The sequence below is a fragment of the Shimia gijangensis genome, from assembly GCF_900142085.1.
In the GTDB taxonomy this organism is placed as follows: domain Bacteria; phylum Pseudomonadota; class Alphaproteobacteria; order Rhodobacterales; family Rhodobacteraceae; genus Shimia; species Shimia gijangensis.
In genome coordinates, this window is sequence record NZ_FQZQ01000012.1 from 1 (window position 1) to 56,893 (window position 56,893).

General features: G+C 55.9%; 56 protein-coding genes, 1 pseudogene and 1 riboswitch (1 of these 58 cut by a window edge). Of the genes and pseudogenes, 22 read left to right on the forward strand and 35 right to left on the reverse strand.

The genetic code is table 11. The annotated features are described in order from the left end of the window. Nucleotides 1-92: 92 nt before the first annotated feature. From BUC32_RS11305 to BUC32_RS11335, 7 genes are all read right to left on the reverse strand, one after another. Nucleotides 93-2,306, reverse strand: a complete 2,214-nt coding sequence (locus BUC32_RS11305) for a bifunctional DNA primase/polymerase (protein ID WP_073252670.1) — start codon at nt 2,304-2,306, stop codon at nt 93-95. A 109-nt stretch (nt 2,307-2,415) separates the two neighbouring features. Continuing rightward, entirely contained in the window at nt 2,416-2,721 is a 306-nt protein-coding gene (locus BUC32_RS11310) for a hypothetical protein (RefSeq protein ID WP_139280703.1), read from the reverse strand. A 202-nt stretch (nt 2,722-2,923) separates the two neighbouring features. Next, nucleotides 2,924-3,373 (reverse strand): hypothetical protein, encoded by a 450-nt coding sequence (locus BUC32_RS11315; protein ID WP_139280704.1) that lies wholly within the window; start codon nt 3,371-3,373, stop codon nt 2,924-2,926. A 102-nt stretch (nt 3,374-3,475) separates the two neighbouring features. Next, a complete protein-coding gene (locus tag BUC32_RS11320; protein WP_139280705.1) occupies nt 3,476-3,739 on the reverse strand; it encodes a hypothetical protein in 264 nt (87 codons plus the stop codon). 10 nt (nt 3,740-3,749) lie between these two features. Then, the gene (locus BUC32_RS11325) at nt 3,750-4,142 is read right to left on the reverse strand and encodes a hypothetical protein (protein ID WP_073252677.1); all 393 of its coding nucleotides are present in this window, start codon (nt 4,140-4,142) and stop codon (nt 3,750-3,752) included. Nucleotides 4,143-4,184: 42 nt separating this feature from the next. Then, on the reverse strand, nt 4,185-4,457 hold the full coding sequence (locus BUC32_RS11330; RefSeq protein ID WP_083599318.1) for a helix-turn-helix domain-containing protein: 273 nt from the start codon (nt 4,455-4,457) through the stop codon (nt 4,185-4,187). A 418-nt stretch (nt 4,458-4,875) separates the two neighbouring features. Next, nucleotides 4,876-5,952 carry a tyrosine-type recombinase/integrase gene (locus tag BUC32_RS11335; protein ID WP_073252679.1) on the reverse strand — a complete coding sequence of 359 codons (1,077 nt, stop codon included), beginning with the start codon at nt 5,950-5,952 and terminating at the stop codon, nt 4,876-4,878. Nucleotides 5,953-6,877: 925 nt separating this feature from the next. On the opposite strand from BUC32_RS11335, the gene BUC32_RS11340 reads away from it, so the two are divergent. From BUC32_RS11340 to BUC32_RS11350, 3 genes are all read left to right on the forward strand, one after another. Further along, complete coding sequence (locus tag BUC32_RS11340; protein WP_073252681.1) at nt 6,878-8,449, forward strand: inorganic phosphate transporter; 1,572 nt, start codon at nt 6,878-6,880, stop codon at nt 8,447-8,449. Nucleotides 8,450-8,461: 12 nt separating this feature from the next. Beyond that, nucleotides 8,462-10,273, forward strand: coding sequence for a Na/Pi cotransporter family protein (locus BUC32_RS11345; protein WP_073252864.1), 1,812 nt, complete (start codon nt 8,462-8,464; stop codon nt 10,271-10,273). A gap of 89 nt (nt 10,274-10,362) precedes the next feature. Beyond that, nucleotides 10,363-10,632, forward strand: a complete 270-nt coding sequence (locus BUC32_RS11350) for a hypothetical protein (protein ID WP_073252683.1) — start codon at nt 10,363-10,365, stop codon at nt 10,630-10,632. A 194-nt stretch (nt 10,633-10,826) separates the two neighbouring features. Here BUC32_RS11350 and BUC32_RS11355 read toward each other — a convergent pair whose 3' ends face one another. The 11 genes from BUC32_RS11355 to BUC32_RS11400 all read right to left on the reverse strand — a co-directional run bounded on the left by BUC32_RS11355 (nt 10,827) and on the right by BUC32_RS11400 (nt 23,334). Further along, a complete protein-coding gene (locus BUC32_RS11355) occupies nt 10,827-12,083 on the reverse strand; it encodes a M24 family metallopeptidase (protein ID WP_073252684.1) in 1,257 nt (418 codons plus the stop codon). A 9-nt stretch (nt 12,084-12,092) separates the two neighbouring features. After that, the gene (locus BUC32_RS11360) at nt 12,093-13,661 is read right to left on the reverse strand and encodes a GcvT family protein (RefSeq protein WP_245815170.1); all 1,569 of its coding nucleotides are present in this window, start codon (nt 13,659-13,661) and stop codon (nt 12,093-12,095) included. A 21-nt stretch (nt 13,662-13,682) separates the two neighbouring features. After that, nucleotides 13,683-14,492, reverse strand: a complete 810-nt coding sequence (locus BUC32_RS20950) for an NAD(P)/FAD-dependent oxidoreductase (protein WP_245815171.1) — start codon at nt 14,490-14,492, stop codon at nt 13,683-13,685. Nucleotides 14,493-14,610: 118 nt separating this feature from the next. Further along, entirely contained in the window at nt 14,611-15,252 is a 642-nt protein-coding gene (locus BUC32_RS11365; RefSeq protein ID WP_073252686.1) for a TetR/AcrR family transcriptional regulator, read from the reverse strand. 159 nt (nt 15,253-15,411) lie between these two features. Continuing rightward, the gene (locus BUC32_RS11370; RefSeq protein WP_073252688.1) at nt 15,412-16,629 is read right to left on the reverse strand and encodes a bifunctional alpha/beta hydrolase/OsmC family protein; all 1,218 of its coding nucleotides are present in this window, start codon (nt 16,627-16,629) and stop codon (nt 15,412-15,414) included. A gap of 144 nt (nt 16,630-16,773) precedes the next feature. After that, nucleotides 16,774-17,847, reverse strand: a complete 1,074-nt coding sequence (locus BUC32_RS11375; RefSeq protein ID WP_073252690.1) for a GGDEF domain-containing protein — start codon at nt 17,845-17,847, stop codon at nt 16,774-16,776. Nucleotides 17,848-17,849: 2 nt separating this feature from the next. Next, the gene (locus BUC32_RS11380; RefSeq protein ID WP_073252691.1) at nt 17,850-18,437 is read right to left on the reverse strand and encodes a heme NO-binding domain-containing protein; all 588 of its coding nucleotides are present in this window, start codon (nt 18,435-18,437) and stop codon (nt 17,850-17,852) included. Between the two features lie 60 nt (nt 18,438-18,497). Further along, nucleotides 18,498-20,252 (reverse strand): DUF4153 domain-containing protein, encoded by a 1,755-nt coding sequence (locus BUC32_RS11385; RefSeq protein WP_073252692.1) that lies wholly within the window; start codon nt 20,250-20,252, stop codon nt 18,498-18,500. A gap of 295 nt (nt 20,253-20,547) precedes the next feature. Further along, the gene (locus BUC32_RS11390) at nt 20,548-22,110 is read right to left on the reverse strand and encodes a trimethylamine methyltransferase family protein (RefSeq protein ID WP_073252867.1); all 1,563 of its coding nucleotides are present in this window, start codon (nt 22,108-22,110) and stop codon (nt 20,548-20,550) included. A gap of 177 nt (nt 22,111-22,287) precedes the next feature. After that, the gene (locus BUC32_RS11395; RefSeq protein ID WP_073252693.1) at nt 22,288-22,977 is read right to left on the reverse strand and encodes an HAD family hydrolase; all 690 of its coding nucleotides are present in this window, start codon (nt 22,975-22,977) and stop codon (nt 22,288-22,290) included. 72 nt (nt 22,978-23,049) lie between these two features. Next, the gene (locus tag BUC32_RS11400; protein ID WP_073252694.1) at nt 23,050-23,334 is read right to left on the reverse strand and encodes a DUF3572 domain-containing protein; all 285 of its coding nucleotides are present in this window, start codon (nt 23,332-23,334) and stop codon (nt 23,050-23,052) included. 79 nt (nt 23,335-23,413) lie between these two features. Between BUC32_RS11400 and BUC32_RS11405 the strand changes: the two genes are divergently transcribed. Further along, nucleotides 23,414-24,838: a diguanylate cyclase gene (locus BUC32_RS11405; protein ID WP_073252695.1), complete on the forward strand. Its 1,425-nt coding sequence runs from the start codon at nt 23,414-23,416 to the stop codon at nt 24,836-24,838. A gap of 108 nt (nt 24,839-24,946) precedes the next feature. Here the strand turns inward: BUC32_RS11405 and BUC32_RS11410 are convergent, their stop codons facing one another. The 4 genes from BUC32_RS11410 to BUC32_RS11425 all read right to left on the reverse strand — a co-directional run bounded on the left by BUC32_RS11410 (nt 24,947) and on the right by BUC32_RS11425 (nt 26,976). Then, entirely contained in the window at nt 24,947-25,453 is a 507-nt protein-coding gene (locus BUC32_RS11410; RefSeq protein WP_139280706.1) for a periplasmic heavy metal sensor, read from the reverse strand. A 5-nt stretch (nt 25,454-25,458) separates the two neighbouring features. Further along, complete coding sequence (locus BUC32_RS11415) at nt 25,459-25,830, reverse strand: hypothetical protein (RefSeq protein WP_073252697.1); 372 nt, start codon at nt 25,828-25,830, stop codon at nt 25,459-25,461. Further along, nucleotides 25,823-26,407, reverse strand: a complete 585-nt coding sequence (locus BUC32_RS11420) for an RNA polymerase sigma factor (RefSeq protein ID WP_073252698.1) — start codon at nt 26,405-26,407, stop codon at nt 25,823-25,825. Before BUC32_RS11420 ends, BUC32_RS11415 begins: the two co-directional genes overlap by 8 nt. An 80-nt stretch (nt 26,408-26,487) precedes the next feature. Then, complete coding sequence (locus tag BUC32_RS11425; protein WP_073252699.1) at nt 26,488-26,976, reverse strand: EF-hand domain-containing protein; 489 nt, start codon at nt 26,974-26,976, stop codon at nt 26,488-26,490. A gap of 199 nt (nt 26,977-27,175) precedes the next feature. Here BUC32_RS11425 and BUC32_RS11430 point away from each other — a divergent pair, with 199 nt between their 5' ends. Together BUC32_RS11430 and BUC32_RS11435 are read left to right on the forward strand one after the other, a co-directional pair. After that, nucleotides 27,176-27,568, forward strand: coding sequence for a DUF983 domain-containing protein (locus tag BUC32_RS11430; protein ID WP_073252700.1), 393 nt, complete (start codon nt 27,176-27,178; stop codon nt 27,566-27,568). Between the two features lie 22 nt (nt 27,569-27,590). Then, nucleotides 27,591-28,295 (forward strand): NUDIX hydrolase, encoded by a 705-nt coding sequence (locus tag BUC32_RS11435; protein WP_073252701.1) that lies wholly within the window; start codon nt 27,591-27,593, stop codon nt 28,293-28,295. A 21-nt stretch (nt 28,296-28,316) separates the two neighbouring features. Here the strand turns inward: BUC32_RS11435 and BUC32_RS11440 are convergent. The 3 genes and pseudogenes from BUC32_RS11440 to BUC32_RS11450 all read right to left on the reverse strand — a co-directional run bounded on the left by BUC32_RS11440 (nt 28,317) and on the right by BUC32_RS11450 (nt 30,343). Next, a pseudogene (locus tag BUC32_RS11440) lies at nt 28,317-29,218 on the reverse strand (EamA family transporter). Nucleotides 29,219-29,238: 20 nt separating this feature from the next. Continuing rightward, nucleotides 29,239-30,147, reverse strand: coding sequence for a fatty acid desaturase (locus BUC32_RS11445; RefSeq protein WP_073252702.1), 909 nt, complete (start codon nt 30,145-30,147; stop codon nt 29,239-29,241). Then, nucleotides 30,140-30,343: a DUF2061 domain-containing protein gene (locus BUC32_RS11450; protein ID WP_073252704.1), complete on the reverse strand. Its 204-nt coding sequence runs from the start codon at nt 30,341-30,343 to the stop codon at nt 30,140-30,142. The genes BUC32_RS11445 and BUC32_RS11450 overlap by 8 nt, the downstream gene beginning before the upstream one ends. 107 nt (nt 30,344-30,450) lie before the next feature. On the opposite strand from BUC32_RS11450, the gene BUC32_RS11455 reads away from it, so the two are divergent. Continuing rightward, nucleotides 30,451-31,308, forward strand: a complete 858-nt coding sequence (locus BUC32_RS11455) for a helix-turn-helix domain-containing protein (protein ID WP_073252706.1) — start codon at nt 30,451-30,453, stop codon at nt 31,306-31,308. 68 nt (nt 31,309-31,376) lie between these two features. Here BUC32_RS11455 and BUC32_RS11460 read toward each other — a convergent pair whose 3' ends face one another. The 3 genes from BUC32_RS11460 to BUC32_RS11470 form a co-directional block, all read right to left on the reverse strand. Beyond that, a complete protein-coding gene (locus tag BUC32_RS11460) occupies nt 31,377-32,138 on the reverse strand; it encodes an SDR family oxidoreductase (protein WP_073252707.1) in 762 nt (253 codons plus the stop codon). Continuing rightward, nucleotides 32,135-33,610, reverse strand: a complete 1,476-nt coding sequence (locus BUC32_RS11465) for a carnitine 3-dehydrogenase (RefSeq protein WP_139280707.1) — start codon at nt 33,608-33,610, stop codon at nt 32,135-32,137. Before BUC32_RS11465 ends, BUC32_RS11460 begins: the two co-directional genes overlap by 4 nt. A gap of 109 nt (nt 33,611-33,719) precedes the next feature. Next, nucleotides 33,720-34,637: a BKACE family enzyme gene (locus tag BUC32_RS11470; protein ID WP_073252711.1), complete on the reverse strand. Its 918-nt coding sequence runs from the start codon at nt 34,635-34,637 to the stop codon at nt 33,720-33,722. Nucleotides 34,638-34,714: 77 nt separating this feature from the next. Here BUC32_RS11470 and BUC32_RS11475 point away from each other — a divergent pair, with 77 nt between their 5' ends. Next, a complete protein-coding gene (locus BUC32_RS11475; RefSeq protein WP_073252712.1) occupies nt 34,715-35,695 on the forward strand; it encodes a GlxA family transcriptional regulator in 981 nt (326 codons plus the stop codon). Nucleotides 35,696-35,736: 41 nt separating this feature from the next. Here the strand turns inward: BUC32_RS11475 and BUC32_RS11480 are convergent, their stop codons facing one another. From BUC32_RS11480 to BUC32_RS11500, 5 genes are all read right to left on the reverse strand, one after another. After that, nucleotides 35,737-37,185, reverse strand: a complete 1,449-nt coding sequence (locus tag BUC32_RS11480; protein WP_073252714.1) for a cobyric acid synthase — start codon at nt 37,183-37,185, stop codon at nt 35,737-35,739. Between the two features lie 93 nt (nt 37,186-37,278). After that, the gene (locus BUC32_RS11485; RefSeq protein ID WP_073252716.1) at nt 37,279-37,623 is read right to left on the reverse strand and encodes a Lin0512 family protein; all 345 of its coding nucleotides are present in this window, start codon (nt 37,621-37,623) and stop codon (nt 37,279-37,281) included. After that, the gene (locus BUC32_RS11490) at nt 37,620-37,964 is read right to left on the reverse strand and encodes a Lin0512 family protein (protein WP_073252718.1); all 345 of its coding nucleotides are present in this window, start codon (nt 37,962-37,964) and stop codon (nt 37,620-37,622) included. Before BUC32_RS11490 ends, BUC32_RS11485 begins: the two co-directional genes overlap by 4 nt. A 133-nt stretch (nt 37,965-38,097) precedes the next feature. Then, nucleotides 38,098-38,712, reverse strand: coding sequence for a cob(I)yrinic acid a,c-diamide adenosyltransferase (gene cobO / locus BUC32_RS11495; protein ID WP_073252720.1), 615 nt, complete (start codon nt 38,710-38,712; stop codon nt 38,098-38,100). 81 nt (nt 38,713-38,793) lie between these two features. Beyond that, entirely contained in the window at nt 38,794-39,960 is a 1,167-nt protein-coding gene (locus BUC32_RS11500; protein ID WP_139280708.1) for an NnrS family protein, read from the reverse strand. A 35-nt stretch (nt 39,961-39,995) separates the two neighbouring features. Next, a riboswitch (cobalamin riboswitch) is annotated at nt 39,996-40,207 on the forward strand. Here BUC32_RS11500 and BUC32_RS11505 point away from each other — a divergent pair. The 7 genes from BUC32_RS11505 (at nt 40,196) to cobJ (ending at nt 48,250) form a co-directional block, all read left to right on the forward strand. Continuing rightward, nucleotides 40,196-40,681 (forward strand): DUF1636 domain-containing protein, encoded by a 486-nt coding sequence (locus BUC32_RS11505; protein ID WP_322788018.1) that lies wholly within the window; start codon nt 40,196-40,198, stop codon nt 40,679-40,681. It overlaps the preceding riboswitch by 12 nt. Beyond that, the gene (gene cobW / locus BUC32_RS11510) at nt 40,668-41,705 is read left to right on the forward strand and encodes a cobalamin biosynthesis protein CobW (RefSeq protein WP_073252724.1); all 1,038 of its coding nucleotides are present in this window, start codon (nt 40,668-40,670) and stop codon (nt 41,703-41,705) included. Before BUC32_RS11505 ends, cobW begins: the two co-directional genes overlap by 14 nt. Nucleotides 41,706-41,711: 6 nt before the next feature. Beyond that, complete coding sequence (cobN, locus tag BUC32_RS11515) at nt 41,712-45,014, forward strand: cobaltochelatase subunit CobN (protein ID WP_073252726.1); 3,303 nt, start codon at nt 41,712-41,714, stop codon at nt 45,012-45,014. Next, the gene (gene cobG, locus BUC32_RS11520) at nt 45,011-46,144 is read left to right on the forward strand and encodes a precorrin-3B synthase (protein ID WP_073252728.1); all 1,134 of its coding nucleotides are present in this window, start codon (nt 45,011-45,013) and stop codon (nt 46,142-46,144) included. Before cobN ends, cobG begins: the two co-directional genes overlap by 4 nt. Next, nucleotides 46,144-46,773 carry a precorrin-8X methylmutase gene (locus BUC32_RS11525; protein ID WP_073252730.1) on the forward strand — a complete coding sequence of 210 codons (630 nt, stop codon included), beginning with the start codon at nt 46,144-46,146 and terminating at the stop codon, nt 46,771-46,773. The genes cobG and BUC32_RS11525 overlap by 1 nt, the downstream gene beginning before the upstream one ends. Then, a complete protein-coding gene (locus BUC32_RS11530) occupies nt 46,770-47,498 on the forward strand; it encodes a precorrin-2 C(20)-methyltransferase (protein WP_073252732.1) in 729 nt (242 codons plus the stop codon). Before BUC32_RS11525 ends, BUC32_RS11530 begins: the two co-directional genes overlap by 4 nt. Beyond that, nucleotides 47,495-48,250 (forward strand): precorrin-3B C(17)-methyltransferase, encoded by a 756-nt coding sequence (gene cobJ / locus BUC32_RS11535; RefSeq protein ID WP_073252734.1) that lies wholly within the window; start codon nt 47,495-47,497, stop codon nt 48,248-48,250. Before BUC32_RS11530 ends, cobJ begins: the two co-directional genes overlap by 4 nt. 95 nt (nt 48,251-48,345) lie before the next feature. On the opposite strand, the gene BUC32_RS11540 is transcribed toward cobJ, so the two are convergent. Then, complete coding sequence (locus BUC32_RS11540; protein ID WP_175556928.1) at nt 48,346-49,083, reverse strand: cobalt-precorrin-6A reductase; 738 nt, start codon at nt 49,081-49,083, stop codon at nt 48,346-48,348. On the opposite strand from BUC32_RS11540, the gene cbiE reads away from it, so the two are divergent. From cbiE to BUC32_RS11575, 7 genes are all read left to right on the forward strand, one after another. After that, complete coding sequence (cbiE, locus tag BUC32_RS11545) at nt 49,082-50,281, forward strand: precorrin-6y C5,15-methyltransferase (decarboxylating) subunit CbiE (RefSeq protein WP_073252736.1); 1,200 nt, start codon at nt 49,082-49,084, stop codon at nt 50,279-50,281. The two genes, BUC32_RS11540 and cbiE, sit on opposite strands and share 2 nt — an antisense overlap. Beyond that, on the forward strand, nt 50,263-50,643 hold the full coding sequence (locus BUC32_RS11550; RefSeq protein WP_245815173.1) for a cobalamin biosynthesis protein: 381 nt from the start codon (nt 50,263-50,265) through the stop codon (nt 50,641-50,643). Before cbiE ends, BUC32_RS11550 begins: the two co-directional genes overlap by 19 nt. Beyond that, nucleotides 50,640-51,434 carry a precorrin-4 C(11)-methyltransferase gene (gene cobM / locus BUC32_RS11555; RefSeq protein WP_073252739.1) on the forward strand — a complete coding sequence of 265 codons (795 nt, stop codon included), beginning with the start codon at nt 50,640-50,642 and terminating at the stop codon, nt 51,432-51,434. The genes BUC32_RS11550 and cobM overlap by 4 nt, the downstream gene beginning before the upstream one ends. After that, a complete protein-coding gene (locus BUC32_RS11560; RefSeq protein ID WP_073252741.1) occupies nt 51,427-52,743 on the forward strand; it encodes a cobyrinate a,c-diamide synthase in 1,317 nt (438 codons plus the stop codon). The genes cobM and BUC32_RS11560 overlap by 8 nt, the downstream gene beginning before the upstream one ends. Then, nucleotides 52,740-53,462 (forward strand): uroporphyrinogen-III C-methyltransferase, encoded by a 723-nt coding sequence (gene cobA, locus BUC32_RS11565; protein ID WP_073252743.1) that lies wholly within the window; start codon nt 52,740-52,742, stop codon nt 53,460-53,462. Before BUC32_RS11560 ends, cobA begins: the two co-directional genes overlap by 4 nt. Before the next feature lie 40 nt (nt 53,463-53,502). Continuing rightward, entirely contained in the window at nt 53,503-54,255 is a 753-nt protein-coding gene (cobF, locus tag BUC32_RS11570) for a precorrin-6A synthase (deacetylating) (RefSeq protein ID WP_073252745.1), read from the forward strand. Between the two features lie 105 nt (nt 54,256-54,360). After that, nucleotides 54,361-56,049, forward strand: a complete 1,689-nt coding sequence (locus tag BUC32_RS11575) for a sulfatase-like hydrolase/transferase (RefSeq protein WP_073252747.1) — start codon at nt 54,361-54,363, stop codon at nt 56,047-56,049. Here the strand turns inward: BUC32_RS11575 and modC are convergent. Next, nucleotides 56,046-56,893: the 3' portion of a molybdenum ABC transporter ATP-binding protein gene (modC, locus tag BUC32_RS11580; protein WP_073252749.1), read on the reverse strand. It continues 235 nt past the right edge of the window; the window shows 848 of its 1,083 coding nt (coding positions 236-1,083); its start codon lies beyond the right edge, outside the window; its stop codon occupies nt 56,046-56,048. The genes BUC32_RS11575 and modC overlap by 4 nt on opposite strands.

The following is a 56,893-nucleotide window of genomic DNA, read 5'->3' on the forward strand; positions in this document are numbered from 1 at the left end:
CATTGGCCGAAGTCTGCGACATGTTCACACCGCAAGAATGCTGGAACTACTTTTGCGAGGCCGGGTATGCATCAGGTTAAAAGCGCGTAGCTTTAGCTGTCCCATGAAATCCCTTCCTCGCTGCCTCCCATGGCAGAAAGAAAATCCGAACGGCATTCCTCAAGGATCGGGAAGCGGTATTTCCATGGCCTCCTTCCATCCTCGCTGGGTCGAAACGGAGAGACGCGCGAACACAGTTTCTTGATAGCCTCACCGAACTCAGCTGGCCCCAAGGCCTCGCCTTGGAAACGATGCTGTTGCATCCAGTTTTCGTATACCCTGCGAAGGTCGTCTCTTCGGACGACCAAGGATGCGTTCTCCCATGAGGTTTCCTCAAAGTCGGTGTCACTGAATGACCCCTCACCTTCGCAAAGAACTTCATACCACCAGCGATCGACCCCACGTAGTCCAGAAAGTTTCTGCTCCATCAACCCTTTAGTTTGAGGCGGGTTGCGAATTTCTATGTTCGAGGGCGTTACCCAGCTTTCTAAAAACGCCAGAAACCCCTTCAATCCACCATTTTCAATTTGGCTGTATAGGGCGCCAAAGTACTTGCGATCATTGCGATGGCACGGCGATACTTCAAATACTGCATATCTCCGCTCATCAGCAGTTGCAGGAACCGCCCAGGATTCATTTGTCGAAAAGAGAAGTCTGCAGAAACTATCGACCTGAACCGTATCAACGTTCTTCCTTTCCAACGGCATTTCCGGAGACGTTATCAAAGATTGCACGACACCCTTGGATTCTCGCTGACCGCCCCAGATCGCTTCCTCAACATGGATCAGAATAGCCGTGGCGAAGGCTGAGTTAAATCTGCCAGTCAGACGCTCTGTTGCAGGAACATGCGCACAATGACGACGGCCGATAATCATTTTCATGATTTCTGCGAGGGTGTCTTTACCGACGCCCTTCTTTCCCTTTAGCACCAAGGCCACTCCCGGCTTCTTCGCAGGGGTTTGGACAATATCGGCAAGCCAAGAAAAGATATAGTCTGCGTGTTCCTTGTTCCCAGCGGCAACGACGTCAGAGATGTGGTCGATGATGAGTGAGCAATCAGCCGCAGCGTCCGGTTGAATACGCCAACCAGTCCATAGATTGAGTGTGTCAGCCGGAACATTTCCATCTGGTTTGAACACCAAGCCACCTTCGTAGGTCCGCCGCTTTGGATGCGTGATCCAGGCCGATCCCAGTGCCGTTCTGCCGTGTTTTCGATTGGAATACAGTTCTCGAAACGCGTTCGTTGCCAGGAAATCGATGTCACCTGAACGCTTAAACTCCGCGATCACCACTTTGCTGCCCATACGTACTAAGGCGTAACGGTCATTCAGCTCTTTGATTCTTCTGTGAATCGTCTCATTGGTGGGATCATCCTCGCCATCGATTTCTTCGAGGTCATCGTCAAGCATGTCGTCTATGTCGCCATTCCAACCGTGTTCATTTGCTTCCGCGAACAGGCTGGCGACCGTGATGCCCCCTTCCCTACTGGCCTCAATGGAATTCCACATCTTGGCTACTTCTTCAGGGTCATAGCCTGGGTAATCCGCACACCACTGTTGAACGATCGTCAATCCCTCACTGGATCCGCTAAACCCAGCTTTGCAGGCCATTATCACCCTCATCCAACTGTCATAGCTCTGGTCATTTGGAATGAATGACAACGCTCGGCGAATTTTTTCAGGATCCTCGATGCCATGCGCCATATTGCTAAGGCGATCTGTTTGGGTCTGCGGGAGAAACACTTCAGGCAACTCTACGTCCACCATTTTAGCAATTCCCAGATCCCCGGAAACAAGCTCATATTCTCCGGTATTGCTAACGGCTCCGGGAGCGATCACGTAACCCCCCTCACCTCGCACGTCGATTCCAGGGGCGACTTTGTCCTGTGAATTCCTGACGCCATCAGCATGTAAAAAATAGAGGTGGAGACCGCCGCCAGCCGTTTTGACGGCGGCGCCAGCGTCGTTCTGATTCAAACCCAGACGTTCAAACTCCTTAACACCGTTTTTTCCGTTCTTCACGTCCAGATCGACAACAGTGAAACCACTGGCTGCTCCGGTTACCAGACCCGGCATGGCGCCAGGATACTTGTCCCAGAGCTTGAAAATTTCTTCCTGATCAGTGGTGGCCGCAGTTTTCCATTTTACAAATGGCGATTTGTCTTTGGGATTGCAGGGAAACACAGGGCAGCCTGCTTTGGATGCACTAAGAGCGGCGACCAGGTTTCTAGACTTGCGATTACTTTGCTTAATGGGAGTATTTGTCATCCTTAAACCCTATGATTAGGCGCCAAACGAGGCTTTTCCTGATGGGTGCCGAAAACGGAAAGTTTTCTTGTCCCCGACACCCGAAACGAAAAAAATGGACTATTAGCTGTCAGCGAAAACCGCGAAACGGCATTTCTTCCAAGTTGTGCGGCGGCTCATCATATTTGAGCGAACACCAGTAAGCGTTCTGGTCCGAAGTACGGACCAACCGCGCTAAGAAGGCGCGATGGGGGCCAATTTCCAAGGCAAGTGCCTTGCGATGCTCAATCTCCAGCATCGCCATTAAACAGGCAGTCCGCTCATCGTGCCCAAGATCCTGGAGTTCGACGACTCTGGCCCAATGAAAATCAATCAAGAGACTGGGGAATAGTTTTTCTATTGGCGCGTACTGGCGCCTTTCTGCATTGTCTTTCATAATCATCTCCTTTGGTTTAAATTCGGTAGCGCACGCCTATTGAAGCTGGTGCCGATGAAGCACCGCACGAACGACATCGGATCTGCGGGGATTGAGGCTAAATGAGCCGCTATGGGAACTGTCGGCCCCTTCATAAACATCCGACAGTTAGGTTGGTTGTTTAAAGTGACTAGACGTTAGTGGGCCGAAGCGTCTCTGCTCGTCAGCTCCAGTCCCAATCATTGCTTGCGACCGCACTGACTTCTTTCAATGAGCGGCAAAATGCAATCTGCTGCCCGCCGGGACCCGATGCAACAAGACGAAGTTCGTTCTGATCCAGGGCGTCGAAATCCAGCCTTGCGGCAATCGCGTGAACAAGGTCACCGGCTTCCGCAATTTCAGCACGAACGTGGTACTCGCACTTCGCTATCATTTCGACGCGCCCAAAATCAGTGCCTGCATTCAGAAGCTGGGCACGCGTCGCTGAGACAATCTCGGGAACAACAAGTTCCCAAGATTGAGTAAGGCGGTCGAGAATTATCTCTGCATCTGCGTCAGCCTCTCCTTCACTAAAAGGCGAGTGGTCTGCATTCCGACCAAAAAAACCAATTTGTTTGAAAGTCATAGTGCTCTCCTTTGCTTTCGTATTCTTCAAAATTGCGTAACCAAGCACGAAGCGGCCCTTGGCGCTAAACAAAACCTGGCATGTTAGATCGCGGCAAAGTCATGAATTTCCGGGGCCGAAATTCAACGACATCGATTGAGTTTAGGAGCGTCATGAGGCGGCCATCTTGGCCATTTTTTGAGCGGCAGAAATTGCGATTTTTTCACAGGTCCAAACAACATCGATCACGACCCCGAGCCCTTGGTCAAAAGGGATCACCCCTGCCTGAAATTGCCCTTCAGCGAGCTTGTAGACCACAGGCATCCAGCGTCCACCGCCATCACAGATTACCTCGCCTTTGATCATGGGGTTTTGTTTACGGTCCGTTGCTGAGTACATTTTTGCAAAGTTCAGCAAGTGGTCCATTGCGCTCACGATTTCAGTGCTACGAGTCGTCGGCCGCGATTTCATCGATCCGGCGATCACGTGGGCGTAAGCGCATCGGAAGGTACTTGCCATCGGTCTTTGGCTTGCGGGCTTGGTCTTTTAGGTACCCGCGGACATCGTGGCCCAACACAAACTTTCCAAGCACCCGCTCCGCTCGAGACAGAGCCGCTGGAGAACTTTTGGGGCTGGTTGCGTCAGAATAGAAGTAAACCTCGCAATCGCCACCAATGTAGTGCCGCTTGGGATGAACCGTCACCTTCCATGGTTCATCAATGGGCCTGCTCGCCAGTCCACAATACCCCCTGTCAAAGATGTGTTCTGTGCGACCTTTGCGATCAATCCAAAGACCATAGGGAAGTCGCCCGGCGTAGTTCGTTTGTTTAAAAGACATAGATTCCTCCAAATTTATTAACTTTGATGTTCCACGAAACCCTCACGATGCGGGCTTTTCTTCCTTGCAGCGCGAGCCGACACGGTGCTGTTCAAGCCACGCATCGAGATCCTTGCGGCGGTAGATCACGCACCCACCGGATTTAGCTCGAATGAACGGCGGCCCGATATCCTGATTATGTGGCTGTCGCCAACGCGCCAGCGTCGGTTCTGACACATCTAAATACTTCGCCGCCGATTTAGGCCGCATGTTGTCTTGTGACAGTTCAGCGCTCCGCTGCGAGCAAAACTCATTCGGAAATTTGATCTCCGCCATCAATGGCTCCTTTCGTTTCAACACCTTGCTCTACAGGCTTACCAACCACACAAATAGCCAGTCAAGTTATTGTTTTTGTTGCTAAAGTTGATTATTCACCTTTCGAGTGAAGGTCTTTGGTTTTCAGTTGTTCCCAGCACTTTTTTTGCCATCTGACACCAAATTTGCGCCACTGACGAGCGAGGTGGGACGCCAAAAGCTCGATAATGAGGAATGCTGTATTTGGTTATTTGCCCGAATCAGTGGCTTCCAAAAGAGTTCTCTCTCACCCCTGCGGACTCGGGTTCATGACGGGTTTCAGGGTCTCGAGTTGCACGGGCAATGCTGAAGGAACAGAGCATCGTTCCTACAGAGACGGCTAAGTTGACCTCACTAATGGTCGAAACTTTGCTCAAGAAAACTGCAACAAACAATCATGCTAAGACGACTGCCGTCTCACGAGCTCGGCACAGACTGCTTCCATCGCTGGTCGTAATGCATCGAGAGATGGGCGCGTATAGCGCTGGCCAGTGATCGATAAGGGTGTGTGGTTCAGAAGTCGCCCAACGATCTCTTCCAGAACACCCGCCTCCATCGCGACCGTCGCAAACGTCCGTCTGTGCGCGTGCGGGCTCCACTTCAGCTTCTCAGGGCCAGTAATGTGGCCGGACGCCGACTTGGGTGATGGAAACACCCACTTTGAATCAAGAGAACGTAAAGGAGCCAAAGTTTCGTGATGCAACTGGAGAATTGGCAAATCAAAGCTGCGGCCGTTCTTTGTCATGGGAAGGTGTATGCGATCTTCCCGGATATGCGACCATTGGAGTGTCAGGGCCTCTGTTTTACGAAGGCCTGTGATTAGAAGCATCTCATAGAATATTTTGTGGATAGGATTGTGCATTTCCTCTACGGCCTGGCGCCACGCGGCAAGGTCTTCAATGATCCTGCCATCTGGTTGTTCTTGGTACCACTCAATTGCCATCGTCGGGCATTCTGGCAGATCGTACGTTCGGCGCGAATGGTTGTAGATTGACCGGAAATAACGGAGCGCGTGATTGGCCGTTGACGGGTATGAGGCCAGTTGCTGATGGCGGCGCACCACCATGGGCTTGGTGATTTCGTCCAATGGCAATCGCAGCCAATCTTTCAACTGGTTTTCCATGTAGGTTCGAACGCCATATCTATACCGCTCCGATCGAAGTTTTGGACGGGCTAAGTAAACTTCCATCGCGACTTCAAGGCTGGGAGCCCCTATCTGAACCACTTTTCCAGCCCCACGGCCCATCTCTAACGCTAAGCCCATAGCCGTCTGACGAGCCGCCTGAGAAGAGATTGTTGGATACCGGCCAATTAGAATGCGTTTGGTCTGACCGCCCACGTCCTTCTGGAAATACCAAGTCTTTGACCGCTTACCGACGAAGAGCACCAAGCCCTTAACCTCGTTGTCCCAATGCTTCTGCGTACCTTTTAAGGAGTACGGAAGTTTCTTTGCGAAGGTCTCGGTAAGCTTTGGCATTTTGCAGGCTTTTTGTAGGTAACAGATAAAATCTCTTGATACCTAGTGAGATCCCAAAACCAAATTAAGTCAATGAAAATAATAAGATGATATGAAATGAGATGTCATGGAGTTCAAGATTACCAGTTTGGAAGGCTGAGGTCTTACCATTACACAACGCCCACTCAACAGATTCACCTGATAAATCATCAAAAATCTGAGGTCAAGGCTACTACCGAATTAGTTTGCCCCCAGCAAACCAAGTTGGATTTCTGCTCAAAGCCGACCTAAGCGAAGCATGATACAAATGGTCGGTCGATCTCATTTAAGACCCAGTCGCGTTGTCTCGGGGATACAGTGATACAAGAAACTTTTCCCGATCATTCAAACACATCGATGGAGTGAACCCAACGTGCGACAAACGGATGAAAGTAAATCGATCCCAATGTGACTCTCAAAATGTTTAAGTTCCTATTTCCCTGAGACACATGATGTTCGACAGCAGAGTCAAAGCGGTTAAAGAGGGAGGCTCAGAGTTTCTCCTCGCGGCACCCGCCCAAAACCCCCGCGAACTCACCAAGATCCTTCTTACACGACAACAAATCCGCAAAGGCTGACAAGAAAACGCCTGCGCTGCGTTTAGACTGTGCTCTTCTGCGCCCTCAGCCCATTGCTTCCCCACAGAACAGACAGTTTGAAGACCTTCGTTGCGAAAAAACTAAATGGCTTTTGTTTTGATAGTCTACTGTTTGTTTTGATAGTCTAATTGAGTCCATCTGCCAGCGACCAACGCAATCGGCTTACCTTCGGACGCCTCACTAGATTTTGATGCACATCAGGGTCAAAATTTCAGAAAGGCTTTAAACTCCGCCTCAGCATTCGCCACGACAAAAGTCGGGGAGCGGATTGGTTTGCCCAGGTTTCTGGGTTCGTTGGGAGGGAACGGATGAAAGCTAAAGATTATCTGAAAATTGAGAGTGCAGCAGATCTGAGCCGAACCGAAGTGGGACGCTTGGGCTCGGCCATTTTGTTTATCGTTGCTGTCATGATTTATACGGGCGCGTCATTTGCCCATGTTGAAAATCTTTACCTGCTGGTTGCTGCTGCAGTCATCGGCGCGTACATGGCGATGAACATTGGCGCAAACGATGTTGCAAACAATGTGGGGCCTGCGGTTGGTTCCTATGCACTCACTCTTACCGGGGCGATCATTATCGCCTCAATTTTTGAGGCGAGCGGTGCCATCATTGCGGGTGGAGATGTCGTTTCAACCGTTAAAAAGGGCATTATCGACCCTGCCAATGTGGACGATCCCGATGTCTTTGTCTGGGTCATGATGGGTGCTTTGATTGGGGCCGCTTTATGGCTCAACGCCGCAACGTGGCTTGGTGCGCCGGTTTCGACGACACACTCGATTGTTGGCGGTGTGATGGGAGCCGGTATCGCTGCCGCTGGCTGGGACATCGTGAACTGGAACTCAATGGGCAAAATTGCGCTGAGTTGGGTGGCGTCTCCGGTCACAGGCGGAATTATCGCAGCCATTTTCCTCTATGTTTTGAAGCGCACGATCTTTTTCAAATCCGATCCAATTGATGCCGCGCGCAAGGTCATGCCGTTTATGATCGGCATTATGACTTGGGCTTTCACTACGTATATCGTTCTGAAAGGCATTAAAAAGCTGGTCAAAATTGATTTTACCAATGCGCTGCTGCTTGGACTTGTTGCGGGACTGGTTGTCATTGTGATTGTTCGACCCATCATCAACAAAGCCGCGCCGTCACTCGAAAACAACAGAAACGGCGTTAACAAGCTGTTCACCATTCCTCTGATTATTTCTGCGGCTCTCTTGAGTTTTGCGCACGGCGCCAACGACGTCGCCAACGCAGTTGGGCCGCTGGCTGGCATCGTTGATGCTTTGACCGCTGGTGAGGGCGGCAGCTCGAAAGTGGCAATACCTCTTTGGGTGATGGTTATCGGGGCTCTCGGGATTTCGATTGGCCTGGCTCTTTTTGGTCCCAAGCTCATTCGAACCGTCGGTTCCGAGATCACTGAACTGGATCGGTCACGGGCGTTTTGTATTGCCTTGGCCGCGGCGATCACAGTGATTATTGCCAGCCAGCTTGGCATGCCGATCAGCTCTACACATGTCGCCTTGGGTGCCGTGTTTGGCGTTGGATTTCTGCGCGAGTTTATGGAGCAGCGGGTTGGAAAGGTCGTTGAGGATGTCTTGGTTCAGCACAAGGACGACAAAGACTTTTCAAAAGTTGAAGAAGTCCTCATGGGCTTTCAGAACGCGCCATCTGAAGACAAACTTCGCATTCTGAATGACCTCAAGAAAATGGGAAGTGAAGCTGTCATTGATGCTGTCGAACGCAAGGAATTGCAAAAGGCATTAAAGCGGCAACTGGTTAAAAGATCCTCGCTGCTCAAGATCGTATCAGCCTGGATTATTACGGTTCCTGTTTCAGCTTTTCTCGCAGCATTGTTCTACTTCGTGCTGCGGGGCATGATGTTGTAGATGGGCCGTAACATGTTGAAAAGGCTTCTTTTTCCCGTCATATTGTTGCTCTTGGTGTTCGGGCTGTCCATCAGCCCGGACTTTCAGGAAATATCCGCAGGCGTCGCCATTTTCCTTTTTGGCATGTTGATGCTTGAGGACGGGTTCAAGCTGTTCAGTGGCGGCTTTCTTGAGGCCGCGCTTGAAAAGGCAACAGGATCCGTTCCAAAGGCGCTGGGTTTTGGCATCGTGACCACAACCGTCATGCAATCCAGCTCTCTTGTTTCGGTCATTACCATATCCTTTTTGTCCGCAGGACTAATCTCACTCGTGGCGGGTGTCGGGATCATCTTTGGCGCCAATATCGGGACAACAACCGGTGCCTGGCTTGTGGCGGGGTTCGGGCTCAAGGTCAAAATCTCGGCCTATGCGCTTCCTATGCTGGCCGTTGCCATCGTTATGGTTTTTCAGAAAAACAAATACTGGCGGGGTGCGGGTTTTGTGCTCGCGGGTCTCGGCTTTTTGTTTTTGGGAATCCACCACATGAAAGAAGGCTTTGAGGCCTTTAAGGACCAGTTCGACCTGACACGCTTTGCCATGACAGGGATTTTGGGGCTGGTGGTTTACACGCTTGTCGGCACTGCTGCGACCGTCGTCATGCAATCCAGCCATGCCACGATGGTCCTGATCATCACGGCGTTGGCCGCGAGCCAGATATCCTATGAAAATGCCCTGGCGCTGGCCATTGGTGCCAACATTGGCACAACGATCACAGCAATCATCGGGGCGTTAACGGCCAATTTTCAGGGCAAAAGGCTGGCGCTGGCGCATCTGATTTTTAATCTGGTGACTGCGGGCGTTGCTTTGGCGTTGATCAGCCCCCTTAGAGAGGCCGTTGATTTTATCAGCTCCTTCGTCGGCATTGCTGACGACGACTATGCTTTGAAACTTGCCGTGTTCCATACGATTTTCAATGTGCTGGGGGTCGTATTGATGCTGCCCATGTTCAATCGGCTCATCGCGTTTCTCATTCGTATGATTGCGGAACCTGCAGAAGACCTCAGTCAGGCCAAATACCTGTCGGAAGCCGTGGATGAGTTCCCTCAGACGGTCAAAGTGGCGATGTATAAAGAGGTCAGGCATCTGTATGACAATGCCGTGGAACTGATCATGCATGGTCTGAATTTGCATCGACACGAGGTGTTTGAAAGCAAGGACATTGCGGCATCCGTCGAAGCCAGTCTTGCACCTGTCGAGTTTGATATCGACCAAAAGTATGAAGCTCGGATCAAGACGCTCTATTCTGCCATTGTTGATTTCGCAACCAGGGTCGGCTCAAAGGATATGCCCGAAGATATCATGAATGATATCTACACCATGCGGGATGCCGCGGGGCGGATCGTCAAAGCCGTCAAAGCCGTTAAGCATTTGCGGCGAAACGCGACCCATTTTACCGAGCAACCGCAGGGCTCAATTTCGGATTTGTATAACGAGTTGCGCACGGAACTTGCCCGGATCCTGGTGGAAATTCGCAAACTGGACATGGCAGAGGCCGAGGACAGATCAAGCCTCTGGCTGGATCAAGAGCGCGTGCAGGTTGAACAGGATGCAAAGAACACCAACGCTAACATTGAAACCTTAATCCGTGACCAAAAGATCGACGCTTATATCGCGACATCATTCCTGAATGACTCGGGCTATGCGTATGAGGCAATGCGCGATCTTCTGTCGGCTGCCCGCTCTTTGTATGTCGAATCCGCCAGTGCGACGGCGGAAATCGAGAGCATTCTGGCGCTGGATGACGAAGATGTGTCAGACATGGCGGGCATAAATGCCGGGCGATGACAAAATGCGAAATCTATCTTTTTTCAACGACCCGCGATGCGCGCTTTGGCGTGTGGCCGGTTCAATTTTGATGGCGGGGGTAAAGAACCTTGGGACTTGAGAAATCCATTCAGAAACTTGACAAATATCTTGAGCGGCTAAGCCAGGGCAAGGCGAAGAAAATTAAGCCCAGTGACCTGGCGAAAGTCGAGAGAAAGCTGCAGGCAAAAAAGGAATTGCTGACAGCTGAACTGGAGGAGGCGCAGAAAACCTCTAAGAAGGAAAGACTTGCTGGCAAGCTTTCCGTGGTGAACAAACAACTTGAGAGGGCAAATTGGCTGCGCCAAAAACTGTCTGGTTCAATTGAAGATGCGCATTAATGGTCGGCTGCACCTGTGAATTGGGACATCAAACGGTGGCAGCATTCTTAACGAAGAAACCAAGATTATTTCTTTGGTAGAGCGGGCCTTCTGGACAATTTGGCCCAAGGTCAGGTTTAGTCGAATCTTACACCGCTCGGAGCTTCAAATGGGAGAAGCCAACCACCTTGGCTCAACGGGGTATCCAGAGTGCTTTAGAAAAGCGGAAACCGGTCTAGTCGTTCATTTCCGCTACTGGTCACCAAGACTTGCGTCTCTAGTTTGATGCACTCGCTGCCTTTTTCACCGATCAGGCTTTCAACGCAGATTACCATGCCTTCTTCGATTTCTCCAGACATGGCCGTGACGTCAAAATCCGGATGCAACGGCACCACGGGCCACTCATCAGCCATTCCAACGCCGTGTAGGGCAAGGGAATAGCGATAGGGCTCGTATGCCTCAGGGATTTTCCAGCTTTTGGCGTTAAACTCAGCAAAACTCATGCCCGGCTGCACCAATTCCAGATTGTGCTGCACCTGATCCACGGCGGCCTGATACAGTCGGTTCTGGGTATTGGTCATGGCCGTATACCCACAAGTCCAGCTGCGAGACAGGTCAGCGCAATAGCCATACGGCCCGATCATATCGGTATCAAAACTTATCATCTCGCCAATCTGACAGGGCCTGTCCGAACATTCCTGATACCAAGGGTTGGTCCGAGGTCCACAGGTCAGCAGTTTGGTCTCAAGCCATTCCCCGCCTGAGCGCGCATTTTCAAAATGCAGATGCCCCCAAAGTTCACGTTCCGTGACACCCGGCAGGGAATGCTCGTAAATACGTGCCATTCCCGCCTCGCACACCCGGATCGTCCAGCGCATCAGGTCAATCTCTTCGGGTGACTTGATGGAACGTGCCACTTCGGTCAACTCGGTGCCTTCAACATACTGCAACCCGCGATCCTGAAGCGCAAAAACACCGGGCCCATCCAGTTTGTCGATGGCAATGCGGCGGTTGCCACCACCATATTCCTTGACCAGATCGGCAATCTCATCCGCCCAATCCTGAACCGCCCGTCCCGATTTGTCGCCACGGGTCATGAACATCCAAGCTGTCGATTCTCGCAGTTCGTCGATCCCAGGCAAACCTTCGTTCAAGTGGCTACACCCTTTGAATTCCCATAGGATTGCTGGACCATCGGCCAATATCATCGCATAGCGGATCGGATTATGCGCGGTCCAGACCATCATATTGGAGCTGTCCAGAGCATAGCGGATATTGATCGGATCATAGAGCAAAAGCGCCGCCACGTCGTGCTTTGCCATCTGGTCGCGGAACCGGTTCAAACGATAACGGCGCGCGCAGTTCAAAACCTTATCAGAAATGGGGCTGATCAGGGGCTTGTCCGCACCTTCTGCGTTTAGATACGTCGCCTTTCGGTCATCTTTGAAAACACTGTCCATCGTATTGCTCATTTTTTCTTCTTAGGCCTTCATCCGGGTGCCTCTGGGATCGTACGGCGACATGGCAATGGTTTTCGCACCGCGCCTTTCACCCATGACATCCACCGCCAAATCATGCCCCAGAGCGGCCAAATCGCGATTGACCAGCGCCAGCGCATAGCTTTTGCCCAGACGATGGCCATAGCCGCCGGAGGTGGTGATGCCGACGATTTCCCTCCCCTTCCACACAGGCTCATACCCCGCGCAGTCTGCGTTGGTGGCCGTAACTTCCAGCATTGTCAGAACTCTGTCAGGGCGCGCAGCCGCCTGCGCAGCCGCCTTGCCGACAAAGTCGCCCTTGTCCCACGCAATCCAGCGATCCAGGCCGGTCATCGCCGGTGTGTAACCTTGAGTAAACTCAGCGTTCCAGATGCCAATGCTTTTCTCAAGCCGCATCGACAGCATTGCCATGAACCCAATTTCCCTTAGGCCAAGATCAGCCCCGGCTTGCAGCAATAATTTGCGTAAAGACGCATGTTCATTCGCCACACAGCTGATCTCATAGGCCATATCACCAGACAGTGAGAGCCGCGCCAACCGCACCCGATGCAAGCCTAAATCAGCAGTCATGCACTGCATCATTTTTAGATCATCAATGTCAGTGTCACTGATTTTCTTAAGTATTTTCCGCGCATTAGGCCCGCTGATCGAAAATCCATTCATCACGTCCGAGATGTCCTCAATCTGAACATCCGCCCCCATATGATCTCGGAACCAACGCATATGAAATTCACGAAGATAAAACGATCCCATCAACCAATAGCTGCCATCCCCCCAGTTGAAACAAGTAAGGTCTCCCTTAAGGCGACCATCTTCCGCCAGCATGGGGGCCAGCTTGACCTTGCCCGGCTCTGGCAGATTACACGCGAGCAATTTGTCCAGCCATGCCTTGGCCCCTACCCCTGATATCCGGAATCTGGAAAACCCGCTGATATCCAAAAGACCCGCAGCATGTTCAACGGCTGCACATTCTTCGGCAATGATCGGAAAGGATTCTGGCCGACGCAATGTGCCCGGTTCTTCGAAAGTCTTATCAGCAAAGTAAAGCGGCACCTCAAGTCCCCAGACATTGCCCCAGCGTGCCCCGGCAGCATCCATATCCTGATAGGCCCCAGAAAGTTTCACATGCCGCCCCGCCGGGAGCTGTTCATTAGGATAGGTCACCACAAAGCGGCGTGCATAAAACTGACCGGTGGTCTGGCGAATGTATTCCTTGTTTGACTGGTGCAAACCAAAGCGTGCCACATCCATGCCAAAGATGTCAGCCTGCGCCGCACCATGTACCATCCATTCCGCCAGAGATTTTCCAACACCACCACCCTGACTGAATCCGGCCATGACACCGCAAGCCACCCAGTACCCTCGCGGCCCAACCGGGCCCACCAGCGGATTGCCGTCCGGCGCAAAGGTAAAAGCGCCATTCACCCAACGCTTGATTCCGACATCGGCCAACTCTGGGTAGCGTTTAAAGCCAATCGACAATTCATCGCCAATACGATCCACATCCTCAGGGATCAGCTCCATCCCATAGTCCCATGGCGCGCCTTCCATGTTCCAGTGTTTGGGATTGCGTTAGTACACCCCCAACAAAAGGCCCTTGGCCTCTTGGCGGGCATAGGTAAAACCATCAAGGTCGGCGGTCACAGGAAACTCATGGGACATCGCCGTGATACTGGGCACAGTGTCGGTCACCAGATAATGGTGCTCCATCGGAGTTACCGGCAAATCCACACCGGCCATACGGCCGCATTGCTTGGCCCATAGGCCACCTGCGTTGACCACGTGTTGGGTATGAATTGTGCCTTGCTCCGTGACGACATCCCAGGTTCCGTCAGCACGCTGTTTCAATTCCACCACCCGGTTGCGCAGGATCACATCTGCACCCCGTTGCTTTGCCGCGCCGGCAAAGGCATAGGTGGCCCCATTAGGATCTAAATAACCTTCATTGGTGTCATAAAGCCCGCCCAGAATGTCCTCGGTCCGGATCACGCCACCCGTCATTTCTTCAATTTCCCGACGATCCACGAGGCGTGCGGTCTCAACACCAATCGCTTTGAACGTTGCAGCGGCCGCCTTCAATTGTTCCCAACGGCTTTGGTTGGTGGCAAAATTCACACCACCCGTCATATGCAGCCCAACGTCCTGTCCGCTTTCGGCTTCTATCTCTTTGTAAAGGTTGATGGTGTAATCCTGAAGCGCCGCGACACTAGGATCACCGTTCAGAGCATGAAACCCGGCAGCCGCATGCCATGTGGAACCGGCTGTTAGCTCGGCTCGTTCGATCAACGCCACATCCGTCCAACCAAGTTTGGTGAGGTGATACAAAACCGACACCCCGACAATGCCGCCTCCGATAACAACCGCTCGGTAAGATGTTTTCATCGCCGTCTCCTTCACCACTTTTCAAAAGAGCCTAGGCTTGGGTTCCGATTCTGTCCATTTTTTTGTACAGCACTGTACATTAAAGCCAAAAACAGATGACACCACAATATCGTGAACATTAATCCATCAAATCATTCAAACTGTAGCCGGTGAGACCAACAATGGCAGTGGACTCCTCTGTGGTCGGGCGCACCCCAGTCAGACAAAACAGATAGTCATCGCCTGTTTTGGCCCGTACCAGATCACTGTCCCGCGTATCCAGAGCCTCATATCCAATCTGGGTGAAATAGACGATTTTGGCGCGGGTCGCGGCCTCAGATTCGACATAGCCATAGCGTAGAAACATCCCCTTAAGCGCCAGAATTCGCGCATCGTCGGAGATATCTAATGCGCGTCGGACAGACCCATCACGACGCGCCCAATCCCTGACCGCGAAGTCCAATTGCGTATTGAAATAGCCCTTTTTGACCCAACATGAGAACACATTTGTCAGAGCCAGATTGATGGTTTTAGCAGGGCGCCCTGCCATCGTCACGATCGCTTCAGTATTTGTGCGTTGCCAGTGATCCAAAAGCGCGTCCAACAAATCTGTTCGGTTTTCAAAGTACCAATAGAAACTTGAACGCGCGCAATCGAGCTTGGCAGAAAGCGACGACACCTTAACTGAGTCGACACCGTCAGAAATCAATGTATCCAGCGCCGCCGTGACCCAATCGTCACGAGAGGTGCGTTGTGGCCCGCGCACATTTTTCTTTGTCATGTTGTGCCCTCAGAGGTGCCGAATGGTCCGCACAGTAAGGGATACAATATGTACAACAAAGTACATTCTTTCCAGCACAATCAGCGTGCTCGCGAACCAGTCAGCCGGGCCCTGAAGATAAACCAGGTCAATTCTCAGGGCAATGTGCTGCCAATTGCGTCAACTGTCTGACAAAGTGGTTTCAATTTCGCTGGAGCGTTCTAAAGTGCGATGCACAGGGCATTTGTCGGCAATTTCCAGCAACCGTCCGCGTTGATCCGCACTGAGATTGCCGACTAGGACGATCTCTCGGTGAAAGGCATCAATCTTTTCATTCTTTGAGGTTTCCGCGTCCTGAGCATGAACTTTGGCATGGCTGACATCCACACGAACGTGCTCCAACGGCCAGCCTTTGCGGCGGGCATACATCCGAATGGTCATCGACGTGCAGGCCCCTAACCCGGAAGCAACAAATCCATAGGGCGACATGCCCCGATTGGTGCCGCCATAGGCCAGCGGCTCGTCCGCCAACGCATGATGGCTTGGCCCCGAAACCACATCCTGCATAAAACCTGCCGGGTCGGCTTCGGATACGCGGGTGATACCTTCTGGCACGCCGGGTGGCGGTGCAGGTGGTGTGAGGCTCAAATAGCGCGCCGCCCAGGCCGAAATAACATCGGCGGCATATTCGGCATCTTCAGCCCGCGAGACCAAGTGATTGGCATCGTCTAGTGTGACAAAGCTTTTGGGGTGTTTGGCAGTCCTGAAAATGTCGGCAGCATTGTCGATGCTCACAATCTCATCACGCGGAGCGTGCAAAACCAGCAAAGCTTTGCCAAGACCCGCCACCGCCGAGGTCAGATTATGGGTTGAAATATCATCCAGAAATTGCCGTTTGATGGTAAACGGGCGTCCGCCCAAATCCACCCGGGCCTCGCCCTCTTTGCAGACTTGGTCAACGACATCGCCAAAATTATGCGTGACATGCGCCGGATCGAACGGCGCACCAATCGTGGCGACTGCCCTGACAGAGGTCATGTCGGTTGCAGCTCTCAATACTGCGGCCCCTCCAAGGCTGTGACCAATCAACAAATCTGGCGGAAAACCGCGTGTTTCGAGATAGGCCGCGGCCGCTTTGAGATCACTCAGATTCGAAGCAAAAGATGTGTTGGAAAATTCGCCCTCGGAATGACCCAGCCCTGTGAAATCAAATCGAAGAACTGCAATACCCTGTGCCGCCAGTCGGGCCGCGATACGACGCGCGGCGGGGATGTCTTTTGAACAGGTGAAACAATGCGCAAACAGAGCCGTTGCAAGATGCGGTCCGGCTGGCATATCCAAGCGCGCGGATAGAGTATGACCATCGTGGCCAGAAAAAGTTATGCGTTCGATGCTCATAGTGTGCACTCCTGATGTCCCTGCCAAAATTGGGGCGGTTCAGCGCACAAGACAAGTCATGTGACATCAGGGTCACGCGGGTGTGAGGCAGGCGTGTGGCATTGTGAGATCGATAAGGCACATCAGTTGAATTCGGCGCAAACTTTACGACAAGGGACCTGACCTGCCATGTCTGGAAGAGATATCCTCGCTCAATTCAGAAAGCGTTTCGGTGGAAGACGTTATGCTGGCGGCAATGTTCTCCAGATCCGAAGCAAACTGGAACTGTGCCCGTCCACCTCGTTTCGAAGCATAAAGTGCCGCATCAGCCGCAGCCATCAAGCCTGCGTCATCAAGCAATGGGAAATTGCGTGATAGCGCGATGCCAATTGAGCTGGAAATATTGCAGACGATTGCCTCAAACGGGACAGGCACTTCGATACGCTGGATCAGTCGGCGCGCCAGATCGGCCAGAGCGCCGCGGTTGGTAAACCCATCAAAGATCAGCACAAATTCATCCCCGCCAACCCGGGCGACGCAGTCTTCGTCCCGTGTTTCTTCTACCATGATCCTAGCTACATGCTGCAACACATGGTCCCCCGCCGCATGTCCGTGGGTGTCATTCACCGCTTTAAAGTAATCCAGATCCATCTGCATCAAGGCAAAGCCGGTCCCCTTTTCGATCAGGCGAGGTAAAATGAAATCAACCGCGCGACGGTTTTTGAGCCCCGTGAGTGTGTCGGTAAAGGCCTGTTCTTCAGCGGCAATCATGGCCCCCTGCAACCGCAAATTCAATTTGCGTGAAGCCTCCATTGCCGCAGACTTCGCCTCAATCAGATAGAGCATTTCGATGGTTAGATCTGTTGCTGCAAAATCTGTACTGGTTAGCGCATAGTCGCGCACCCCATCCATGATAGAAATGCCGAACGACAGGTTTACGACTGCCCCTCCGGACACCGAGGAAGGCATCAACACACCTTTTAAAGTTGTTTTGGGGTCGGTCCTTTTGCGGACATGCAATTTGTGCCCGGTGGTCGCAAGCAAACTGGGCATGTCAGTGACAGCTTTGGGGCGCAGTACCTCGAACATTTCCAGAAATCGTGTGTTCTGATATCCCTCGCCCTGCCACAGTTTTGCGAGTGTGGGTCCGGCGTGGATGATGTCGCCATTGCTGTTCAACATGACATGCATCGGACAGATTACATCCATCACACCACAAATATCGTCAAACACGTCCATAATTATCCGGCCCTTGCCCCCAGTTCGAAACTGCGCCCTGCGGAAAATGCGGTTTCAATCAGGGTGATTTCGATCACTTCAATACCGGGTTTGCCACCAAGGTGTTCAAGAAACACCAGCGCGCCATAGTCATCCGCCAATGTGCGCAACACGCCCATCATGACATGGCCAAATCCTTTGTGCGGCGAGTGGCATGTCAGGCTAAAATTGTTAACGCCGAATTCATGCAGTTCCATTTGCGGCAAAATCAGGTCATCGACGGCCAACCTGGCCCGGTCAGGCAGTTCATCCAGAGAATGCAGGAATTCCACAAAGCTTACCCCACCAAACCGCAGCAGCCGCCGCAAGGCTTCGACGTTGGGGTGAGACACAAGATATGTGCCCAGGTCTTCCAGAACAGTTTCACGAGAGACGCCAAGCGTACGTGCAGCAGCTTTGAGAACAGCTTCGGTCACGGCATCATCATAGTGCAACATCACCTCAAAGTCGGTGAACCCGAGATCCGCGAGATGCGTCACCTCGATCCATCGCTCGCGCCCATAGCTGTCGCGAATGAAGCATTGTATCGCCCTGTTGATCAGCCCGTGCATAGTACTTCCCTGATTTTGGAACACTATGACCGGCAGAGGCTTAACAAAGCCCCAACATGATCAATTTTCAGGATGTATTTCCAAGCCGCCAATCCAAAGTGAATTTCGACTGCTGGGCGCGATACGATAGTCACCGTCAAGCAAACGCTGAACATTTGCATTGGACACTTTGATGTTCTGCCCGCCACGCATATCCCGCAAATACTTACCTGCGATTAGAATGTCGTCTTGCAGACGTACAGCAATCGCTTCGTAAGTGTCATTTTGCTCAGGTAAAAACAGCACACCTTCCTGACCGGGACTGGCATTAAAGTCAGCCAAAATCAGAATGCACTTTTGAATTTCGGAGGCAGAACATGCCTCATGCCATTCATCCAACCGATACTTGGGCAACCGGCGGAGAGCTTCGGGGTCTAAAACGGTCTCTTCGGGCAGGACCCGAAGACTGTTTAGAATTTGCGTAATCTTGGAATCCCGTCCGCCGCTGAGGCGTTGCTCAAAGGCATGGCGTGAATCCTCGCGCTCTGCGAGATCCAAAATGCGCTGTAGCTCAGCGTGATCAGCATCCGGCAGAGCGTTCAACTGATCAACACTGCTGCGCCCGGCTTTACCCCATTCATGTGTCAGCTCCCATGCGGCCACATGGTCGGCAACGGTTTTGCCCGACAGGTAACGCGATGCCTGGCTGCGTGCAGATATTGCTTCGGGGTTGAGGATAGGTGACAGCCACAATACGCAAAGCCCCAGAACGATGCCCGCAACCCACAGATTGCTCGCCCGAATACGGCTCATCCAGTCTGTGCCAGCCAGCACAGCCAGAAAGTACAACAGCGCATAGACCGAAACGATGCCAGCCGCGACCGCAGCCGCCAGCCGATCCGGTGTCCAGCCATATTGCACAACCCGGAGCCAGACTCCGTAACAGGCCAGTGCGGCCAGAACTGGCAAAAGCAAAGCCATCGCTTTCACCACAAGCTGCATCCAACCGGCACGCGTTGCATCTGCATCAGATTTATCCAATGCCACACTGATCAGGCCAATTCCGCCCAGCGCGACAGACATAAGGGTTGCTGCCGGTGACAGGTTGCCGAACAGCTTGGCCGGATCGCTAAATGGCAATGCCAGGACGAAAATGACGACGACAACCAGAAATACTGGCAACAACAGACGCAAAAGCCGTAGCAGCAAATAAGGTGAGAGGTACTCGCGCATTTCGTAGACCACGCGCAGCGCCAACCCAAGAACGGCACCGGTCAGCACCTGAGGCACCGGTTCGTGATCTATCAGATCGTCAATGATGGTGATTGATACCAGTGACAGTAACGCATCCGACAAGAACAATGCGGCCCAGAACACTCCGACAAAAAGCCAGGCTGCAGCGTAGCGTACAACAATGGACCACGAGACATCAAACAGGTCCAAATAACTGTTCCAATAGTGGCGATCCCACGACCAAACCGCCAGAAACGGCGTACCCAGAGCCAAAATAAGACACCAGGCCAGAAGGGAAAATCCTGTATTAAACAAGCCCTCAGAGGTTTCAAATCGCAGGCTGGCCCAGCCCAACAACAACGCCGCAGGAACCGCCAGAACCGCAGCCCCCAGAGCCGCTTTGCCCAACGGTACCGGACCATTGATCGCCAATAGCACAACAAAATACCCTGCAATTGCGGCTGACAGAACCACCAACACGTGTGGGTTGCTGATCACGTCCGGGATCACATCGACCAGAATCCAGGCCGCAAGCCCGGCCACGCCACCGATCAGCGCCATACTGCCCCGGTCCACTGCCATTTTGGTGTCATTTGAGGTCATGTCGGCCTCCCGTCAAATTACCGCGATTTAAGAACCCACGCCAAACGCCATTGCGCCACACAGCGCCTTGGTGCCAGTTTAAGCCTGTTTTGAGGCCACGGGTAGTCTGGAATTCCTGACAATACGCGAAGTTACCTGGCCGCGGAACTGTCTTGCAACCTGTCGGAAGAACACCAAAGCACCCAACGCATGTGCTCCCGCCCGCGAAGAAAAGCCATTGGCAATGCCAATGGCTTTTTACGGGGTTGGGCATGGCCCGCGCAAGGCGCGGGCTGGCACACCTGATCCATGCTTCCTAGAAATCGGTAGGGGCACCGCCCTCTTCTTTGCGCCTTGCAACAAAAGCTTCCAGCTCTTCGCGAATTGCCTCGTCCAATGGAGGAGCTTCAAAACTTTCAATGATCCGTTCGAAAATGTGATGGGCCCGTTCGGGCGTCCATACACTCCCGGCTTCTTCCCAAGCTTCGTAATTGCGCCAATCGGAAACAAACGGCTGGTAAAAGGCCGTGGCATATCGGTCCTGGGTGTGCTGAATGCCAAAAAAGTGGCCTTCATTGCCAACATCCCGGATCGCCTCAAGAGCGATCTCATCTGGTCCGGTTGCCCATAATTCGGGCTCCATATAGCGCTGGATCATTTGCAGAACTTCACAGTCCATGATGAATTTTTCAGGTGACGCAATCAGCCCACCTTCAAGCCAACCGGCTGCATGATAGATCATGTGGGCCCCTGACTGCACGGCCGACCAAAGACTGTTTGAAGTCTCCCACATGGCCTGACCATCGGGAACATTGGCGGCACACACTCCGCTGGCGCGCATCGGTAGACCGTAGAACCGGGCCATCTGTCCGGTCATCTGTGTCGCGCGCATATATTCCGGTGTTCCAAAGGCTGGCGCGCCGGATTTCATGTCGACGTTCGAGGTGAACGTACCAATCGCACAGGCCGCGCCGGGGCGGATGTATTGCGCCAGAGCCACCGCGCACAACCCCTCAGCCAAAGACTGCGCCACAGCCCCGGACATGGTCACAGGTGCCATCGCCCCTGCCAACGTAAAGGGTGTTACCACCAACCCTTGATTTCGCCGCGCCATGCGCATCCAGCCGTCCATCATCGGCTCATCATGTTTAAGCGGCGACGTGGAATTGATATTGGTATAAAGCTTTGGGCTGGCCTGAAACTCTTCTTCGCTCCAGCCACCAGAGATACGCACCATCTCCATCGTGTCCTCGACCCGCTCGGCCCCCAACGAATAAGTATGCGCCACTTTGTCTGTGAGCGTGAGCTTATCATACATCACATCCAGATGGCGCACGCTGGCGTGGATGTCTTGGGGTTCAACCGGATATCCACCGACAAAATGGATACAGTTGAAATACTGAGACAGTTTGAACAGGTTGGCGCACATCTCGCGGGTGCCGGGCACTTTTCGACCAAGACGCATGTCCCAATAATTTGGAGGCGACGACACATTGCCAAACAGCATGTGATTGTCCCCAACGGTGATCTTACGATCTGGGTTGCGCGGCGTGAGCGTCCAGCTGGATGGCGCCTTGGCCACCATCTCCATGACAAAATCACGTCCCATGCGCACATTGTCACCGCGCACTGTACAACCGGCTTCCTGCAAAATTCCGCGCGCTTCGTCGTTGTAGAACTCAATGCCAATCTCTTCAAGGATACGCATGGCGCCTTCATGGATCGCCTGCACGCCGTCTTCGGTCAGAGGTTCAACCGGTTTGTCCTGATTGACCGGAACCCGCCAGGGCATTTGCTCAATCACCCCCAAAGAGCCACGCCGGGTTGCATTGCCTGCGCGCCCGCCACCGCGCCGTCTGCGTCCTGATGTATCACTCATCGTGGTCTCCTCATGCTCTGGTCCTTTGAGCAAACACGAGACTGCATTGCGGAAATTGCAGCTTTGCGACAATTCATGTCGCATTTAAATTGAAGCGCAGCCTGACAAATACGGAAACCGTGCGCTGATGCGTCACCGGTTTTGGTATTTCTAAGCTCTGGATCAGGTAGGCAGTACCTAGGACTTAAGCCAATCTGCGATATAGCCAATATTGGGGAAAACCACATCGGCGTAAGGGGTAAGTTCTTCTTCACCAGCCACACCGGTCAGAACCGCGATGGTTTGCATGCCTGCTCTGCGCCCTGCCACAAGGTCATGTGTGCTGTCCCCGACCATGGCGACACGGGTTGGATCCAGGGCGAACTGATTAGAGAACGCTAGAAGAGGTTCAGGATCAGGTTTGGCTCCATGGCCACTATCAAAGCCAAGGATAAGATCAAACAAGGTGTCGACCCCTGCGCCACTCAGATGAGCTCGGGCGCTGTATTCAGTATCGTTTGTCATTACCCCAAGGCGCAGGCCGTGCTCTCCAAGGTTACGAAGAAACGGCTCTAACGGGACCGCTGGTGACAAAGGCGCCTCTGCGGCAGAATACATAAGAGCATTCTCAACCTCGGTTAGATTCTTGTGCGGCATGGCGCGCACGATGGCTTCAGCTGCATCGCGATTGGTGCCTGCAATGATGATACTGTGCGGCAGGAATTCTCCCGCATCCAGATCAAAATCCAACTCGTCAGCCAAACGGCGAGCCACCGCCATATCGCCTTCTGCCAGTTTCGGAATCATTTCGGCAGTCCAAGTGTTCCAGGTTGTGCCGAAATCGAACAGTGTTCCGTCTTTGTCGAATAGAATTCCATCAACGCGCATGAGAGCCCTCTGAATATGTCAAATGCACCCTGCCTGCCGATTTTGAGCGGCACAAGTGCAGAAAAGCCTCAATCACGTCCAGTGACGCCTGCTTTGCCCGGCCAACACCTGCGCGGCTTCCATTGGCGCCTCATAGGCTTGCGAAACACTATCACAAAACGCCATGACCCAGGCATCATCCATCGTCAGGAACTCAAGAACTGAAACTTGAAAATCGCTGGTTGCAGCCTGTGTCTTCAAGTCCCCCACCGAAGCGCCTGTACTTCCAAGAAACACCGGCAACAGCTCATCATTTGTAACCAGCCAGGCCAGAGCCTTAAGTGCCAGAGTTTCAGCGACATCTTTGGTCATTACCATTTTTGCGACTTTCGAAATCTTTTCTTAACCAATCCGAATACAAAATGAATAAACCCGATTGCAAGCTTCAGGTAGGCTCATGCCCGGCAAAATATTGATAATAGACAGTGTACCGACCAATCGCATTGTGATGAAGGTCAAACTGTGCAGCGCGTTTTATCAGGTCGTCCAGGCTGGCACCCTGAACGAAGCCCTGAACATTATCCGCATTGATGAGCCGGATCTTGTCGTTGTGGGCTCTGAAAATGCCCGAGATAACGAAGGCTTGAACCTTTGCGCTTCGTTAAAGGCGTCAACTGAATCTGCTTCGATACCGATGCTTTTGTTGACCGCGCGCACATCCCGAGAATTTCGCATGAAGGCTTTGCAAGCCGGCGCTGACGATGTGTTTGCAAAACCAGTGAAAGAAGCCGCTTTGCTGGCACGCATCCGGTCACTGTTGAGGACCCGAGACGTGAACGAAGAGTGGCGCCTAAAGGATCGAACATCACGGGTGCTGGGATTTGCCGAACAGCCAATATCGCTGTTTGAAAATCAGGCCACGATCCTGTTTGCAACACCTGACAAAAGCACAGGATTGAGGTGGCGCACCCACATTAAGCCGCTTGTGCCTTTTGCCTTGTTGCAAAAGCCGCTGTGCGAGACGCTCAGCGCGATGGCCAAGATCGCCACGCCGGATGCCTTTGTGATAGCGTTGGATGCATCAGCGCCGGAAGAGGGTCTTCGGCTCTTGGCGGAAATTCGCGCCCGCGCGACGACACGCCATTGCGGCGTTCTGGTGGTTTTAGAAAACGACAGATCGGATACCTTGATCGACGCTTTGGACCTTGGGGCCAATGACGTCATGGCGCATGGGTTCGACCCAGAGGAAATGGCCGTTCGTCTATCGAGTATTGTGAAACACAAGCGGTTTCGTGACGGGCTGAGACGTAACGTTCAAGAGGGTCTTGAGGCTGCTGTCACTGATCCCCTGACCGGATTATTTAACCGTCGCTACGCATTGCCCCACCTCAAACGCATCGCCGAATTTAGCAGCCGCACCAAACGCGACTTTGCAGTTATGGTGGCTGATCTGGACCACTTTAAGGCCATCAATGACCGATATGGTCACGTCGCAGGAGACAGGGTTTTAGAGGTTTTGTCCGGACGTCTGCGCGATACATTACGCCCGGTCGATCTTTTGGCGCGAATAGGGGGCGAAGAGTTTCTGATCGTTCTGCCTGCCACAGACCGCGCAACCGCCCGCAATATGGCAGACCGTTTGTGTCGTGTCATCAACCGAGAGCCGGTGCATATTCAGAAATCGGACATTCAAATTCCGGTAACCGTCAGCATCGGTGTTGCCATGGCCAGTGACCACAGTTCAACCGGCGAAATTAGTGGCACCGCATTGTTGGATCACGCAGACCGCGCATTGTACGGTGCCAAGTCCACGGGTCGCAATCAGGTAACCCTAGAGGCAGCCGCACGCCCGGTTCTGAACCACACTGCGCGCGGTCACTAAGGCATCTTGACGTTCGGAAACTAAGGCCTGCTGTCAGGACACTTACGATAACAACGTATTATGAGCGTATCGAGACAGGTTAATGAACCCAGACAATCGCCAGGCACTTTAGTCCGTTTTTGGCCCTCGATCACGGCGACTTCGGCGCTCGTTCAAAACCTCGCGAAGTCTTTCGGCATAGTCCTGACGTTGCTCCACGCTCATTTTTCCAACATGGGTCACCCAGATGTCATAAGCAATTTGTCGGCGATCCCAACTTGCTTGATCCAATGCTTCGCGCGCCATCGACACAGCATCGGGATCATAAGGATCGCCATTCAGCGCCGAAATAAGAGTCTCGTATCGAATTTTTTCGACCTTGCGATCAGACGCATGTTTGCGATGCGCCGCGCGGATTTTTTTACCCACATCGCGGCGTTCTTCCCATGACAAGGCAAGAGCGATCGGTGACTGCGGACCATCACTATAGGCATCAGGTCCCCGTCCCTTGCCGCCATGACTCAGGGCAGCACCAAGAACCAACCCGATTATGATTAAGTTCAGAGCCAAAGAGACGATCAACAGAATTCGCACACTGCGTCGCATGCGTGGCTTTTTGGTAGCTTCGTCCGACATTTCGATCACTCCTCAAGCCCGTAGTTGCTTCCACCTTCGAGGTAGGCAAGGTAAATTTCTGTATCTGCACCGATAAGACTGGCCACTCCATTGGGCAACAGCTCGGGTGTCGCGACAAATCCGACCCAGACCCCCGCCACAGTGGCTGCCGCCAGTCCAGTCACGGAAGGCCAGCCCCCCAACGCGCCAAAGAGCTGCGCGAAAACACTTTTACGAGGTTTGTCACGACGTTTCAAAGGGTCAAGCGTGGGTTGTAGTGCCTCAGCGTCAGCCAAAACCCGTGCCAACAAATCAGGGCGCGCCGCGGCCCGGTCATCCGTTCTGGCAGCTTCAAAAAGTGCGTCCAGCATATCGTTGTCCTGATCAGACTTAGTCATCCGTGTACCCCAGTTCTTCTCGTCGGCCGCTCAAGGCCTTGGCCAAAGCCCGTTTTCCCCGCGCCGTCAGGCTTTCAACCGCCTCGACGCTAATCTCCATGATCTCGGAAATATCGGGATTCCCAAGACCATCAATGTGGCGCAGGACCACCGCTTCACGTTGCCTGTCTGACAGGCTGTTCAGCGCCTCTTGCAAAGCATCCATGCGTGCCCGGTTCTGAAGCATTTCGACAGCCGAAGCGGCATCGTCTTCAGGCTCTGGCACTGCATCCAGCGCAACACCGCGCGTTTTGCGCAAACGATCTGTGCACAGGTTTGCGACGACACGATATAGCCAAGTTGTGATCTTGGCCTCGCCCTGTCGCCAATCTGGAGCGATTTTCCACAGGCGAACCAAGGCTTCCTGCGCCACGTCTTCGGCTTCGGCACGATCTCCGAGCATTCTGTAAGCGTGACTGAACACCCGAGGCGTCAGGCGCAAAGTCAACACCCGGGCGGCCGCAGAATCTCCGTTCGCGTAGAGAACAATCAACGCGTCGTCTGAGATTTCATCTTGTGCATCCAAAGGCATGCTCATCGCTCCCAATGCCTAGCCCGTCCTCGCTGTCGTGACAATCATGCTGGGCGGCCCACCGTGGCAGGCCGCCCGAGTTCCAATCAGTTCTGTTGCTTTTTGTTTTTTCGGTGGTCGCGCATTTTGGCCTGGGCTTCTTCAAACTCAGCCTGAGAAATCGCGCCATCACCGTCTGTGTCGAAACGACCAAACATCTTGTCTGTACGTTTTCCGTTGGGCTTCATTTCTTCAAAACTCAGCTTACCGTCACTGTCGGCATCTTTTTTGTCGATCATCCGCTTGCTGACTTTAGGCGCATATTCTTTGGCCATTTCGATCATGTGAGCTTCCATCTCTTCGGCATCCAAGAACCCGTCACCATTGGCGTCAGCTTTGTCAAACCGCGCTTTGCCCATGGCCGCCATCTCATCCTGAGTGACTTTGCCGTCGCCATTGACGTCCAGATCTTCGAAATTCATCATCGGCATCATACCGCGTGGTCCGCCCATGCCCCAACCTTTGGCCGAAGCAGCAACACCTGTGACACCAAGGGCTGCCACAACAACACCAGTGATAAAGAGTGCACGTTTCATAATCTTCTCCTGTTACTTGATGTAAACCACGCCATTTTGGGCGGCTTTCAAATGTAAAACGCAGGAGCCGTGAATTTCCGTCGAAGTTTTTCTGGCAAGCGGGCCAACCTTTTTGCGACATCGGGACGCAAGGCGGTTTTGCCCACTTTCAAAGACCAGCCGGGGAACTCATCTTGGGTGCAGGAAATGCGAGGAAACGATGACTGAAACCATAGCCGAGACCGACGAGCGCCCATTGGGTCCGGCCCTGTTTAAGGGATGGCGACGACGATGTCCAAACTGCGGAAATGGCCCTTTACTCAAGGGATATCTAAAGGTGCGTGAAAGCTGTTCTGTTTGCCGCGAGGATTTCACGCCTCAGCGGGCGGATGACGGCCCGGCCTATCTGACCATTTTGCTGGTTGGACATCTTATGGCGCCGATGCTGCACATCGTGTTTGTCAACTTCCGTCCAGAGCCTTTGATCATGTTTACCATTTTTGCGGTTGGCTGTGTGGCACTCTCACTCTACCTTCTGCCAAGGTTCAAGGGCGCAGTGGTGGCGTTTCAATGGGCCCGGCACATGCATGGGTTCGGCGCAAGTAAGCCCTGACCCCAGATAAACAGAGGTCAGAATGAGCGAAGATAAAACCGCAATCCGCAATGCAGCCACGGTGATCGTGCTGCGCGACCGGGAAAGTGACCCCCAAATTCTGATGGGGCAGCGTGGTGCCAAGGCAGCCTTTATGCCGAACAAATTCGTTTTTCCCGGAGGCGCAGTGGACGCAGCAGACGCTGAGATTTTTCTGGCGCGACCATTGCCTGATCTCTGCGCCCAACGCCTGAGTGAGCAATCTGACCCGGCGTTGACGCATCCGCTGGCGGTGGCGGCAGTGCGTGAATTGTGGGAAGAAACCGGTCAAATTCTAGGCCAACAGGGCAGCTGGCAACAAACACCCCCCGAAGATTGGGTCTCATTTTCGCAAACCGGTCATCTGCCCTCTGCCCATGCGTTGCAATTTGTTTTTCGCGCTATTACCCCTCCCGGGCGGCCAAGACGGTTTGATGCAAGGTTCTTTCTTTTGGATGCAGAAGAGCTTAACAGCGACATCGACAATTTCGATCAGGCCTGTGACGAGCTTTCACATCTTCAATGGGTTCCATTGCGAAAAGCCCGCGAACTGGACCTGCCTTTTATCACCGAGGTCGTGTTGGCCGAAGTCGAGGCGCGCGTCACTGATGCAACCCCTCCCGAAGTTGTTCCGTTCTTTCGCAATGACGACGAAAGCAGCCTTTTCATGCAGCTGAAGGGCCGCACACCTGACTGGCGTGACGATTAAGACGAACAATTGGGTTCTGGGTCACAACGTCAGCATAAGCGCCATAATACTTGTGGCCAGTAAAAGCATACCAACCCATTCCCGTGAGCTGATTTTTTCGCGGAAGAACAGGACCGTGCCAATAATCCCAAAAATCAGCTCAATCTGACCCACTGCCTTAACATAGGCCGCATTCTGCAGGGTAAACGCAGTAAACCAGCTGAAGGATCCGGCCATACTTGTCAGGCCAATCCACCCGGCAGTTTTCCAGGCGCGCAGCACGCGACCAATCTGAGGCCGATCACGAAGGTAAAGCCAGACCGCCATCGTAAGCAATTGCATCGATGTCACCGCCGCCAAGGTTACCAGCGCCCGCAACAATGGATCGTTCGCAGACACGGCCAATGTGGCCCCGCGATAACAAACGGCCGACACGCCAAACAAGGCCCCTGCGGATAACCCAAGCGCTGCGGACGGGCTGAGAAGACGGCGCCACATTGGGCCGCTGCGATCCATCGGTCCTGACAGAACCAGAACCCCACCAACCCCAACAATAATCGCAACCAGACCAAGCGGTGATATTCCTTCGCCCAGCACCACCAGACCGATCAGTGCCGTCAGTAGGACTTCGACCTTGATAAAGGTCTTCCCACCGCAAGATTACGGCGACCAAACAACATGACCGTGCACACTGTGGCCGTGATCTGAGCCGCCCCCCCAATCGCTCCAAAAATCCAGAAATCGAGCCCTGGTGCAGGCAAATTGGGCGCGCCAAAGCCAAGCCAAGCCAGTAAAGCAGCAACAGCCAGAGGGGCCGAGTACACAAAACGGGCGAACGTCGCCCCCGCCGCAGACAAGGCGACCTGACTAAGGTGCTTTTGAAGCATGAACCGCACCGTCTGAAACAGTGCGGCCGCAATCGACGCGGCAATCCAGAATTCCATGCCGCCGTTAGATCACGTGCCTAATCGCGAGGCCAGAGAGGATGCGGCACCGGATCTTTGGCTTTGAAAAAGTAGCGTGAAAAGATTTCGCCATACGAGCGATAATAGTAGCTGTCGTTGCGGCTTAGATAACGCTCGCGGTGGGCGCGAAACAGTTTGGGAAGATTGTACCAGGCCACCTTGGGGTGCATGTGATGCACCACGTGCAGGCTGTTGTACAAAAATATCCACGCCAAAGGACCTTGATCGTCTATAATCACGGTGCGCGCCCGGCAACGCTCATGGGCTTGATGCTCAAGGAACGTGCGGATTTTCAGGATCGACAGGGCGGCGTAAGCTGAAAGCAAATAGGCCCAGATCGGCAATTGGGACACAGACATCATCCACCAAATCGCGATCATCAACATCGGAATATGCCAAAGCCAGCCACGCAATACCGCTCCATCCCCAGCTGCAATTTGCCGCCAGTCAGCAGTCATGAAGCAAACCTGCCCTAATGCAGGCCCGACCAGCAAACGTCCGACCAAAGTATTGTTAAAGCGGCGCACAGCACGTTTCCAGCCGGGCATGTCGTCCCACACGGCCGGATCCAGATAGTTGGTTTCGGGATCATCGTAAGGGTCTGTCAAAATGGAATCGCAGTGATGCGCCAGATGCGTGTCTCGAAACCGATAGTAGGGAATGGCCAAACCTATGGCTGGAAAAACCATCAGATCATTCAGTCGTTGATTGCGAAACGGATGGCCATGCAAAACTTCGTGGGTCAACGACGAATGCAGCGCAATTGCCAAAGTGGTCAGCACAATGCCCAACGGTAGGAACCACGTCGAGACCCAGATCGTGCCGACAACGAAGCCCCCGTAGCACAACCCAAACATGGCCAACGTTGGCCACTCGATCAACGGGCGTGTGTGGCGCAGATCAGACATGACGCCCCCAACGGATACCAGCCCAGACACGCTCGTAGATAATGTACAGCGTCAAACCGATGGCGGTGTTGATCAGGGCCATCGCCCCTCCGACCGCCATCGATCCGGTTGCAATCAGGCCCACCAAACTCATCATGGCGAGCCCCATCGCGTTCCAGATCACCGCTTTCAACAATGAGCGTTTCCGCGTTTCCATTTTGTCCCCGTTCTTTTGATCTTCACAAATGTGTTACCAACCCAAAATCCATCGCGGAACTCTGAATGTAATTCACAAAAACCTCAGATGGTGATATTAATCATCATATGACCCATAATATCGACAAACGCCTTCGGGCAGACCTCTTCCGCCAGCGTCTCTCAGCCGCGATGCGGGACAAAGCCACAACGCAAAGTGCCTTGGCACGAGACATTGGTGTCGACCGTTCGACGATTTCTCAGCTACTCAAAGATCAGGGCGCGCGTCTGCCCAATGCGCAGGTGGTTGGAGAATGTGCTTCCGCCTTGGGGGTTTCTGCCGACTGGCTGTTGTCGCTGACTGATCGCCCAGAAAGTGCTGCAGACATTCTTGCCAACTCGCTGACTCTTACGGCGGCACCTCGTGCGCTGGTGGATGAACAGATTTTCAACTGGCACCTTGAAGCCGCGGGTTTCAAAATCCGTCATGTACCCGCTGGCCTGCCAGATATGCTCAAAACCAAAGACATTCTCGAATGGGAGTATTCACCGCATCTGGGGCGCACCACGGAACAGGCCATTGGTGCCTCAGAAGACAGGCTGAACTGGATGCGCGCCAGCCAATCGGATTACGAGATCGCTCTGCCCCTGCACGAACTGGCCAGCTTTGCAGCGGGCACCGGGTATTATGATGGCGTCCCAATCGAATTGCGCCACGCGCAGCTCGATCATCTGATCGCACTTAGCACCCAGCTGTATCCGCGCCTGCGCATCTACCTGTTTGATGCACGTCAGCTTTTTTCGGCTCCGGTGACGGTATTTGGCCCACTTCTGGCTGTGTTGTATCTGGGACGCAATTATTTGGCGTTCCGTGACAAAGAGCGAGTGTTGGGTTTCACCGAACATTTCGACAATCTGGTCCGGCAGGCCACCATCACGGCGCGCGGCCTTCCGGCCCATATCGCCACTCTGCAAAAGGCGCTGTAAAGATTGTTTTTGACGGTGCCTTTGCTGGCAAAGGCACCGTCATTGACCGCACGCCCGACCTTAAAGGTTCAGACTTTGGGGTCCGGGTTGACTGTATGGCCATCCACCGCAATCACCTGTCCGGACACAAACCGCGATGCATCCGATCCAAGGAATACCGCCATATCACCAATGTCGCGCGCTTCAACAAAGCTGCCCATCGATGTACCGGACGCATAGCCTATGTACACCTCATCCCGGGTCATACCCTTGGCTTCAGCCTCACGCGACAGCACACCTTCCATACGGTCGCCTTCGACAGATCCGGGGCAAATCACGTTGCACCGCCCGCCAAACGCACCCAGTTCCATCGCCAGCGTCTTGGCCAGACCAATCACCGCCCACTTTGCCGAACAATAAGGCCCGCGGTTGGGGTAGCCATGCTGCCCGGCCGTCGATGACGTCACGATGATGGAGCCCGCTTTGGCCTTTTTCATCATCGGCACAGTATATTTCGCCGCCAAGAACGTGCCATCCAGATTGACACTGACACAAGAGCGCCAGTCGTCCAGCGCGATGTCCTCGATCTGTGCGGTAGGGCCTGCGACACCTGCATTGGCGCAAAGCACATCCAGCCCGCCCCATTCGCGTTTGATTTCAGCAAACATGGCCGCCATCTGGGGTTCATCAATGACATCGACATGACTGGTACGCCAATGCACCGGCACTTCGCCCAGGGCACGACCGTTCAAATCACTGACCCACACCTCATAGCCGGCCTTGTCAAAGGCCTCGCCCATGGCGCGCCCAATCCCCGAAGCGCCCGCGGTCACCAAAACCCGCCCGGTCATCGTGGCGCTCCGACGTAACGACCAACACCATCTGGCGCAGGCAATATAGACTGAGCCTCGGCAATCATGGCCAAATTGGCGGTAATCTCGGCGCTGGGAACGGACGGTTTACGGGTTTCCAGGCTAACATGGATGAGCACCTGCTCACCCGTGGCCAGGAGCTTTTCTCCTGCATACATTTCGCTCCAGATATGCATCTTCTTGCCCTCACCATTCAGAACTCTGGTACGCACTTCAATGCGCTCGCCCAAAGTGGCCTCATCAATGTTTCGGATATGGGTTTCAGCCGTGAAATAGGACCCGCCCGTTGCAATATAGTCTTGATCACACCCAACAATTTCCATCAACCTGTCCGTGGCTTCTGAGAACGCCTGCAAATAGCGGCTTTCGTTCATGTGACCGTTGTAGTCCAGCCAGTCGACCGGAACGGCACGCCGCCCAGTGACGATGGGTTGCGACAGATCAACTATATCCGCAGCCTTACGTACCATTCCCGCTTCTTTGGACAATTTGACGTCATGGGTGTTCATTAGGGCTCCGGCACCCCAGTTTTGCCCCTTGAGCGCGCGCATCATCGCGACGAGATTGTCGTCGCGGATACGTTCCATTTCGCGAATTTCAATATGGCCAGATTGCTCATCAGATTGACCGGCAATCAGATCCACCAGTTCATCGTTGAACTCAGGAACATCCATCAATCTGGTCCAGGGCCATTTCAGACACGGACCAAACTGCTCCATAAAGTGTTTCATACCCGCTTCGCCACCCGCCACGCGAAACGTGTCAAACAGACCCATTTGCGCCCAACGAATGCCAAAGCCCATACGGATCGACTCGTCGATTTCTTCGGTTGTCGCCACGCCATCTTTGACCAGCCAGAGCGCTTCGCGCCATACGGCTTCCATGAAACGGTCAGCAATGTGGGCATCGATTTCTTTGCGTACATGCAACGGATACATGCCCAGACCGGAAATGGTCGCCTTGGCCTGCGCAATAATGTCGGCGCTGTTTTGTGCTGTGGGCACCAGCTCGATCAAAGGCATCAAATAGACAGGGTTAAACGGGTGCGCGACCATGATCTGACCCGGACGGGGTGCGTGTTCCTGCAACTCGCTGGGTTTAAATCCCGAAGTCGACGACCCGATGATCGCATTTTCAGCACAATGTGCCTGAATCTCGGCATAGACCTTATGCTTCATCTCAAGCCGCTCCGGCACACTTTCCTGAATCCAGGTAGCACCTGCAACCGCCTCGGCGATCGTGTCATGAAACGTCAGCGAACCCTCTTGGGGCATCTCGGTGTCGCTCGTTCCCGGCAGCGACCGACGCGCATTATCCAGCACTTCACCGATCTTGCGCTCAGATTCTGGGTCCGGATCAAAAACCCTTACATTCCAGCCATTTAACAGAAATCTCGCGGCCCAGCCGCCACCAATCACGCCACCACCGACGATCGTTGCTGTTGTCATCACTTCATTCCTATTCGCACCGAACGCAGGTCCCTTTGCGTCCCGAATTTCATCTTGCCAAAAATACTTCGGGGGTTTGGGGGCTGGCCCCCAATCCGCCCGTGTTCGCAGGTCACTGCTTTGCGACTGGCGCCCGCTTGGTCAGACCCAGTTTGGCGCGCACCTCATCAGGGCCAATCACCTTGGCGCCCATGTTTTCGATGATCGTTACGGCGCGATCAACCAGTTGATAGTTCTCGGCCAGCACACCCTTGTCGAGCCACAGATTGTCTTCTAGGCCCACCCGCACGTTACCACCCGCCAGAACCGAGGCGGCGACATAGGGCATTTCTTCACGACCCAGTGCAAAAGCTGACCATGTCCAGTCAGACGGCACATTGTTGACCATGGCCATAAAGGTGTTGAGATCCGTTGGTGCCCCCCAAGGCACGCCCATGCAAAGCTGTACCATTGCAGGAGAGGCCAAAATGCCTTCGGCGACCAGTTGTTTGGCAAACCAAAGGTGACCGGTGTCAAAGGCCTCAATCTCGGGTTTCACGCCAAGATCGGTCATCATCTGCCCCATGGCGCGCAACATGCCGGGCGTGTTGGTCATCACGTAATCGGCTTCGGCAAAGTTCATTGTGCCGCAATCAAGCGTACAAATCTCGGGCAGGCATTCAACGATATGTGCCATACGCTCAGTTGCGCCAACCATGTCGGTACCAGCAGCCACCGGCAGCGGGTTTTCAACATCGCCAAACACCATGTCGCCGCCCATACCAGCCGTCAGGTTCAGCACCGCATCAACGTCTGCGTCGCGGATACGATCCGTGACTTCGCGGTAGAGCCCCAGATCACGGCTGGGTGCACCGGTTTCAGGATCACGAACATGGCAATGCACCACTGCAGCGCCGGACTTCGCGGCGGCAATTGCACTGTCTGCGATCTGTTTGGGTGAACGCGGTACGTGCGGGCTGCGGTCCTGAGTGCCGCCCGAACCGGTTACGGCGCAGGTGATGAAGACTTCTTTGCTCATTTCCAAAGGCATGGCGATTCCTTTCAATCCATTTGCGCCACTATCTCTGAGTTGATGTTTTCTAATTTACATTTTACGAATGTTATTTGATGAAAACCGCAAAAAACATCTTTCTGCCCAATGATCAGGCGCTGAACACGGCCGTGCTGGTTCTGGATCAGTGTAACACGCTCAGCTTTGCGGCGGCCGTAGACCCGATGCGCGCCGCCAACCGTCGGGCTGGTCGGCCGCTGTTCAACTGGCGATTTTACACTGCAGTGGGCGACTCTGCGCATCTGACCAGCGGATTGAAAATTGATGGGCCTCCCATCGCTCAGCTTGTTTCTTGCGACCTCCTTTTGGTGATTGCAGGATTTGATCTGGAAGAGCACGCAACCCCCCGCCTGCTTGCCTCGCTTCGGCGCATCCACGCCATGGGCTCAGCGATTGCAGCGCTGGATGGTGCGCCATGGCTGTTGGCACAGGCGGGCCTTTTGGATGGGCATAACGCCACCACACATTGGGAAGACCTCGAAAATTTTGCCACCCGCTTTCCTGCCGTTCTCACTCACAGGGACCGGTTCGTGATTGATCCACCATTTGCCACCTCTGGCGGTGCGGCGCCGGGCATCGACATGATGCTGCATCTGATCAGCACGCGTTTTGGTACATCTCTTGCGACCCGCGTGGCCAGCGCTTTTGTCTACGATCCCTTACCACCCGGTCAACAAGGTCCCGGCCCGGGGGCAGCCCCTCGTCAAGTGCGGCGCAATCCACAGATCGTGCGTGCATTGGATTTAATGGAAACTCATATCGACGACCCCCTCTCGATCCCTGAAATTGCGCAGCGTCTTTCGGTGTCCACCCGCAGTCTTGAGCAACGCTTCAAAACCCACCTGGGGCAATCGCCGCACAGCTATTATTTGCAATTGCGACTGAACGAGGCCCACCGGTTGGCGATTGATACATCAATGTCTGTGCAGAACCTCGCGGCCGCGACGGGGTTTGGCTCGCAAGCCAGCTTTGCGCGCGCATTTCGTCAGGCACATGGTTTATCTGTACGGGCATTGCGGCGGCAACTTGGGCGTTGACGACGTCAAACTTGAGTATTTTTAAATTTTATAACAATGACTTAGCACGCCTGCTTCAAAAGGCCGTCAACATCAAGGTGGGCTTCCATGTGATCTGCCAAAGCTTCCAGAGTGGCCTCGACAGTACTGTCATAGCCCCCCTTTGCGGCCTCAGCCCCAAGGCCTGAAAGCCAAGCCGCGCGAAAGGCGTCGTCGCGAAACATGCCATGCAGATAGCTGCCCGCGATACGCTCATCGGCGCTAAGCGCGCCCTCTTCGCGATTTCCGACCAAGGCAAAGGGGCGCGCACGATCGGCGCCCTCTGTCCGTCCAATATGGATTTCATAGCCGTGAAACGCCGTATTTGTGGACGCATGCACAGCCTGCGTTTCGGTCAGGCGCTTGTCAGGTGTCATCAGGGTTTCTACGTCCAGAAGGCCAAGACCAGAGGTGTCTCCGGGCGCGCCTTCGATGCCTTCTGGATCGCTGATATTGCGTCCAAGCATTTGATATCCCCCACAAATTCCCAAGACATGGCCACCGCGCCGAACATGAGCATAGAGGTCAATGTCCCAGCCCTGTTCTCGCAAAAACGCCAGATCACCGCGGGTGGATTTGCTGCCAGGAATAATCACCATGTCAGTGTCACCGGGGATTGGTTGACCGGCACGCAGCATCGTCAGGCTAACATCAGGTTCCTGCGCCAAAGGGTCGAGGTCGTCGAAATTGGCGATGCGAGACAGACCAAGGCAAACAACCTTGAGGACGCCCGTGCCTTTTGCGTCCGAGATATCCAGCGCATCCTCGGCGGGCAACCTCCAAGCCTCTGGAAAGTAGGGTAAAACACCGAAGCCGGGCCAGCCTGTGTGCTGTTTGATCATGGCATAACCGTCGTCAAACAGGCTGGGATCGCCGCGAAACTTATTGACCATAAAGCCCACGATCCGACCTGAATCTTCTTTGGAAACAACGGCTTGAGTTCCCACGATCTGAGCAATCACGCCACCACGGTCGATGTCACCGGCAAGGATCACCGGCACATTTGCGGCCTCGGCAAAGCCCATATTGGCGATGTCGCCGGGGCGCAGGTTGACTTCCGCCGGGCTGCCCGCGCCTTCGACAATCACCAGATCATTGTTTGATTTCAGACGGTTGAAGCTTTCGAGTACTTTCTCCATCAGTGTGGGTTTCAATGCCGCGTACTCGCGTGCTTTAATTGTGGTGAGGCGTTTTCCCTGCACCACAACCTGGCTGCCGACATCGGTTTCGGGTTTTAAAAGAACGGGATTCATGTCTGTAATCAAAGGCTTGCCGCAGGCCATCGCCTGCAAGGCTTGCGCGCGACCAATTTCACCGCCATCCGAGGTGACGGCGGCATTGTTGGACATGTTCTGCGGCTTGAACGGCGCGACGGAAAACCCACGACGTTTGGCGGCGCGGCACAGCCCCGCAACCAGCATCGACTTGCCGACATTCGAGCCTGTGCCCTGAATCATCAAAGCGCGGCTCATGTGCGCAAAATCCGCAAATTGTCCGTTTTGTACAAAACTCTACCCCCCGAATACCCGTTTTGTACAAAACGGATTTGGTCCCTATTTGTGCCCCTACCCCAGCTTTGGCAAGAAGGCTTCGACCGCTGCAGAGGCGATCACCATCACGTTGCCATTATCCGGGTTGGTGACATTGAGACCACCAAACACGGCTGTGACTGTCGCCAGCCCGCGCGGCAATCCGGTGCGCAATGCGTCGCAGTCGACCTGATCCGGCTCTTGCGCCCCGACGGTGACCTGCACGCGCATCTGTTTGTGGTCCATGCCCAGTGCGTCGAACATCGGGATGGATGAGTGGCGAATGGCGTCTTCAATCGCGCGTTTGGCGGCCTTGGTATAGTCTTGCCCGTACTGGTCATTGCCCATACCCATTTCGATAATAAACCGCTGATCGCTCATGATGTGGCCTCCAGATCAAGCGCAACAGAGATGGCGACATTGGCGATGACCGTGGGGTTGCCCAAAGGCCGTGGCACATCCAGCCCGCCCGCGACGGGCGTGACGGTGACTTGGCCGTAGGGAAAAATTGCGGCGACTTTGGTGATGTCAATCCGGTCGGGTTGCTCAACGCCGACTTCGACCGTGATCAGCATGTCGTCTTTGTCTTTGCCGAAAAGTTCGGCGAGGTTGATCGAGTTGTGCCACAGCGCGTCTTTGACCGCGCGACAGGCGGCTTCGGTGTAATCCTGACGGCGCAAGGATGACCCCATGCCGAATTCGGTGAGAAGGCGTTTTTTCATTTCTCAAAGCGCTCTTTTGTTGACGTGTTGAGGACAGCGCCCGTCCCGAGGGTGGGCGTGACGCGCCCGCCCTGTGGGGCGGATCGGATGCTGACCGGGCGGGTCGCCCGGTGGATTGCTTTGCGTGGGTGTATCAAAACTCCACCCCCTTCTGGGCCTTGATGCCATCCCTAAAGGGATGTTTCAGCAGGGTCATTTCGGTGACGAGGTCTGCGGCTTCGATCAACTCGGGCTTGGCGTTGCGTCCCGTCAGCAGGACGTGGGTCATGTCGGGTTTCTCGGTCAGCAGAAAATCGACCACGTCGTCGATATTCAGATAGTCGTTGCGCAGGGCAATGTTGATCTCGTCCAGCATGACGAACTGATTGGCGGGGTCACGGATCAGGTCTTTGGCCAGTTCCCAACCGGCCTCAGCCTTGGCGATGTCACGGGTCCGGTCCTGGGTTTCCCAGGTAAAACCTTCGCCCGAGACGTGAAATTTCACTTCATCGGCAAAGTGTTCTTCCAGAAAGGCGCGTTCGCCGGTGGCCATGGCGCCTTTGATGAATTGCACCACGGCGACGGGCATATCGTGGGCGATGCAGCGCATGATCATGCCGAAACCAGAGGAAGATTTGCCTTTGCCGGGGCCGGTGTGGACCATAATCAGGCCCTTTTGATCGGTCTTGGTGGCCATCATGCGGTCGCGTGCGGCCTTGATTTTCTTCATCTTTTCAGTGTGGCGGGTGTTTTGGTCGGTCTCGGACATGGGGGCCTCGTGGGGTCGCGGTTTCGAAGGGCACAGAACCATAGGGATCGGGAGGGTGCAAGGTGGGGGTTGCACGGAACGTCAGGAGTTCCTTGTGCCGCTGAAGACCGGGCGCACCACGGGGCCGGCCAGCGCGGGCAGGAACAAGAGCGCATAAAGCAGCCAACCGGAACACCAGAGCGTAGCAGCAAGGTCAAGCGCGTCGACCATTCGGGCCCATGTGGCGAGCCAGATGAGAGCAAAAGCGGGGATGGTGCCACGGCGCGGGCGCAGGCCGGTGGGTGTGCGGTGCGCGATGGACCGGGCCGAAACCGCGAAGATCAGCCCGCCCATAGCCCCCATGATCAGGGCGTGGAGGGATTGGGGTTCACTCAGGGGACCGGTTTCGGACAGCGACGCGCCCCAGAGATAAAGGCCAAGCGGCAGCCAGAGGTAAGCGAGGGTGAGCATCGCCAGCAGGCGGTCGCGCAGGGCCGAACGCAGCGACCAAAAGGCCATGCGGGCAATCAGGGCAAGCGCGGCAAAGCGCAGAAAGCCTCCTGCTGTGGCGGCGTGTTCGGTCAACAGGATCAAAGTGGCCATGACAATCGAGAGCAGCGCGACAGGGCCAAGCCAATCGGGTTCCTCCGCCGGTTTCCTCCCCCGCCAGATCGCCGCACGAGAGAGAAAAGCGGGAAGGATCTGGCCGCCGACCACGATCAGCAGGAGGCTAAAGCCTATGACAGGAACGTAAGGTGCCCACATGGGAAGCGCGTTGTTGTAGAGCCCGGTGATCCAGAAGGCAGAGCCGATACCCGCGGCGAGGCAGAACAGAATGAACCCCGGGCGCCCCGGCTTGCCGCTTTTGCGTGTCTCACCCCACAAGAGCAGCGCAACACCCCAGAAAAAAGCCACTGAAGTGATGGCACCGAAGGGCAACCACAACGCAACCAGCGCGACCCGGGTGGCGATCCAGAGGAACGCCAGCACCATCAAGGGCCAGCCCGAGGGTGGCGCGCGCCCTGTCCAGCTGGGGCACGCCGTCAGCAGATATCCCGCCAGCGCGGCCCCGGCAAAGCCAAAGGTCATTTCGTGAATGTGCCAGTCCAGGGTCAGATCAAAGGGTAGGTTCAGATTCGCCTGCCATTGCCAAAGCGCCACGCAAAGTGCGGCCCAAAGCGCCGCCAAGGGGAACATCACGCGAAAAGATGCAGCCCAAAGGCCGGTTTTAGGCCAAACCCTGTCGGAACTGGTCGGGTTGCTCGTCAAGGGGCACTCTCTTGCTTGACAAAGGGGGGTGGGCTGCCTCAGTTGGGCGCGCTGGTGCCTGTTTTAGGACAGGTGAATAGGGAATGCGATAAGGGATTGTGACACACCCCGAAAACGCAGCCGCCCCCGCGACCGTGACCGGAGAGGTTGCCCGCTGCCACTGGACTATTCCGGGAAGGCAGGGCCACCGCAGGCGACACCGCCGAAATCCGCAAGCCGGGAGACCTGCCAGCGTGTGAGTAGACGTGAAACCGGACGGGGTGCTTTCGGTGTCGGGCTGGCCAATCTGGCATCCCGCATTTCCCCGTTCCTGATAAGGGACCTGAAAATGAGCGACGCGCTTCCGCCTGTTGAACTGTTGGTGTGCACCACCTGCCGTGCGGGCCAGCCAACTGATATCGAAGGTCCCCGCCCCGGCACGCAACTGTTTAATGCGCTGAAGGCATCTGATCTGCCCGCGCATGTCACCGTGAAACCGGTGGAGTGTTTCTCGAACTGCGATTTTGGCTGTTCGATCACCGTGCGCGGTGGCGACGCGCGCTGGACCTATGTCTATGGCAATTTCACCGGCGCTGATGACGCCGAACTGGTGCACGACGGCGTGACCAAATATGCCGCCACCACGGATGGGCTTGTGCCATGGCGCGAGCGTTCCATCCATTTCCGCAAAAACTGTATCGCGCGCATTCCGCCGCTGGAGATCCCCGATGTCAAATCTTGAAAAACTTCCCGTCACTGTGATTACCGGCTTTCTTGGCTCGGGCAAAACCACGCTGATCCGCAATTTGATGCAGAACCCGCAGGGCAAGCGTCTGGCGATTGTGGTCAATGAATTTGGCGACGTTGGTGTAGATGGTGAAATCCTGAAGTCCTGTGCCATTCCCGATTGCCCGGAAGAAAACATTATGGAGCTGTCGAACGGCTGTATCTGCTGCACGGTGGCCGATGATTTCATCCCCACGATTGAGGCCTTGATGGCGCTGGAACCGCGCCCGGATCATATCGTCATTGAGACCTCGGGGCTGGCACTGCCAAAACCGTTGCTCAAAGCGTTTGACTGGCCGGATATCCGCTCGAAAATCACCGTTGACGGTGTGATCGCTTTGGCCGACGCCGAGGCCGTGGCCGATGGCCGGTTTGCCCCGAACGTGGCGGCGGTGGATGCCCAGCGCGAGGCGGATGATAGCCTGGATCACGAAACACCCCTGTCTGAGGTGTTCGAGGATCAGGTGTCTTGTGCCGACATCGTGCTGTTGACCAAACCCGATCTGGCAGGTCCGGAAGGTGTGGCCAAAGCCAAGGCGATTGTGTTGGCCGAAGCGCCGCGTGCCCTGCCTGTGGTTGAGGTGGCCGAGGGCGAAGTGGACGCGCGTGTGATCCTTGGGCTGGAAGCGGCCGCCGAAGACGATATGGACAACCGCCCCAGCCATCACGATGGCCACGACGACCACGAGCATGACGATTTTGAAAGCGTTGTGATCGATATTCCTGAACAGTCTGACCCAGCGGCTTTTGCGGCCAAGATCGAGACGCTGGCGAAAGAACAGAACATCCTGCGCATCAAGGGCTATGCCGCCGTGGAAGGCAAACCCATGCGCCTGTTGGTGCAGGCAGTAGGTGCACGGGTGCGCCATCAGTTTGACCGTCCTTGGAAGCCGGAAGAGGGCCGCAGGGGCCGCATGGTCGTGATCGCCGAGCATGATGACGTAAACGAGGAAGCGATCCGCGCGGCGTTGGTTGATTAACCCAAAATGCATGTCGTCTTTCGTGAAAGCCATGGGTTAGAAGAGACCGAGACCCCCACCGATCTGGGCCAAAGCCCGGGCGAATTGGTGGTCTTGTCGTTCTCGGATTCTGACCTTGGGGCTTTTGCGGCGGGCTGGCATCGCGGCAAGGACGATCTGCCAACTTTGCGGCTGGCCAATATCTCGGGCCTGAAACATCCGCTGTCTGTGGACACTTACATTGAACAGACTTTGATCGGGGCCAAGGCGATCCTGATCCGTCTGATTGGTGGAATTTCCTATTGGTCTTATGGCATATCGCAGATCGCGGTACTGGCGCGCGAAAAGGGCATTGCGCTGGCGGTGTTGCCTGCGGACGGGCGGCCCGATGTGCGGCTGGACGAAGTGTCGACATTGCCGACATCGACTTTGCATCGACTGACCAATCTGTGTGACACGGGGGGGGCCGTAGCGGCGCAGGCGGCCTTGGCGCAGCTGGCGTTGGCGGCGGGGCTTTATGCCAAACCCGTTATGGGCAAGAAAACCCTGCCCGAAGTGGGTGCATGGACGCCGCAAACGGGTGTTTGTGATCCATTGAAGATGCGAGATCCGTCCCGCCCGTTGATCGCCATCACGTTTTACCGCGCCTATCTGAGTGCGGCGGACACACACCCGATTGAAGCCTTGTTTACCGAGTTTCGAACCCGTGGTTTTGATGTGATTGGCCTGTTTGCGCCGTCCCTGAAAACGCCTTGTGCACGGACCTGTCTCGCGATCCGGCTGGCGGCGTTGAAACCTGCGGCCATTGTGAATGCCACGGCGTTTTCTGGCAAAGGCAACGATGGTGTGTCGCCATTGGATGTGTCGGGCGCGCCAGTGTTTCAGGTGGCGTTGGCGACATCGTCTGAGGAGGCATGGGCCGAGGCAGAGCGCGGCTTGTCGCCTGCCGACCTGGCGATGCATGTGGTGCTGCCCGAGGTGGATGGACGTCTGTTTGCAGGAGTTGCGTCCTTCAAAGAAGCGGACGCGCGGGATGAGGCGCTGGAATTCGCACGGGTGGCGCATAGGGCGCAACCTGCACGGATCAGGGCCGTGGCCGATCACGTGGCGGGCTGGGTGCGGCTTGCGGCAACACCCGCACCAGACAAGCGCCCGGTGTTTGTGCTGTCGACCTATCCCGGGCGAGACTGGAACATGGCGCATGCGGTGGGATTGGACCCGCTGGCAAGCGTTGAAGCGATGCTGAGAGATTTGGGCGCGGCGGGTTATCAAACAAAAAATCGCGATGCGGATCAGGATAATAACCTGAGCGATGCCCTGTTAAATGAGACGGTTTCGTGGAGTTTGGATGCCTACAAGGCGGCCCTAACCACCCTGCCCCCATCCCTGCGCGATGATCTGACCGAGACATGGGGCACCCCCGAGGACGATCCGGCCTTTCATGACGGCGCCTTTCATTTTGCCGCCACAAAACGCGGCAAGGCGCTGGTGGCCCTGCAACCCGAACGCGGCACGCCCGAGGCGCGCGATGACGAATACCACGACCTCAGCCGCACGCCACGCCATGCCTATGTGGCCTTTTATCTATGGCTGCGGCAATCGCAGAGCGTTGATGCGCTGATCCACGTCGGGGCACATGGCACGCTCGAATGGCTGCCGGGCAAATCGGTGGCCTTGTCAGATGACTGCTGGCCCGAGGCCCTGATCGGTGATCTGCCCGTGATTTATCCGTTCATCGTCAACGACCCCGGCGAGGCCGCACAGGCCAAACGCCGCATTGGCGCATTGACGCTGGGCCATGTTCCACCGCCCCTGAAAGCCAGTGCGACACCCCAAAGGTTTGCCCGTCTCGAAGGCATTCTGGACGAATTTTCAAACGCAGATGGTCTGGACCCAAAACGGCGCGACCGGCTGCAGGAAGATATCCGCGATGAGGCGCAGGCCTTGGGGTTGAGCGAGGAACTGGGGTTGGATGCGGCGACGTCGCTGGCGGAAACGATCACCCGCATCGACACATTTGTTTGTGACATCAAGGAAAGCCAGTTTGGCGACGGTTTGCATATCTATGGGCGCACGCCCGAAGTTGCTGGCAGCTTTGATGTTGGACCATCTGCTGCATCTGAGCGCAATGGATTGTTGGATGCATTGGCGGGCAAACGCATTGCGGCGGGCCCGTCCGGGTCGCCGTATCGCGGGCGCACGGATGTGTTGCCGACCGGGCGCAATCTGTTCACCACCGACCCACGCTCTGTGCCAACTCGCGCGGCTTATGCCCAAGGTGTGAAGCTGGCCGAAGAACTGGTGCGCCGCCATTTGCAGGATGAGGGCGATTACCCCAAAAACCTGATTGTCGACCTTTGGGGGTCCGCCACCATGCGCACGGCCGGCGAAGAATTTGCCATGGCGCTGCATCTGTTGGGGGCAAAACCTGTCTGGGACGAAGGCAGCGAGCGGGTGAGTGGTGTGGAAGTCCTGCCGATCACCTTGTTAGAACGTCCCCGGATCGACGTGACGCTGCGCGTCTCGGGCCTGTTCCGCGACGTGTTTCCGACCCTGTCTGCGCTCTACACTCAAGCCGTTAAGGCCTTGGCAGAACGGGACGAGGCCGCAGACTGGAATCCCTTTGCGGGCCGGGTCACCGCACCACGCGTCTATGGACCTGCGCCGGGCAGCTATGGTTTGGGCATGGGACACAGTCTGGAAGATTATTCCGACGAAGGGCGCAAACAGGCCGGAGAAGCGTGGCTGGCGGCATCGTCTTTTGCGCTCGATAGCGATGTGCCGACCCGTGACCGCGCCGGGATCACTGAACGCGTCGCCGAAGCCGACAGTTTTGTGCATCTGCAAGATATGCCTGAAACCGACCTGTTGCTGGCCAGTGATTATGCCGCCCATGAGGCCGGTTTTGCCGCCGCACAAAAGATCACGGGCGGCAAGGAAGCCGCGCTTTATCACGTCGACAATACCAACCCCGACAGCCCGCGTGCGCGCAGCCTGCCCGAGGAAATCGCCCGCGTGGTGCATGCGCGCGCCACCAATCCAGACTGGCTGGCGGGTATGATGCGGCACGGGTTCAGGGGCGGCGCGGAAATCGCCGCAACACTGGATCACATGGCGTCCTTTGCCCATCTCGCAGGCGCAGTCCCGCCGCAATTGTTTGACGCCTATCACGATGCCACCCTTGGGGATGAAGATATCATCGCCTTTCTCGAACGAGAGAACCCGCAGGCGCTGGCTGCGATGCGTGAGAAATTTAACGCCCTGCACGAGGCAGGCCTGTGGAACACCCGTCGCAATTCCATTCTCGCCGATTTGGAGCCCCTGACATGACCCGCCCTGATCCCAAAGGATGGTGCCCCGGCGCCTATCGCCCTATGATGTCGGGAGACGGGCTGGTGGTGCGTGTGCGCCCTATGTTGGCGCGGCTGACCACGGAACAGATCAACGGCCTGTGTGATCTGGCGGATCGTTATGGGTCGGGGTTAATTGATCTGACCAGCCGCGCGAATTTGCAAATCCGGGGCGTCAAAGAGCACGACCACGAGGCGTTGTTGCAGGCGCTCGCAGAACTGCAATTGCTGGAAAATGATCCCGACCTTGAAGGCCGCCGCAACATTCTGATGACGCCGTTGTGGCAAGCCGGTGATGACAGTCACGTAATTGCCCAAGACCTGATGGCGCGTCTGGCAGACCTGCCGCCTCTGCCCGCCAAGATGGGGTTTGCGATTGATGCCGGCCCTGCCCCAATGTTGCAGAACAACTCGGCCGATTTTCGCATTGAGCGCGACGCTGACGGGCACCTCGTTCTACGCGGCGATGGCAGCGCGAACGGACGTCCGGTCACCCGCGCCAATGCAGTGGATGCGATCCTTGAGATGGCGCATTGGTTTGTCAGCACAGGTGGCAATGCCAACCGTCGCATGGCCGCGCATCTCGACAAGGTGACCCTCCCGGCGGATTGGTCGAACACGCCCCCGGCAAGGGGCCGTGAGACTCTGCGCCCCGGGGCGAATGATCTTGGCGCAGTCTATGGTGTCGGATTTGGACAGATCAAAGCGCGGGCGATGCGCGCGATATTGGCGCAAACCAAAGCCGAGGCAATTCGTGTCACCCCGTGGCGGTTGTTCCTTCTGGAAGGCACAAAAGCGGTTGAGGGCGATGACTTTATCACCGACGCCACTGATCCGTTGTTGCAGGTCAATGCCTGCCCTGGCGCGCCATATTGCACCGCCGCGTCCGTCAACACCCGCGCTTTAGCGCGCGAACTGGCCGGGCGCATTGACGGCCCCTTACACATCTCAGGCTGCGCCAAAGGCTGTGCCAGCCCCCGCAAATGCCGCACCACGCTTGTTGGCCGGGGGGGCAAGTTCGATCTTGTCCGCAATGGCATGCCGTGGGATGAGCCGTTGCTGACGGACCTGAGTCCTGACACCCTTATCGACCGCATCGGAGACGATTGATGCCGTATGAATACGAACAAAACGGACAAGCGATCTATGACGAAAGCTTTGCCACCATCCGCCGCGAGGCCGCCTTGGGTGGTTTTGACAAGGACGAAGAACAGGTTGTGGTCCGCATGATCCATGCCGCGGGCATGGTGGGGCTTGAGAGCCACGTCAAATTCACCCCCGGTATGGTGGCCACCGCCCGCAGGGCGATGGAAGATGGCGCACCGATTTTTTGTGACGCGCGCATGGTGTCAGGCGGTGTCACCCGCCCCCGTCTGCCCGCCGACAACGAGGTGATCTGCACGTTGCACGCGGATGGCATTCACGAACTGGCCGCCAAAATGGGCAACACACGTTCGGCCGCTGCGCTGGAACATTGGCGCGACAAGCTGGGGGGCGCAATAGTCGCCATTGGCAATGCGCCCACGGCGCTGTTTCATCTGTTGAACATGCTCGAAGACCCGACCTGCCCACGTCCGGCAGCCATTATCGGCTGCCCAGTGGGATTTGTCGGCGCGCGTGAAAGCAAGGATGCGCTCTGGGCGGATCAACCGGTGCCCTGCATGATCGTCGAAGGCCGTCTGGGTGGCTCTGCCATGACCGTCGCTGCCATCAATGCCATCGCGAGCCGTAAGGAATGACTATGGGAAAAATCTATGGCCTTGGGCTTGGCCCCGGCGATCTCGATCTGATGAGCGTTAAGGCGCATCGTCTGCTGACGGGTGCCAAACACGTGGCCTATTTCCGCAAGGCGGGCCGCAAAGGTCAGGCCCGTAAAATGGTCGACAGCCTGTTGCCCGAGGGCGTGATTGAATTTCCGATGGAATATCCGGTAACCACCGAAATTCCGGTCACTGATCCGCGTTACAATGAAATCCTGTCGGCGTTTTATGCCGAGGTCGCAGCCCATCTGCGCACTTTGGTTGAATCCGGCGAAGATATCGTGGTGCTTTGCGAGGGTGATCCGTTTTTCTATGGGTCCTTCATGCATCTTTATACCCGCCTGAACGAGGTGGTCCCAGTTGAGGTTGTCCCGGCCATCACCGGCATGAGTGGGGCCTGGACCGCCACAGGTCAGCCGATCACATGGGGTGATGATGTGCTGACCGTGCTGATGGGCACGCTTGAGGAAAAAGACCTTGTGCGGCACATGGATGACACCGACGCGCTGGTGGTGATGAAGATCGGGCGCAATTTCGACAAAGTGGTGCGCGCGCTGAAGGTGGCGGGCAAATTTGACGACGCATGGATTGTGCAATTTGCCACCATGCCCAACCAAAGCATGTGCAAACTGTCCGAAATGACCGAAAAAGTGACACCCTATTTCTCGATCATCGTGGTGCATGGTCAGGGGCGGCGCCCGTGACAGGCTGGGTTGTCATCGCGGGTCTCGGGCCGGGCAATGATGCGCTGGTCACGCCTGAAGTGCAGGATGCATTGGCCGAAGCGACGGATATTGTCGGCTACATCCCCTATGTGGCCCGCATTGACCCCCGCGAGGGTCTGACACTGCACGCATCAGACAACCGGGTTGAGATTGACCGCTCGCGCCATGCATTGGAAATGGCCAGCGAAGGCAAACGCGTGGTGGTGGTTTCATCAGGTGATCCCGGTGTTTTCGCGATGGCCGCAGCTGTTCTGGAAGCGGTGGAACATGGCGCGCCTGCGTGGCGCGATCTGGACATCCGGGTGTTGCCGGGGATCACAGCGATGCTGGCCGCGGCAGCGGCTTGTGGCGCGCCTTTGGGCCATGATTTCTGCGCCATCAACCTCAGCGACAACATGAAACCGTGGGCGTTGATTGAAAAGCGCCTGCGCCTTGCGGCCGAGGCCGATTTTGCCATGGCGTTTTACAATCCACGCTCAAAATCGCGCCCCGAAGGTTTTGGCAAGGCGTTGAAAGCGCTGCGAGACGCCTGTGGTGACAGCCGCCCGATGATATTTGCCCGCAATGTGTCCCGCCCGGACCAAACCATCCGGATCGTGCCGTTGGATGAGGTGACCGAGGATATGGCGGATATGCGGACCGTCGTGTTGCTGGGGTCGTCTACAACACGGATTATTGAACGCGACGGGACGCCGCTGGTGTACACGCCGCGATCGGTGAAGGACGTATGAGATTTTCAGGGATGCGCGCGCCCGAGGGGGCTGCGAATGCGCCCGCCTGGGGCGCGGGCGGGTGTATCCCGGGCCGCAAGCGACCCAGGGAAGACTTAGTTCCCTTCCAACCAGTCAAACACACCTTCAACCGTCGCCACGTTATCGCGGGTGGGCAAGTCAGGCCGGTCGATCATCACAACCGGCAGGCCCAAGGCGCGTGCAGCGTGCAGCTTGGCCTCGGCACCGGCCCCGCCTGCGTTTTTGCAGACCACCATGTCGATGTTGTGCTGTTTGAACAGCGCAGTGTCGCCAACGACGCTAAACGGGCCACGCGCCACCACGACCGTGTGATGCGGCACCGCCGGTGCAATCTTGGGCGCATCAACAAGCCGCAGGACATAATGGTGTTGGGGCTGCGCGGCAAAGGCATCCATATGAAGGCGACCCAGCGCCAGCATGACGCGTTGGGCCGAACCATCAAGGGCTGCAACGGCGCCTGTCATGTCCGGCACATGGCGCCAGTTGTCTCCGGTTTGAGCACCCCAAGGCGCGCGCGTCAATGCCAGCAACGGCGTGCCTGTTTGCCGACAGGCATGAAACGCATTCCAGCTCATCTGCGCGGCAAAAGGGTGTGTGGCGTCAATCACATGGGTGATGTTATGGTCGCTCAGGTAGGTGGCCAGTCCGTCGACCCCGCCAAAGCCCCCGACACGATGGGGAATGGGTTGCGGACGCGGGGTTTCAACGCGCCCTGCATAAGAAAAGGTCGCCTGAACGCTCCGCTCGGCCAGGGCCCGCGCCAAGGCGGTGGCTTCGGTTGTGCCGCCAAGAACAAGGAGGTTGGCACCCATGTCTGAGACTCCGTGGCTGACCATTGTCGGTTTGGGCGAAGATGGACCGGATGGCCTGTCGCCTGCAAGCCGTGAGGCGCTGGAAAAGGCAGAAATCGTCATGGGGGCAGCACGGCATCTGGCATTGCTGCCGGAATTGACGGCCCACACCGTCACATGGCCCGTGCCATTCGCAGAAGGCATCCCTCTACTGCTGTCACAGAAAGGCAAGCGCGTGGTGATGCTCGCCTCGGGCGATCCGTTCTGGTTTGGCGCGGGCAGCAGCGTGACCAAACATTTGCAGACCGGGGAATGGCTGGCCTTGCCGTCGCCCTCAACCTTTGGGCTAGCCGCGTCCGCGTTGGGCTGGGCCTTAGAAAACACTGTGATTGCAGGATTGCACGCCGCGCCATATGCCAGGATCAGACCGCAACTGTTTGACGGTCAACGCATATTGGCGACGCTGCGCGACGGCAAGGCGGTTGCTGAGATTTGTGCGTGGCTGAGCACTGAAGGCTTTGGACCTTCGACGGTACATATACTCGAAGCCCTTGGTGGGCCCCGTCAAAAGGTGCGGCAGACCAAGGCAGACACTCTTGAATTTGAAGACATTCAGCATCCGGTTTGTATTGGCATAGATGTTGCAGGCCACGGGGCCGTTATCCCCCTGACTGCAGGACGTCCTGACGACCTGTTCGACAATGACGGCCAGATCACAAAACGGCCCGTGCGGGCATTGACCTTGTCGGCGCTTGCGCCCCGCCCCGGCGAACACCTTTGGGACATTGGCGGGGGATCGGGATCCATCGGGATCGAATGGTTGTGGGCGCATCCAACGACCTCGGCCAGTGCCGTGGAAATCAACCCGGAGCGCGCGGACCGTATCCGCGAAAATGCCGCGCGGTTGGGTGTGGATCGTCTGAACGTCGTCACAGGCAGCGCTCCCGAAGCTCTGAGCGATCTGGCCACCCCTGATGCAGTTTTCATTGGCGGTGGGATCAGTCAGGACATGTTGGAAACTGTTTGGGCCGCAATGCCCAATGGCGCACGACTGGTGGCTAACGCAGTGACTCTTGAAGCCGAAGTTCTGCTGGCCAACTGGCATGAGGCCAAAGGCGGAGAGATGCTTCGCGTTGAACTGGCGGCCTCGCATCCTTTGGGGCGCAAACGTGGCTGGAAATCCTCCTATCCGATTGTGCAATGGAGCGTTGTGAAATGATCGTGGCCGGGTTTGGATTTCGCAGAACCGCGACCGTGGCATCGTTGCGTGCCGCCCTGACGGCCACGGCTCCAAAGGGCGTTGAAATGCTGGCGGCCCCTGTCGACAAGGCCTTCGCAGAGTGTCTGCAGACCCTTGCGAGAGAGATGTCTTTGCCCGTGCAACCGGTCCAGGATGAGGCGCTGCAAGCCGTCGAAACCACGACCCTTTCAGAGGTTAGCCAAAGTCATCGCGGCACTGGCAGCGTGGCCGAGGCTTGCGCTCTGGTTGCGGCTGGGCCACAAGCCGAATTACTGACGACACGACAGGTTTCGCCCGACAGAATGGCGACCTGTGCCATCGCAAAAGGACCGCGCGTATGACCGTGCATTTCATTGGTGCCGGACCGGGCGCTGCCGACCTGATTACCCTGCGTGGGCGCGACCTGATCGCGGCGTGCCCGGTGTGTTTATACGCAGGTTCACTGGTACCCGAGGAAATCCTCGCCCATTGCCCGGACAGCGCCAAGGTCATCAACACGGCCCCTTTGGATCTGGATGCAATCATCCTGGAATGCAAAGCCGCGCATGACGCGGGGCAGGATGTGGCGCGCCTGCATTCCGGCGACCTTTCGGTCTGGTCCGCCATGGGCGAGCAAATCCGCCGCTTAAAAGCGGAAGGCATCGATGTGTCCGTCACCCCCGGCGTGCCAAGTTTTGCCGCTGCCGCAGCGGCTTTGCAGACCGAACTGACCCTGCCAGGGTTGGCGCAATCGGTGATCCTCACCCGGACACCGGGGCGTGCCTCGACAATGCCCGAGGGGGAGACGCTCACAAACTTTGCTGCCACCGGCGCAACGCTGGCGATCCATCTGTCGATTGGCAATCTGGACAATGTGATTGCCGATCTGACCCCGGCCTATGGCGCGAATTGCCCTGTGGCAGTTGTGTATCGCGCCAGCTGGCCCGATCAACAGGTGATCCGCACCGATCTGGCGCATCTCAAAGACGATGTAACCGAAAACATCACCCGCACCGCGCTGATCCTTGTGGGGCCTGCGTTGGCGGGCGAAGGATTTGACGAAAGCTGTCTTTATGCCAGCGAATATGACCGCCGCTATCGTCCGCAAACCGCCGATAGCCCATGGTCCAGCTGGAGACACGGCGATGACTAAAGCAACTGCCCCCGGACTTTTGATTTCTGCGCCTTCGTCGGGCACCGGAAAAACAACCGTGATGCTGGGTCTGTTGCGGGCCTTGGCCGAAGATGGCCTGAACGTGCAGCCATTCAAATCCGGCCCTGACTATATCGACCCGGCATTTCATCGCGCCGCTGCGGGCCGCCCGTCGTTCAACATCGACACATGGGCGATGAATGAAACCTTGATTGGTGGCATTTCCGAGCAATCTGCCGGTGCCGACATCATCATCTCCGAGGGTTCCATGGGCCTGTTTGACGGGGTGGCCACACGCGGCGAAAGCGGCTTTGGCTCCTCGGCGGAAACCGCGCTCAAAATGGGCTGGCCTGTGGTGTTGGTGATTGATGTGGGCGGTCAGGCACAATCTGCTGCTGCCACGGCACTGGGTTTCAAAGCGTACAATCGCGATCTGCCTTTTGCTGGTGTGATCCTGAACCGCTGCGCCTCGCCGCGCCACGAGCGGCTGGCCCGTCTGGGTATGGATCATGCGGGCGTCAAGGTTCTGGGCGTACTGCCGCGCCGCGGCGACCTCGCCCTGCCGGAACGCCATTTGGGGCTGATCCAAGCGGTTGAACATCCTGATCTGGAACAAGCCATCAAAGGCTATGCCGCCTTCCTGCGTGAAAACGTCGATCTGGAGGCGATCAAGGCGGCTGCCAAAGCGGGCCCTGCGGCGACCGGCCTCCTGCCCAAACCGCCTGCACAACGCATCGCTCTGGCACAGGACGCGGCGTTCAGTTTCACCTATCCACATGTCCTGACAGGTTGGCGCAATGCCGGCGCAGAAATCTTGCCGTTTTCGCCTTTGGCGGATGAGGCTCCGGCGGCAGATGCTGATTTGGTGTGGCTGCCCGGCGGATATCCGGAATTGCACGCAGGCACATTGGCTGCGGCCTCTAACTATCTGACGGGGCTTCGTAAACACGCCGAGACAAAACCGGTGCATGGTGAATGCGGGGGCTACATGGCATTGGGAGAGGTTCTGATCGACAAAGACGGCACGCGCCACCAAATGGCAGGTTTGCTTGGTCTTGTAACCTCTTACGAAAAAAGGAAATTCCACCTTGGGTATCGTCAGGCTTCCCTGATGGCGCCGATGCCGGGATTTGGCCGTGGCGCGCGCCTGCGGGGCCACGAGTTTCACTATTCCACCATTCTGGAAGAACCCGACGCGCCGCTGGCGCAAGTGGGCGATGCCGACGGCAATCCGGTGCCTGAGACGGGCTCGATCCGCGTCAACACCACCGGCACATTCTTTCACCTGATCGCAGAGGCAAGCACATGAGCGGTTTCGTCAGTTTTGTAAGTTCCGGTCCGGGCGACCCCGAGTTGTTGACCCTGAAAGCCGTTGATCGGTTGAAAAAGGCAGGCGCCATCCTGTTCGATGACCTCTCCTCTGGCCCGATCCTCGAACACGCCTCCCCCGACGCTGATCTCGTCGGTGTCGGCAAACGCGCCGGACGCCCCTCGCCCAAGCAAGACCACGTCAGCCGCCTGCTTGTTGAGTACGCCCAGACCGGCGCGCATGTGGTGCGTCTGAAATCCGGCGATGCGGGCATCTTTGGCCGCCTCGAAGAAGAGATCACCGCGCTCACCGAAGCCGGCATCAAATTCGAAGTCATTCCCGGTGTCACCTCGGCCTGTGCCGCCGCTGCCGCCGCGCAAATCCCGCTCACGCGCCGCCTGATGGCGCGCCGCGTCCAGTTTGTTACGGGTCACGATGTGGCTGGTGCCCTGCCCGGTGATCTGCACTTGCAAAGCCTTGCGGATCCCGGTGCGACCACGGTATTGTTCATGCCCAAACGCACCTTTCCGGCGCTGGCGGAAAAGCTGTTCGAAACCGGCCTGCGCCGCGATTGCCCTGCATTGCTGGCCGAAAACGTCAGCCACCCTGATCAAACTCTGCAACGCACCACTATGGAAGACCTGGCCACTCAGCTGTCCCAGGAAATCTCAACCGCTCCGGGACTGATCCTGTTTGGCGAACTGGCCGAAAGTCCCTGATCTTCATCTTGCCCTAAATACTCCCGCCGGAGGCGTCCTCATGTTTCAGCTTTCCCTTGTCGGTATTGGATCTGGTAACCCGGAACATCTGACCCTGCAGGCGATCCGTGTTCTGGAAAGCGCTGACATCATCCTGCTGCCTCGCAAGGGTGATGCCAAAACCGAATTGGCCGATCTGCGCCGGATGATCGCCTCGGACGTCCTGAAAACCCAGCCGAAGATCGTTGAGTTTGACTATCCGGTGCGCGATGCAGACACGCCCAAATATCTGGATGGCGTCAACACATGGCACGACGCATTGGCAACAATCTGGGGCGGTCTGATCGATGCCCACGCGCCCAAAGACGGCCATATTGCCCTGATGGTCTGGGGCGACCCTTCGCTGTACGACAGCACCTTGCGTATTGCCGACCGGCTGTTGGCCCAGGGACTTGAGATCGATGTGCAGGTTGTGCCGGGCATCACCAGTTTGCAAATGCTGACTGCCGCACATGCGATCCCTCTTAACACGCTTGGCGCGCCGGTGCAGATCACTACGGGGCGCCGCTTGCGCGACTTTGGCTGGCCCGAGGGTGTCGACACAATTGCCGTCATGCTGGACGGAGAAAACTCATTCCAGAGCCTTGCACCAGAAGGCTATGACATCTGGTGGGGGGCCTATGTGGGCATGCCGGGACAGATCCTGCTGGCAGGCGAACTGGCCACCATTGGGCCGGAAATCATCCAGACCCGCGCTGAGGCACGCGAGCAGCATGGCTGGATCATGGATATCTATCTGATCCGCAAACGCTGAATTGCTTGGCCGTACGGCAAAAAATTAATTGCTTAGTTAATCAACTTTCACTGGATTTCCACCCCTAGTTGCCAACATAGTTGGTTCAACCAAACGGGGGACATCATGACCAAAGCAAAGAACATCCTGTTTATCATGTTCGACCAGCTGCGCTGGGATTACCTGAGCTGTTATGGCCACCCCCACCTGCAGACCCCTCATATTGATCGCCTGGCGTCCAAAGGCGTGCGATTTGACCGCGCCTATATTCAGTCACCGATTTGTGGCTCGTCGCGCATGTCAACCTATACCGGGCGCTATGTGCATTCGCATGGGGCCAGCTGGAACAACATCCCGCTTAAGGTCGGCGAGCGTACGATGGGGGATCATCTGCGTGACAATGGCATGGGCTGCTGGCTGGTTGGGAAAACCCACATGAAGGCCGACGCCGAAGGCATGGCGCGGTTGGGGTTGGAGCCGGACAGCATTATTGGCGCACGCGTTGCGGAATGCGGATTTGACGTTTTTGAACGCGATGACGGTATGCGCCCCGAGGGCCCGGACGGGTTTTATGACAATGGCGGTGCGTTGAAATACAACGAATACCTACGTGAAAAGGGCTATGACTCGGACAATCCTTGGCATGACTTTGCCAATTCGGGACTGGATGATGAGGGCAACGTGCTGTCGGGATGGTTCCTGAAATATTCCAATCAACCCGCCAATATCGAAGAAGACGATTCCGAGACCCCTTACCTGACCCGTCGCGGTATGGATTTCATGGCCCGTCAGGATGGGCCTTGGTGCTGCCATCTGAGTTACATAAAACCGCATTGGCCCTATATCGTGCCAGAACCCTATGCGTCGATATACGGCCCCGAGCATGTTTTGCCAGTGGTACGCTCAGACGCGGAACGCGATCAGGCACATCCTGTATTAAAGGCGTTTATGGACACCAAGGTCGGCAAGGCGTTTAGCGAACAACATGTGCGCGACGCGGTGATCCCGGCCTATATGGGCCTGATCAAACAGATCGACGATCAGATGGGTGTGCTGTTTAATTGGCTTGAAGACACCGGCCGGATGGACGACACGATGATTGTGTTAACCTCGGATCATGGGGATTTTCTGGGCGACCATTGGATGGGCGAAAAGACGTTCTTTCAGGATGCCGCCACCCGTGTGCCATTGATCATCTATGATCCCTCGCCCGAGGCTGATGCCACGCGCGGTACGGTTTGCGACGCCTTGGTCGAAAGCATCGATCTGGCCCCCACCTTTGTCGAAGTGGCCGGCGGCAAAGTGCCGGGACATATTCTTGAAGGCGAGTCGCTGTTGCCGATCCTGCATGGCGCGCGTCAGGACACGTTGCGCGACTTTGTGATCTGCGAATACGACTATTCCGGCTCGCCCATTGCGACCAAGTTAAACGCCGATGTGCGTGACGCGGTGACGTTCATGATTGCCAACAAAAAGTGGAAGATGATCCATTGCGAAGGCGGGTTTCGCCCGATCCTGTTTGATCTGGAAAACGATCCGCAAGAGTTGGTTGATCTGGGCGACAGCAACGCGCATTCCACTGTGATTTCAAAGATGTATGACCATCTGTTCACCTGGACACGCCGCGCAGCACAGCGCACCACACGGTCCGAAGAACAATTGCTGGAGATGCGCAGCAAAAGCGGTGGGCGTGGTGTGATGATCGGCATCTATGACGAAAACGACGCGCCTCTGGAACTCACTCCGAAATATCGTGATCGGGTTGCTCCGCACCACAGCAAACGTCATGGCAAAACGGCCGGGCCCAAGACTTAGCCCCCGACGTCCTGCGGCGCGATCGAGACGGTTTTGACCACAGCGTAAACTTCGAGGTCCTCGGCAAGGGACATGGCGGTGACAGAGCGCCGTGTCAGGCGCGCCAGCACCCGCCCCGCGTTGGTATCCAGCGACACGATTGCACCGGGGCCGTCACCTGCACGTATCTGAGAGATTCGACCTTTCAGGATATTCAGTGCCGAAATGCCTTCTGGTCTGGTCAAAGACAGCATCACGTCCTGTGCGGCAATGCGCACCCGGACCGGCGCACCGATTTGCTGAGGAACGCGGGGGAGGAACAATGATGCACCCTTGGCATCAAGTTCGCTCAGCCCGTCGTCATGATGGCCGACCACCTGCGCCTCGATCACCGCCCCCACGGCGCGCACGCCGGATGGGGTGAACATCGGATCACCCAGAACCTCAATCGCCGAACCTTGACGCACCACCTTGCCACCTTCGAGCGCCACAATGGTGGTGGCCAGTCGAGCGACTTCGGCAGCCGAGTGGCTGACATAGAGGATCGGAACATCGCTTTCGTCGCGAAGCCGTTCAAAATAGGGCAGGATTTCTGCTTTTCGTGCCTCATCCAAGGCAGCCAGGGGTTCGTCGGCGAGGATCAGGCGGGGACTCGCCAGCAAGGCGCGGCCAATCGCGACGCGTTGCTTCTCGCCGCCCGAAAGCGCGCCGGGGCGGCGTTCGAGCAGGGGGCCGATGCCTAACATGTCGACCACGCGGGTCATATCTTCGCGCGGAGCATCCTTGGGGGCGAACCACTGACCAAAGCGCAGATTTTGGCGCACGGACAGGTGTGGAAACAGGCGGCCCTCTTGAAATACATACC

Excerpts from the sequence above, each read along its gene's own strand:
- BUC32_RS11305 (WP_073252670.1), bottom strand. The coding sequence starts at position 2,306 with ATGACAAATACTCCCATTAAGCAAAGTAATCGCAAGTCTAGAAACCTG.
- BUC32_RS11310 (WP_139280703.1), bottom strand. The coding sequence starts at position 2,721 with ATGAAAGACAATGCAGAAAGGCGCCAGTACGCGCCAATAGAAAAACTA.
- BUC32_RS11325 (WP_073252677.1), bottom strand. The coding sequence starts at position 4,142 with ATGTCTTTTAAACAAACGAACTACGCCGGGCGACTTCCCTATGGTCTT.
- BUC32_RS11330 (WP_083599318.1), bottom strand. The coding sequence starts at position 4,457 with ATGGCGGAGATCAAATTTCCGAATGAGTTTTGCTCGCAGCGGAGCGCT.
- BUC32_RS11335 (WP_073252679.1), bottom strand. The coding sequence starts at position 5,952 with ATGCCAAAGCTTACCGAGACCTTCGCAAAGAAACTTCCGTACTCCTTA.
- BUC32_RS11340 (WP_073252681.1), top strand. The coding sequence starts at position 6,878 with ATGAAAGCTAAAGATTATCTGAAAATTGAGAGTGCAGCAGATCTGAGC.
- BUC32_RS11345 (WP_073252864.1), top strand. The coding sequence starts at position 8,462 with ATGTTGAAAAGGCTTCTTTTTCCCGTCATATTGTTGCTCTTGGTGTTC.
- BUC32_RS11355 (WP_073252684.1), bottom strand. The coding sequence starts at position 12,083 with ATGAGCAATACGATGGACAGTGTTTTCAAAGATGACCGAAAGGCGACG.
- BUC32_RS11360 (WP_245815170.1), bottom strand. The coding sequence starts at position 13,661 with ATGGAAGGCGCGCCATGGGACTATGGGATGGAGCTGATCCCTGAGGAT.
- BUC32_RS20950 (WP_245815171.1), bottom strand. The coding sequence starts at position 14,492 with ATGAAAACATCTTACCGAGCGGTTGTTATCGGAGGCGGCATTGTCGGG.
- BUC32_RS11365 (WP_073252686.1), bottom strand. The coding sequence starts at position 15,252 with ATGACAAAGAAAAATGTGCGCGGGCCACAACGCACCTCTCGTGACGAT.
- BUC32_RS11370 (WP_073252688.1), bottom strand. The coding sequence starts at position 16,629 with ATGAGCATCGAACGCATAACTTTTTCTGGCCACGATGGTCATACTCTA.
- BUC32_RS11375 (WP_073252690.1), bottom strand. The coding sequence starts at position 17,847 with ATGGACGTGTTTGACGATATTTGTGGTGTGATGGATGTAATCTGTCCG.
- BUC32_RS11380 (WP_073252691.1), bottom strand. The coding sequence starts at position 18,437 with ATGCACGGGCTGATCAACAGGGCGATACAATGCTTCATTCGCGACAGC.
- BUC32_RS11385 (WP_073252692.1), bottom strand. The coding sequence starts at position 20,252 with ATGACCTCAAATGACACCAAAATGGCAGTGGACCGGGGCAGTATGGCG.
- BUC32_RS11390 (WP_073252867.1), bottom strand. The coding sequence starts at position 22,110 with ATGAGTGATACATCAGGACGCAGACGGCGCGGTGGCGGGCGCGCAGGC.
- BUC32_RS11395 (WP_073252693.1), bottom strand. The coding sequence starts at position 22,977 with ATGCGCGTTGATGGAATTCTATTCGACAAAGACGGAACACTGTTCGAT.
- BUC32_RS11400 (WP_073252694.1), bottom strand. The coding sequence starts at position 23,334 with ATGGTAATGACCAAAGATGTCGCTGAAACTCTGGCACTTAAGGCTCTG.
- BUC32_RS11405 (WP_073252695.1), top strand. The coding sequence starts at position 23,414 with ATGCCCGGCAAAATATTGATAATAGACAGTGTACCGACCAATCGCATT.
- BUC32_RS11410 (WP_139280706.1), bottom strand. The coding sequence starts at position 25,453 with ATGTCGGACGAAGCTACCAAAAAGCCACGCATGCGACGCAGTGTGCGA.
- BUC32_RS11415 (WP_073252697.1), bottom strand. The coding sequence starts at position 25,830 with ATGACTAAGTCTGATCAGGACAACGATATGCTGGACGCACTTTTTGAA.
- BUC32_RS11420 (WP_073252698.1), bottom strand. The coding sequence starts at position 26,407 with ATGAGCATGCCTTTGGATGCACAAGATGAAATCTCAGACGACGCGTTG.
- BUC32_RS11425 (WP_073252699.1), bottom strand. The coding sequence starts at position 26,976 with ATGAAACGTGCACTCTTTATCACTGGTGTTGTTGTGGCAGCCCTTGGT.
- BUC32_RS11430 (WP_073252700.1), top strand. The coding sequence starts at position 27,176 with ATGACTGAAACCATAGCCGAGACCGACGAGCGCCCATTGGGTCCGGCC.
- BUC32_RS11435 (WP_073252701.1), top strand. The coding sequence starts at position 27,591 with ATGAGCGAAGATAAAACCGCAATCCGCAATGCAGCCACGGTGATCGTG.
- BUC32_RS11445 (WP_073252702.1), bottom strand. The coding sequence starts at position 30,147 with ATGTCTGATCTGCGCCACACACGCCCGTTGATCGAGTGGCCAACGTTG.
- BUC32_RS11450 (WP_073252704.1), bottom strand. The coding sequence starts at position 30,343 with ATGGAAACGCGGAAACGCTCATTGTTGAAAGCGGTGATCTGGAACGCG.
- BUC32_RS11455 (WP_073252706.1), top strand. The coding sequence starts at position 30,451 with ATGACCCATAATATCGACAAACGCCTTCGGGCAGACCTCTTCCGCCAG.
- BUC32_RS11460 (WP_073252707.1), bottom strand. The coding sequence starts at position 32,138 with ATGACCGGGCGGGTTTTGGTGACCGCGGGCGCTTCGGGGATTGGGCGC.
- BUC32_RS11470 (WP_073252711.1), bottom strand. The coding sequence starts at position 34,637 with ATGCCTTTGGAAATGAGCAAAGAAGTCTTCATCACCTGCGCCGTAACC.
- BUC32_RS11475 (WP_073252712.1), top strand. The coding sequence starts at position 34,715 with ATGAAAACCGCAAAAAACATCTTTCTGCCCAATGATCAGGCGCTGAAC.
- BUC32_RS11480 (WP_073252714.1), bottom strand. The coding sequence starts at position 37,185 with ATGAGCCGCGCTTTGATGATTCAGGGCACAGGCTCGAATGTCGGCAAG.
- BUC32_RS11485 (WP_073252716.1), bottom strand. The coding sequence starts at position 37,623 with ATGAGCGATCAGCGGTTTATTATCGAAATGGGTATGGGCAATGACCAG.
- BUC32_RS11490 (WP_073252718.1), bottom strand. The coding sequence starts at position 37,964 with ATGAAAAAACGCCTTCTCACCGAATTCGGCATGGGGTCATCCTTGCGC.
- cobO (WP_073252720.1), bottom strand. The coding sequence starts at position 38,712 with ATGTCCGAGACCGACCAAAACACCCGCCACACTGAAAAGATGAAGAAA.
- cobW (WP_073252724.1), top strand. The coding sequence starts at position 40,668 with ATGTCAAATCTTGAAAAACTTCCCGTCACTGTGATTACCGGCTTTCTT.
- cobN (WP_073252726.1), top strand. The coding sequence starts at position 41,712 with ATGCATGTCGTCTTTCGTGAAAGCCATGGGTTAGAAGAGACCGAGACC.
- cobG (WP_073252728.1), top strand. The coding sequence starts at position 45,011 with ATGACCCGCCCTGATCCCAAAGGATGGTGCCCCGGCGCCTATCGCCCT.
- BUC32_RS11525 (WP_073252730.1), top strand. The coding sequence starts at position 46,144 with ATGCCGTATGAATACGAACAAAACGGACAAGCGATCTATGACGAAAGC.
- BUC32_RS11530 (WP_073252732.1), top strand. The coding sequence starts at position 46,770 with ATGACTATGGGAAAAATCTATGGCCTTGGGCTTGGCCCCGGCGATCTC.
- cbiE (WP_073252736.1), top strand. The coding sequence starts at position 49,082 with ATGTCTGAGACTCCGTGGCTGACCATTGTCGGTTTGGGCGAAGATGGA.
- BUC32_RS11540 (WP_175556928.1), bottom strand. The coding sequence starts at position 49,083 with ATGGGTGCCAACCTCCTTGTTCTTGGCGGCACAACCGAAGCCACCGCC.
- BUC32_RS11550 (WP_245815173.1), top strand. The coding sequence starts at position 50,263 with ATGGAGCGTTGTGAAATGATCGTGGCCGGGTTTGGATTTCGCAGAACC.
- cobM (WP_073252739.1), top strand. The coding sequence starts at position 50,640 with ATGACCGTGCATTTCATTGGTGCCGGACCGGGCGCTGCCGACCTGATT.
- BUC32_RS11560 (WP_073252741.1), top strand. The coding sequence starts at position 51,427 with ATGACTAAAGCAACTGCCCCCGGACTTTTGATTTCTGCGCCTTCGTCG.
- cobA (WP_073252743.1), top strand. The coding sequence starts at position 52,740 with ATGAGCGGTTTCGTCAGTTTTGTAAGTTCCGGTCCGGGCGACCCCGAG.
- cobF (WP_073252745.1), top strand. The coding sequence starts at position 53,503 with ATGTTTCAGCTTTCCCTTGTCGGTATTGGATCTGGTAACCCGGAACAT.
- BUC32_RS11575 (WP_073252747.1), top strand. The coding sequence starts at position 54,361 with ATGACCAAAGCAAAGAACATCCTGTTTATCATGTTCGACCAGCTGCGC.